This is a genomic window from uncultured Anaerococcus sp., assembly GCF_963510575.1.
Taxonomy (GTDB): Bacteria; Bacillota; Clostridia; order Tissierellales; family Peptoniphilaceae; genus Anaerococcus.
The window spans coordinates 1-42215 of record NZ_CAUPFR010000004.1; the positions used below are offsets into that span (position 1 = coordinate 1).

The 42215-nt window shown below is 37.4% G+C and carries 34 protein-coding genes and 1 riboswitch; of the genes, 23 read left to right on the top strand and 11 right to left on the bottom strand.

Features of this window, described 5'->3' with window-relative positions; genetic code table 11:
• Positions 1–138 precede the first annotated feature (138 nt).
• Positions 139–250, top strand: a riboswitch (FMN riboswitch).
• 54 nt (positions 251–304) lie between these two features.
• The 8 genes from RQ907_RS00710 to RQ907_RS00745 all read left to right on the top strand — a co-directional run bounded on the left by RQ907_RS00710 (position 305) and on the right by RQ907_RS00745 (position 6510).
• Complete coding sequence (locus RQ907_RS00710; protein ID WP_311491488.1) at positions 305–898, top strand: ECF transporter S component; 594 nt, start codon at positions 305–307, stop codon at positions 896–898.
• A 135-nt stretch (positions 899–1033) separates the two neighbouring features.
• Positions 1034–1480 carry a tRNA (adenosine(37)-N6)-threonylcarbamoyltransferase complex ATPase subunit type 1 TsaE gene (gene tsaE, locus RQ907_RS00715; RefSeq protein WP_311491489.1) on the top strand — a complete coding sequence of 149 codons (447 nt, stop codon included), beginning with the start codon at positions 1034–1036 and terminating at the stop codon, positions 1478–1480.
• Positions 1461–2120, top strand: coding sequence for a tRNA (adenosine(37)-N6)-threonylcarbamoyltransferase complex dimerization subunit type 1 TsaB (gene tsaB / locus RQ907_RS00720; RefSeq protein WP_311491490.1), 660 nt, complete (start codon positions 1461–1463; stop codon positions 2118–2120). Before tsaE ends, tsaB begins: the two co-directional genes overlap by 20 nt.
• Positions 2117–2554: a ribosomal protein S18-alanine N-acetyltransferase gene (rimI, locus tag RQ907_RS00725; RefSeq protein ID WP_311491491.1), complete on the top strand. Its 438-nt coding sequence runs from the start codon at positions 2117–2119 to the stop codon at positions 2552–2554. The genes tsaB and rimI overlap by 4 nt, the downstream gene beginning before the upstream one ends.
• Entirely contained in the window at positions 2551–3561 is a 1011-nt protein-coding gene (tsaD, locus tag RQ907_RS00730) for a tRNA (adenosine(37)-N6)-threonylcarbamoyltransferase complex transferase subunit TsaD (RefSeq protein ID WP_311491492.1), read from the top strand. The genes rimI and tsaD overlap by 4 nt, the downstream gene beginning before the upstream one ends.
• 1 nt (position 3562) lies before the next feature.
• Positions 3563–3907, top strand: a complete 345-nt coding sequence (locus RQ907_RS00735; protein ID WP_311491493.1) for a hypothetical protein — start codon at positions 3563–3565, stop codon at positions 3905–3907.
• Positions 3894–5288, top strand: coding sequence for a S41 family peptidase (locus tag RQ907_RS00740; RefSeq protein WP_311491494.1), 1395 nt, complete (start codon positions 3894–3896; stop codon positions 5286–5288). Before RQ907_RS00735 ends, RQ907_RS00740 begins: the two co-directional genes overlap by 14 nt.
• A 406-nt stretch (positions 5289–5694) precedes the next feature.
• Positions 5695–6510, top strand: coding sequence for a hypothetical protein (locus RQ907_RS00745; RefSeq protein WP_311491495.1), 816 nt, complete (start codon positions 5695–5697; stop codon positions 6508–6510).
• A gap of 308 nt (positions 6511–6818) precedes the next feature.
• Here the strand turns inward: RQ907_RS00745 and RQ907_RS00750 are convergent, their stop codons facing one another.
• From RQ907_RS00750 to RQ907_RS00760, 3 genes are read right to left on the bottom strand one after another with little or no spacing between them, the layout of a single operon-like run.
• Entirely contained in the window at positions 6819–10145 is a 3327-nt protein-coding gene (locus RQ907_RS00750) for a DEAD/DEAH box helicase family protein (RefSeq protein WP_311491496.1), read from the bottom strand.
• Positions 10145–11167 carry an Eco57I restriction-modification methylase domain-containing protein gene (locus tag RQ907_RS00755; protein WP_311491497.1) on the bottom strand — a complete coding sequence of 341 codons (1023 nt, stop codon included), beginning with the start codon at positions 11165–11167 and terminating at the stop codon, positions 10145–10147. The genes RQ907_RS00750 and RQ907_RS00755 overlap by 1 nt, the downstream gene beginning before the upstream one ends.
• The gene (locus RQ907_RS00760) at positions 11164–12084 is read right to left on the bottom strand and encodes a restriction endonuclease subunit M (protein WP_311491498.1); all 921 of its coding nucleotides are present in this window, start codon (positions 12082–12084) and stop codon (positions 11164–11166) included. Before RQ907_RS00760 ends, RQ907_RS00755 begins: the two co-directional genes overlap by 4 nt.
• Before the next feature lie 213 nt (positions 12085–12297).
• Between RQ907_RS00760 and RQ907_RS00765 the strand changes: the two genes are divergently transcribed.
• The 3 genes from RQ907_RS00765 to RQ907_RS00775 all read left to right on the top strand — a co-directional run bounded on the left by RQ907_RS00765 (position 12298) and on the right by RQ907_RS00775 (position 16527).
• Complete coding sequence (locus RQ907_RS00765) at positions 12298–13677, top strand: HEPN domain-containing protein (protein WP_311491499.1); 1380 nt, start codon at positions 12298–12300, stop codon at positions 13675–13677.
• Between the two features lie 40 nt (positions 13678–13717).
• Entirely contained in the window at positions 13718–15082 is a 1365-nt protein-coding gene (locus RQ907_RS00770) for a PIN-like domain-containing protein (protein ID WP_311491500.1), read from the top strand.
• Between the two features lie 386 nt (positions 15083–15468).
• A complete protein-coding gene (locus tag RQ907_RS00775; RefSeq protein WP_311491501.1) occupies positions 15469–16527 on the top strand; it encodes a hypothetical protein in 1059 nt (352 codons plus the stop codon).
• Positions 16528–16755: 228 nt separating this feature from the next.
• Here RQ907_RS00775 and RQ907_RS00780 read toward each other — a convergent pair whose 3' ends face one another.
• Entirely contained in the window at positions 16756–17586 is an 831-nt protein-coding gene (locus RQ907_RS00780; RefSeq protein ID WP_311491502.1) for a hypothetical protein, read from the bottom strand.
• Positions 17587–17695: 109 nt separating this feature from the next.
• A complete protein-coding gene (locus RQ907_RS00785; protein WP_311491503.1) occupies positions 17696–19018 on the bottom strand; it encodes a hypothetical protein in 1323 nt (440 codons plus the stop codon).
• Between the two features lie 235 nt (positions 19019–19253).
• Between RQ907_RS00785 and RQ907_RS00790 the strand changes: the two genes are divergently transcribed.
• Complete coding sequence (locus RQ907_RS00790) at positions 19254–20159, top strand: DUF4300 family protein (RefSeq protein ID WP_311491504.1); 906 nt, start codon at positions 19254–19256, stop codon at positions 20157–20159.
• Positions 20160–20163: 4 nt separating this feature from the next.
• Positions 20164–20568 carry a GNAT family N-acetyltransferase gene (locus RQ907_RS00795; RefSeq protein WP_311491505.1) on the top strand — a complete coding sequence of 135 codons (405 nt, stop codon included), beginning with the start codon at positions 20164–20166 and terminating at the stop codon, positions 20566–20568.
• Between the two features lie 77 nt (positions 20569–20645).
• Here the strand turns inward: RQ907_RS00795 and RQ907_RS00800 are convergent, their stop codons facing one another.
• The 4 genes from RQ907_RS00800 to RQ907_RS00815 all read right to left on the bottom strand — a co-directional run bounded on the left by RQ907_RS00800 (position 20646) and on the right by RQ907_RS00815 (position 26463).
• The gene (locus RQ907_RS00800) at positions 20646–20927 is read right to left on the bottom strand and encodes a kinase to dihydroxyacetone kinase (RefSeq protein WP_106461058.1); all 282 of its coding nucleotides are present in this window, start codon (positions 20925–20927) and stop codon (positions 20646–20648) included.
• A gap of 380 nt (positions 20928–21307) precedes the next feature.
• Positions 21308–22423, bottom strand: a complete 1116-nt coding sequence (locus RQ907_RS00805) for a toxic anion resistance protein (RefSeq protein WP_311491506.1) — start codon at positions 22421–22423, stop codon at positions 21308–21310.
• The gene (locus RQ907_RS00810) at positions 22416–23507 is read right to left on the bottom strand and encodes a hypothetical protein (protein WP_311491507.1); all 1092 of its coding nucleotides are present in this window, start codon (positions 23505–23507) and stop codon (positions 22416–22418) included. Before RQ907_RS00810 ends, RQ907_RS00805 begins: the two co-directional genes overlap by 8 nt.
• A 100-nt stretch (positions 23508–23607) precedes the next feature.
• Positions 23608–26463, bottom strand: a complete 2856-nt coding sequence (locus RQ907_RS00815) for an insulinase family protein (protein WP_311491508.1) — start codon at positions 26461–26463, stop codon at positions 23608–23610.
• A 161-nt stretch (positions 26464–26624) separates the two neighbouring features.
• On the opposite strand from RQ907_RS00815, the gene RQ907_RS00820 reads away from it, so the two are divergent.
• Both RQ907_RS00820 and RQ907_RS00825 read left to right on the top strand, forming a co-directional pair.
• A complete protein-coding gene (locus tag RQ907_RS00820) occupies positions 26625–29048 on the top strand; it encodes a glycyl radical protein (RefSeq protein WP_311491509.1) in 2424 nt (807 codons plus the stop codon).
• Positions 29049–29958: 910 nt separating this feature from the next.
• Positions 29959–30639 (top strand): transaldolase family protein, encoded by a 681-nt coding sequence (locus RQ907_RS00825; protein WP_311491510.1) that lies wholly within the window; start codon positions 29959–29961, stop codon positions 30637–30639.
• Positions 30640–30665: 26 nt separating this feature from the next.
• On the opposite strand, the gene RQ907_RS00830 is transcribed toward RQ907_RS00825, so the two are convergent.
• Together RQ907_RS00830 and RQ907_RS00835 are read right to left on the bottom strand one after the other, a co-directional pair.
• On the bottom strand, positions 30666–31415 hold the full coding sequence (locus tag RQ907_RS00830) for a DeoR/GlpR family DNA-binding transcription regulator (protein WP_311491511.1): 750 nt from the start codon (positions 31413–31415) through the stop codon (positions 30666–30668).
• Positions 31416–31421: 6 nt separating this feature from the next.
• The gene (locus RQ907_RS00835; protein ID WP_311491512.1) at positions 31422–32312 is read right to left on the bottom strand and encodes a glycyl-radical enzyme activating protein; all 891 of its coding nucleotides are present in this window, start codon (positions 32310–32312) and stop codon (positions 31422–31424) included.
• Between the two features lie 123 nt (positions 32313–32435).
• Here RQ907_RS00835 and RQ907_RS00840 point away from each other — a divergent pair, with 123 nt between their 5' ends.
• From RQ907_RS00840 to RQ907_RS00875, 8 genes are all read left to right on the top strand, one after another.
• Complete coding sequence (locus tag RQ907_RS00840) at positions 32436–33428, top strand: Gfo/Idh/MocA family oxidoreductase (protein ID WP_311491513.1); 993 nt, start codon at positions 32436–32438, stop codon at positions 33426–33428.
• 908 nt (positions 33429–34336) lie between these two features.
• On the top strand, positions 34337–35341 hold the full coding sequence (locus tag RQ907_RS00845; protein WP_311491514.1) for a PTS sugar transporter subunit IIB: 1005 nt from the start codon (positions 34337–34339) through the stop codon (positions 35339–35341).
• A gap of 9 nt (positions 35342–35350) precedes the next feature.
• Positions 35351–36166, top strand: coding sequence for a PTS mannose/fructose/sorbose transporter subunit IIC (locus tag RQ907_RS00850; protein ID WP_311491515.1), 816 nt, complete (start codon positions 35351–35353; stop codon positions 36164–36166).
• A gap of 9 nt (positions 36167–36175) precedes the next feature.
• Positions 36176–37108 carry a PTS system mannose/fructose/sorbose family transporter subunit IID gene (locus RQ907_RS00855; protein ID WP_311480284.1) on the top strand — a complete coding sequence of 311 codons (933 nt, stop codon included), beginning with the start codon at positions 36176–36178 and terminating at the stop codon, positions 37106–37108.
• 1 nt (position 37109) lies between these two features.
• Positions 37110–37466 carry a DUF956 family protein gene (locus RQ907_RS00860; protein ID WP_311491516.1) on the top strand — a complete coding sequence of 119 codons (357 nt, stop codon included), beginning with the start codon at positions 37110–37112 and terminating at the stop codon, positions 37464–37466.
• Between the two features lie 150 nt (positions 37467–37616).
• Complete coding sequence (fusA, locus tag RQ907_RS00865) at positions 37617–39677, top strand: elongation factor G (protein WP_311491517.1); 2061 nt, start codon at positions 37617–37619, stop codon at positions 39675–39677.
• A gap of 18 nt (positions 39678–39695) precedes the next feature.
• Positions 39696–41687 (top strand): alpha-amylase family glycosyl hydrolase, encoded by a 1992-nt coding sequence (locus RQ907_RS00870; protein WP_311491518.1) that lies wholly within the window; start codon positions 39696–39698, stop codon positions 41685–41687.
• Entirely contained in the window at positions 41687–42193 is a 507-nt protein-coding gene (locus tag RQ907_RS00875) for a GDSL-type esterase/lipase family protein (protein WP_311491519.1), read from the top strand. Before RQ907_RS00870 ends, RQ907_RS00875 begins: the two co-directional genes overlap by 1 nt.
• The last annotated feature ends 22 nt before the right edge of the window (positions 42194–42215 follow it).

Genomic DNA, 42215 nt, shown 5'->3' on the forward strand with positions numbered 1-42215 from the left:
ACCGATTGACACCATTACTGCCAAGGGATATAGGTGGACATTGGAATCTCTAGAAACCTTGTAAAAATATTTGACAAAAAGCGATTTCATTCATATAATATAAGTAGAAATTGAATAGATATAGCAATGCAAAAGACATTGCTTCTTCAGGGAAAGGTGCAATTCCTTAACCGGCAGTTATAGTCTGCGAGTCCTAGGACCGATTTGGTGAGATTCCAAAACCGACAGTATAGTCTGGAAGAAGATATTATAGCTTTTTTCATGCCCTGATTTCGGGCATTTTTTATTGCCCTAGGGAGGTATTATGAACAAAACAAAATCTATTTCATTGAACAACGTAGTTAAAATCGGTATTTTATCAGCACTTGCCTTTATTTTGATGTTTTTCCAAGTGCCAATTCCTATAGCCCCACCTTTTATGAGGGTAGACCTTGCTGACGTACCAGCCTTGGTTGGTGGTTTTGCCATGGGACCTTGGGCAGGAGTTTTGATCCAATTAGTAAAAAATATCTTAAATTTAACTAAAACTCAAACCGTTGGTGTCGGCGAATTGTCAAACTTTATTGTTGGTGCAAGCTTTGTATTTATTGCAGCTTCTATCTATAAAAACAAAAAGACTAGAAAAACTGCAATCTTTGCCCTATTCTGTGGAGTAATTGCAATGACAGCTATAGCTACACTTTCAAATGCTTTCGTAGTTTTCCCTGCTTATGGTAAGGCTATGGGCATCGACCTAAACGCTTTTGCAGGCCAAGTTCCAGGCAATCCTTTAGTTAAATCCTATGTAGGTCTTATGCTATTTTCTATAGTGCCATTTAACATTGTAAAGGGTACAGCAGCAGCCTTTGTAACTGACCTAATCTACAAGAGGGTCTCACCAATTTTAAAACTAAGATAAGTAATCTCACATTATTATCCAATAAAATATTCTGTTTGACAAAAAGCACCTGAGCCTGGGTGCTTTTTGTATTTACCTATAATGGACGCCTAGGAATTAAAAAAGTGGTATAATATTAAGAATGAAAGGCTTTTTATGGTAATAAATAACTTAAACGACTTAGAAAAATTTGCATATAAGTTGGCTCCCCTTTTAAAAGAGGGTGATGTCATAAATCTCATAGGAGATATGGGTGCGGGTAAAACTACCCTAGTTAACGCCATAGCCAGGTTTTTTGAGATTTACGACTCATCTTCCCCAACTTTTGCCATTGTAAATATCTATGAGGGAGATGTGACCATCTACCACTTGGACTTATATAGGTTTGATAGTCCTGATGACCTCTTGGATATTGATTTTGAGACTTATTTCTATCCACAAGGGGCGATCACCTTCTTAGAATGGGCAGAAAATGGCGAGGGATATTTACCAGAGGGGATGGTAAATATAAAGATTGACAAAATTAGTCCGGAAACCAGGGATATACAAATCCTAAATGATACAGAAAGGGCGAGGGAGATTAATGAATTACTTGGCAATTGACACATCAACCATGGTTTCGACTGTGACTGTGGCTGATGATAAGGAAATTATAGGCGATTTTAATGTAAATCAGTCAAAGACTCATTCCGAAAGTTTGGTGCCAATGATAGAAAACCTCCTAAATCTTTTGGGGATGACTGTGGCAGACATTGATAAATTTGTTATCGCAGATGGACCTGGTTCCTTTACGGGCCTTAGGATTGGCATGACTGTTGCCAAAACCCTTGCCCAGGTTGAAAAAAAGGACCTCCTTACCATCTCAACCCTAAAGGCTATGGCAGCAGGGTCTACTTCTGAAAAGGCGAAACTTGCCCTCATAGATGCCAGAGCAACTAGGGTCTATGCTGGTTTGTATGATACAAATTTAAGAGAACTTATACCGGAAAATCTTTACGAAATTGATGAGCTTGCAAAGCTTGTAAATGAAAGGGGCATAGAAATCGAAATGATTGGCCTTTTGAATGACAAATATTTTGACAAGTTTGAAAGAGCTGTAAAGGCTCCGATAAATCTCAATAACTGCATAGGAAAAAGTTTGATTAGGCTGGCCCAAGAAGAAGGCATAGAGGCCAAACCTCTTTACGAAATCAGTCCGAACTATCTTAGAAAAAGCCAAGCGGAAAGGGAGTTTAAAAAGTGATTAGAGAAATGACCCTAGAAGATGCTGATAGGGTGTACCAAATCGAAAATGAATCGTTTTTCGAACCATGGTCTAAAAAAAGCCTCCTAAAAGAATTTGAAGATAATTCCTTCCTCAAACACTTTGTCTACGAAAAAGACGGGGAAGTTGTGGGCTTTTATATAATATCTTGTATATCAGACTTGGTTGAAATTTTCACCATTGCTGTGGATAAGGACCACAGGGGAGAAGGGATTGGATCAGCTCTTTTAGAGCATTTGATAGCTTTTGCTAGGGCAAAATCTGCCAGCGAAATTTGGCTAGAAGCATCAACCAGAAATACAGCTGCAGTTAATCTCTACCAAAAATATGGTTTTAATATCCAATCCACAAGGAAAAACTACTATCAAAAGACAGGCGAAGACGCCTACAACATGATAAGGACCCTTTTATGAAAGACTTTTACACCCTTGCAATAGAGACATCTTGCGATGACTCCTCTGTTGCAATTTTAAAAAATGAACGAGAAATTTTGACAAATTTAATATCCAGCCAAATTGACATCCACGCCCTATTTGGGGGAGTTGTGCCGGAAATCGCCTCTAGAAAACACCTAGAAGCCATAAATCCTTTAATTGACAAGGCTTTAGAAGAGGCAAATATTTCCTACAAGGACTTAGATTTGATTACTGTAACCAAGGGGCCAGGTCTCATTGGTTCACTTTTGGTGGGCATTTCTGCCGCCAAGGCTCTAGCCCTAGCCACTGGCCTTCCCCTAGTCGGAGCCAACCATATGAAGGGCCACATTTGTGCAAACTACCTTTCAAATAAGGACCTCAAACCACCCTTTGTTTGCCTAGTAGTATCTGGGGGCCACACATATTTATGCAAGGTCAAGGACTATAACGACATAGAAGTTGTGGGCTCAACCAGGGATGATGCCGCAGGTGAATCCTTCGATAAGGTCGCCAGAAAAATTGGTCTTGGCTATCCAGGCGGGCCAAAAATCGATAAACTCGCCAAGGAAGGAAATCCTGAAGCTATTGATTTTCCAAGGGTAATGCTCGAAAAAGGCTCCTATGATTTTTCTTTTTCAGGCCTTAAAACTGCAGTTTTAAATTACGCCCATAACCAAGAACAAAAGGGCTGTGAGATAAACAAGGCAGACCTAGCCGCATCTTTTCAGGATGCAGTGGTGGACGTCCTTGTAGAAAAATCCCTCAGGCTCCTTGAAGAAACCGGCTACAAACAATTTGCCATATCTGGTGGAGTTGCAGCCAATTCAAGGCTTAGGGCAAGGATGGAAGCAGAATTAGGAAAGCGAGACATCAAGTTTTATTACCCAGATATCATCCTTTGCACAGACAATGCAGCCATGATTGCCATGGCAGGCTACCTTGATTACAAGGATGGTGTTCGTGATAACACCTTTATGAAAGTTTATCCAAATTTGGATTTATGATATGAGAAGAAGGAAAAATACAGACTTAAAAAAATATTATAAAATCAACATCGCCTCGTCAATGATTTGGATATTGGTGGGGGCGGGTATTGTTGGCTTTGGCTTTTATTATAAGGAAATATTAGAGAAAATTTTTGGAGCTTTTGCCATCTTGATTGGGATTATTTCAATACCTTCCAAGAGAAAACCAAGGCTTATCAAAAGTTACGAAGACAGGAGAATCTTTGTCTTGGCTGGACTTTTGGTAATTTATTCCTTGGTAAATCCTCTAGGAAATATAGCCATAATTTTTGACCTCTTCAAGAGAGATTTTGCCCTAAGGAGAAATTTCGATGAGAAAGCTTAGGAAAATAGCCGTCGGACTTTTGATTCTAGGACTGATGATTATCCAAACTTCTTGCGTCAAAAGAAGAATGGCCTACCTTGAAAGACAAAAACTTGCCAAAGAAAATACAGGCAAGAATATGGCTGCCCACACAGGGGTTTTTTACCCGGATAACATCACAGAATTTTCTATGGAAGAATATCTTAAATGGTACAAGGACCTTAAGGCACCTCCACACTTGCAATTAGCCAGCTACGAAAATCCTAAAAAGCTAAGCAAATCAGAAATGATTGGAGATTTTGAATACTTATTCAAAGAATTAAAGGAATCCTACCCATTTTTCGAAGTCCTAAAGAGAAAATATGAGATAGACTTCTTAAAAAATCACGATACCTATTTGAAAAAAGTCAGAGCTTGCAAGACAGAAGCTGATTTTATCAAGACTTTGAACGAAGTAATGGCAGACTTGCATAACTACCACGCCAAAATCGCTGACTCTGCCTATGTAGATACGACTTTGAAATATTATTCGCAAAATTGGAACCAACCATCCATTTATTATGAATTTTTAAACCTAAACAGGCAGGTAGTGAGAAATAGGTACGGACTTGACGGAGTCCAATCCCAAAGCGGGGCAGGCCTTATAAAAAGAAAACAAAGCAAAACAGGCGATAGTAAAGCCAACATCAGCCTAGAAAGCCAGGGAGATATGGCCATCCTAAAAATTTCCCAGATGGGAGATATGAACCATATTGACCAGGACGAAAAAGTTTTAGATGAATTTTTGAAAAATAAACACATGTACAAGGCCCTAGTTATCGACATTAGAGACAATGTTGGCGGCAACATGGAATATTGGCAGAACTTCCTTTTGCCAAAATTAACCAAAAATCCAAAGCAAGTTGTAAATCATATGTTTTTCAAAGACTCGCCAAAAATAAGGTTGCTCTTACAGGATAATACTCTCAACATGGAAAACCTCTCAAATGTTGACATCACAGGCATAAGACTCGACCATCCCGAAGACTTAAAAGATTTCGCTTACTATATCAAGGACACAATATCCATAAACCCTGACGAAACAAAAAGAGACAATGGTTACGAAGGGCCAATATTTCTCTTGGTAGATGAAGGCGTATTTTCAGCCGCAGAAGGCTTTGCATCCTTCATCAAAAACACAGAATTCGCCACCATAGTCGGCAGCCAAACCGGAGGCGATGGCATAACCCTCGGAGTGATAAACTCCGTCCTCCCAAACTCAGGCCTAGTTTTTACCTACACCAACACCCTAGGCTACGACCCAACAGGCCAAATCAACGAAGAAAACCCAACCAAACCTGACATAGAAACCACATCCTACAGACAATCTATCGAAACAATAGAAAAAATGATAGAAAACTAAAAGCTCCAGCAATGGGGTTTTTTTGGTTGGGAAAATTTCTACTTGCTTGTATACGCAAAACAGCTCTTTACTAAAATGTAATTCTGAGCGAAGCGAGGAATTCCACAACTAAAAGACCAGGATATCCGAAGAAATCCAATAAGCAGTTATTAAGTATTTCTAAATAAGTGAACTATTAAGTAATTCTAAATAGTTGAACAATTAGGAAATTCCTAATAGTTGCCACTTTCATTTAATTAGAGTCAATAAATATATCTTATAAAAACATTCCCGCTTTTATGTTATAATTATCTTAAGTAAAGCTGAGGTAAGAAAAATGAACGAAGATCAAAACATAAAAGAAAAATAGGGAAATTCAACAGAGCAAAAGGAAAATGAACAAATATCTGAAAGCCTTGAAGAAATTATGAAGAAATTAGCAATAATTATGCGCATCCGTGGTCCTCGTATGACCGTCACCCAGAAGGCAAAGTTTGTAAAGCAACCTCGGGGAGGGCACATAAAAAGAATTGACTTTGATGAAATTTCACTTGGCGCAGGAGAAGAAGAATTAAATGAATATGAAAATGTTCACGCCAGTCTAATGGGAATGTCAGTTGACTACCTAACAAGATTTATCCTAACAGGCGACAAAGATGAAGCATTCAAAATAAGCATCCTAGGGTCAAAAACAATCAACAAAATTAGGACAGCCAACAAACTATTAAAAGGGATAAGTGGTCTAGATGATGAATCCATAGCAAATGCTATAAAATTAACAGGTTTTGATGTACTATACAGGGCTGGGAAAATGGGCTATGTACCAGTAAAGCAAATAAAACCAGACAAAAATACTATAGAAAACACCAGGATAATGGTCCAAAGAACTATAAAATTTTTTGAAAAATATGGACCAGTAATCAAAGAAGGATTCACCTTCGAAGGATCCTACACCAAGGTCATAGCAACGGGCGACGCAGACTACCTCACAGCCGACACCCTTCGGGACCTAAAAGTACTCAAAAATCACTTCACCAAAAACCACACCCTCCAACTATTTATATATTGGAGAATGGGCCTAAGAAGCGATTACCAAACCTTCAAAAAAATAAAAAAACTCGGCATCTACAACCCAAGAAAAAATAAAGTCTTCACCTACGACCTAGCAAAACTATCCAATGAAACAATAAGGATAGTAGACGAAGAAGTAATAGGTTATACAAAACCTGTGGTTATATATTAATAACTATTTAAAAATTAAGCTCTCCTTCAAGGTGGGCTTTTTTGTAGGCAAAAGCCCGTCAAGGCCAACGGCGAAATCGCCGTCATCCCGGCAGAAAAATTTGAATACTTTCGACGAGGAATCCCATAAATCCAGGCCCAGGATGGTCGAAAAAACCAACAAGCATTTATTAAGTATTACTTAATAAATGAACTATTAAGTAATTCTTAATAGTTGGTTAAGTAAAAGATAATAATCCTAAACTTCACTCGCCCAAAGCTAGAATAAAGAAAAAAGAGGACCGCAAAAGTCCTCTTTCATATTTTTGATTAGTCCTTAAACTCTGGATATAAGTTAACTAAATCTTCTTCAAATTTATCATTTTGAATACTATCTAGAGAGTCAAGGAGCTTCAAATTATGTTTTTCAATTTCTATATCATCAGCAAAACCCAAGACAAAGTTCTTTGCTATCCTGTAGATTATTTCTGTTGGAGCAAGGCCGTAGACTTGTTTTCCAAATATATGATTTAGCCTATCCTTATCATCAGGGAAAGCTTCTTTGATTTTCTCGCTTCTGTATAGTCTTTTGACGATTTCTGCTACATATAGCCCTGACTTCATGTAAGGGTCTATAAAGGTGAAATCTTTGTTATCAAAACAACCAGGATTTTCCTTTTCAAGTAGGTCTAACATTTGGTTTACAACCTTCCTTGGGGTAAAGATTTGGTTGGTTTTTTGGGCTGGAATATAGTCGAAAATATCCCTTTTGACTTCAGGGTCGAAATAATTGGCAAGTTTTACTTTTTTGCCCAAAAATTCCTTAACAGAGTCATCAAAGACACGTTCGTTGAAAAGATGGCCTTCATAGTGTTTCATTTCGCCAGTTTCTTCGTCCATATAATCATAACCGTCTCTTAGCATCTTAAACTCATCTATACTTATAGATGTAACTTCAAGGAAAACATCATTAGGTATAATCTTATCAAAATTATCTAGCCTTGTTTCATCGTCACCATAGGCCATAAGGAAAGATGGAATAGTTCTAGAAAAGCCTCTGAGTTTATCTCTCATTTTATCCTCTTCGGTCTTCTTTTCTCTTTCTTTCTTGTCGGTTTCTATGGTTGCTATAGCAATACTTTTAGAATCTTCGATGATATTGTATTTAGCAAGAGATTCTTGGACTTTTTTGCTAAATTCGTCGTACTTTTCTTTGCTTAAATCGTCGTATTTTTTCTCGATTTCACTTGATTCTTTTGATGATTTAGAATTGGCAAGGTCTTCTTTCTTGCTATGCTCTATTTTCTTTTTTTCTATATCATAGCCTTCATATTCTTTTCTTACAATAGAATCAATTTTATCTTCAATATTTTTTTGTATCTTCTTTTCTGTAGACCTAGTCATATCTTCTTTGTAAACTTCCTTGGTAGCATTCACAATAATACTACTTATTGGTTTACTATAAGTATCGATAAAATCTTCAAGTTCTGTCTTTTGAGGAATCTTTTTGATTATAAGATCTGACTCAGCCTGGTTAATGCCTTCTTCAATTTCTTTATATATTTTTTCGCCAAATACGTCTTGGGCTTTACCTATGATTTTCTCTTCTGGAATATCTACTTGGCCATTTTCATCAAGATCTAATTCGTCAGCTGAATTGTCATCAACATCAATAGGTCTTTTCTTGCCTTCCTTGTATGAATTTAACTTATTTAGGGTATCTCTGATTGCTTGCGGAGCCCTAAAGATATTGGAAATATTTGCAAAAAGGAAGTTTGACATAAAGCCACGGTTTACAACTTCTACAGCTTTAATCTTTCTTGGAATAGAAAGGACTTTTTCGGCGTCAAGCTCAATCATAACCCCATTTTCATCCTCACCATAAACAGGGAAGAAGTTAAGTAATTCTCTGACATGCTTTTTCCTAGTCTCATCATCTCCACCACCACCGCTAGTAGTAGGGGAAAGGTCGTTGGCAAATTGCTCAAAAATATCTAGGGTCCTTGCTGGATCAAAGTCGAAAACATAAGCGTTTTTCTTCCTAAAATGTTTACCACCATTAGAAAATAAGCAAGGATTTTGTGCCCTAAAGGCTGCCTGCATATAAAGAGAAGGTGATTTCATATTAGCAAGCATAAGGACTGCAGTCCATTCAGGCACAGTTATACCTGTAGTAAGCTGACCAACAGATAGGGTAATGGTCTTATCGTAATCTTTTATAGCTTCTCTTACACGGTCCAAAGACTCTTCTGTAATCACCTCATCATCTATCTTGCCATCACCTGCGGCAAGGACAATCTTATATTCTCTAAAAACTGGATTTAATTCAAGCTTTCTCTTAAGAGCCTTGGCAGAATCAACCCTGTTTAAAATCCAAAAAGAGTGTTTTATTTCATCTCTTAGCTCTGGTGTAGAAAATGGAAACTTAGTTCTCTTTTCATCAGTCAAGGCATCTAGGAACTTGTCAACATCTTCGTTATAGACAAAGGCGCCTCTCTCATCTGTTGAGAAAAACTCATTAAGGTCAAAGGCGTATTCTACATTTTCACCATCAAGATCTATCCCATCGTCAAGCTCATCTCTGATAATATCAGAGATTTGATAGGTAAAGAGATTAAGTTTAGGTAAGGTTTTATAAGGATTTTCTTCTAAATCTTCACCTACAAAGTCCCTTTTTGCTCTTTGTTCATCAGCATAGGTCCAATTATAAATTGCATCGTCTTCAAATTTGAAATTGGCAAGGGCCTTAAAAGGTGTTCCGGAAAGATGGAGGGTATTAGCCCTTGTAATTTGGTTAAAGGCTTGGTCGGTCTTGTAGGTATCCACTCCTTCATGTGCTTCGTCAATTATTAGTATATCCCAATTAGTCTTGGCGACTTCCTCAAGTTTTACCTTGTCTCCACCAAAGTGGATTGACCCCTTAAGGTCCTGAAGACTTACAAATTCTATATAACCCTTGGTCTTATCAAGGTCTACCTTGTCCATATATTCTTCCCTAGTCAAGACAAATTTCTTATCCTTAAGGGCATCCACACGGCTAATAAAGAAATAGCCACTAGCTGGACCTATGAATTTAACAAAATCATCATACCAAGAATTGGCAATGGCAGGCCTATTTGTAACAATCAAGATTTTTTCAAAACCCATCTTCATGCAAAGATCATAACAAGCCAGGGTCTTGCCAAAACGAGGTTTGGCATTCCATAGAAATTCGCCATTGTCATGGGATTTGAAATAATTTATTGTCATAGAAACAGCATCTTCTTGTTCATTTCTTAGCTTATAAGGAGCTGGCTTAAGATTTGTTTCTATAAGACCTCTATTTTCCTTAAATTCATCAAATTTATTCTTGGCAAGTAGGGGATCAATCTTAAACCACTCAAGGCCTGGCTCCCTTTCGATATTATTATTTTCAAGGTATTTGTGAAAATCAGAATCCCTAAAGGTATCGTTTGAGCCTTCGTAGACGGCATTTTTCTCCCATTCGATTTTGTATCTAATGCCAGCAGTGCCCACTTGCTCTCTTACTCTAGTTTCTACATCTCTTTCAGTAAAACCAATCTTTGTCCATCCCTCGTGGTAAGTCACACCAGGTGTAGTGTAGGCATAACAGATAGGGATAATTTCCTTGGTAGTAGAAATTTTTACTTCAGTCATTATTCCATCTCCTGTACTTTTTCTTCGATAAAGTCAATCTCCTCAGGACTCAATCCATATTTCTTGTATAATTGCTGGTCAATCTCAGCAATAGACTTAGTCCAGTCAATGTCGGAATTTTCTGTGAAATCTTGGAGTGGGACGTATTTCCATTTACTAGGGGTTATATCTTGAGTTACTTTTAATATAGATAATAAAGTCCTACTGAATTTAGTTTTGATATATTTTTCAAGGTTTTCAACCTCTTTTTCATTGTTAAAGCTACAAATAGATAAAAAAGATTGGGTGTGTCCCTCATTAGGATTAGCTATTATCATATCAGGAAAAGATTCGCCAAACTTTCCAGAACCAACAGCTTTTGGGATTAACAATCTATAAGAACAAAAGTCATCAGGTTTGCTAATATATTTAGAGTTTACATACATGCTAACTCTTTTCTGATTGAATAAGCCATATATCTTTATAGGATTATTAATATCCTCATTATTAGAAAAGAAAATAATATCATTTAAATTTTCGAAAACGTTAGTTCTTAAATCAAAGGATTTGCTTATCAGTTGGTCATAATTACGATAATCTTCTTTAATTTCATCTGTAAATTTATATGGCACACCTTTTGATATGAAATCAGATAATGGAATTTCTTTTTTACTAGTAACTTTATTTAAAATATCATCTATAATATTTGAACCTGTAAAAATTCCTATTTTCCCATAATCTTTGTTTTTATCCCTAATAGTTATCGCTACACCGCCCTTTATCTCATTCATTGGGAAAAATACTCTTGGATTTTCTTCATATTTTAAGACCTTAAAGTGTCTATCATTTAACATTTCTCTATTCCAATTTTTTGGAGTTTGACCTGCATTAAATAAAAATCTTGACGGATGAATTAATATTGTTGTATTCCCAATTTCATAGGAACCTTGCATAAATAAATGATAAAGAGGTTTCCTTCTTCCATTATTTTCTGTTTCTTCATCAAAAGGCGGATTCCCCACCACAAAATCAAATTTTTTCATATATTCTCCTTCATTGATACAAAGGTCTGGGACTTGTTAGTCTTCCAATCAAAAATCCTACAGGCCACAGGTTGGCTTTCCTCTACTTCACTTACTTCTAAAAAACTCATCTGATCAGGCTCACCTGCAGGAGCTCCAAAGGGCACAGTATCGGTTAGTCCATCCATCTGCCAGAGATTCCAAGAAATGATATTGGCTAGCTTTTCAAGGATTTTCTTATCAACATCTTCATCCCATCGCCTTTCATAATAGTCCACAAAGGTCAAAAGGACATTTATCCTAGCTATCAAAAGACTATCGCCCTGGTATTCGTAGCCATAAGAGGCCTGGACGGCACGGATTGCCCATTCTATCCAATCTTCCTTGTTGGTTGTATTTTCATTTACTATCCTAAGCTTCCTATCAAGGATTCCTATCCTATTAATAGTGTGTCTGATGAGGTCGCTTGTCGCCACATCATACCTAGAAACAAGATAAGGCCCTTCTCCGCAGGCTATCTCAAGCCTTGGAGATTCGACATAGTCCTGCCAGGTTTTGCCTTCAGGAAAGTAAATCTTTTCTCTAACAGGCTCCCAAGTCTGTCCATTTTGGACATTGAAGACATCCTCTCTCCCAAACCAAACTTGGTCACAATAATTATTCATAAAATTGACCACCCAGCTGGGAGTGTAGACTTCAGCCTTCTTTCTAGTACGCTCAAGCTGGGTCTCAGCCGACTTGCTAGTCCTAGGCTCAAGGGCAAAGCCATGAGCAAAAACAGCCTCAGAAATCTGGGCCCTATCATCAAAACTATCCCCAAAATGCTTATAGGTATTAGTCGCCCATATAATATTTTTTTTAGTAGCCTTATCCTTAAGCAAACGCTTAAGAGCAATCCTTAGAGGATAAGAAGAAAAATCAATCAACGGTTGTTCCATAATAACCTCAAATCTATTCGCAAATATTATTTTTATAATATTCTCACTTAATAATTATTATATCATTTAATTCATTGAAGTTAAATAGCCAAATCTTTAACCATCTTTGAACAATATGGACAGTTAACGTATAATTAAAGTATAATAAAGTTTTTGGTTTTGGGTTATGGATTTGTAATATAATTTGGATTTGTATGAAGGAGATTCAACTGTATGATGGAGTTTAGACAAGATAATTATTTCGAAGTATATGGTAGATTTATGTTCCCTGAATTTGGAATAGAAGATTCAACTCCTGGGAAAATAGTATATAAAAGAGATGGCAGATTAAATTCATTAACATTAGAAATTTATGGAAGTTTAGAAACTGATGATTTTGATAGAAGTTATATAGATGGAAGATTTAGGCTTCATAATATTATAGGATATACTAATGAGGGTATGGCTGTTTTAATAGAAGGAGCAATACTTTCTAATGGAAACATCACAGATCCGAAGTTTTCTTATATTGAGTATAAATTTAGAAATTGTTTATTTTTAAAACTGAAGATTGAAAATTTCGAGCCTATAGCAAAAAAACTATCTAATAATGGAATATATAACATGGAAGTAACTAGTTGTCAATATAGTTTTTCAGGTATAGATAATCGGATAGACGAATCTAAAGTATTTTGTACTTATGATGAAAATAATTACACCTTTGGAGTCGATTTTGATAATGTAAAAGAGGATTTTTATTTAGTTGATAATGAAAACTTGAAATTCTCTAGTGGTATGGAAATAAGTAGTGGTGAGAATACTTTTAATGAGGAATTTTATTGGAGCTTAGAATCTATTGATGAGTCTTGTTTTGATATCAAATCAATTCTTGACAATGTGGATATATTTAAGGAGCTTTTAGAAATATTACTCAGTGTTCCTATTGATTACTCATACTTAAAATTTAGAATACCCATAGAAGAAATGGAAAATAAATTATTAACTGGATATCTTGTAAGAAATAGGATATGGGTAGACGAATATAAGAAATTTAGTACTGACATCAAATATGGTAAAATCAAAGGTAATTTTGAAGAGATACTATGTAACTGGTTTGAGAATATTAATAAATTAACTGTAATTGTTCAAAATTACATTATTAATAAAAATGCACTTCAATACAATCAGTCTATTTTACTAAATTCAATAAAAAGCTTAGAAATGTATCACAGGAATTTTATTCAGGAGAGAGAAAAAGAGAGACTTAAACTATACATTAATAAAAATTCTGAGATAGACTTTAAAATTAGATTAATAGACTTATTTGATAATTTGAATGATGAAATTAAACATAAACTAATAAAAAATGAGAAGGACTCTGAAAATGTAACTATTGAAGAATTTGCAAAAAAGTTAGTTAAAACAAGAAATTATTACACTCATGGTGATCCTAAAAAACTGAATAAATATGTAATAAGGGATTCTATAGAAATAATAGAAACAACTCTTTTATTAAATCAACTCATAAAATATTGTATTTGCAAAGAATTGTTTGATTTAGATGATGAAATTATTGAAATTATCACTAAGGGTATGAATGGGGTAATTAAGTAAAAAGTGATTAATACGTTAATTACTATTATTAGGAGATTAAATGGAATATAAAGAATTTGAAGGTTTAATAAAACATTCAGAAGTTAGGATTATAATTGATACTAATATACTATTAGATTTAGTACGTTATCCAATATATATTAGCAAGAATATATTGGAGATTTTTAATAGATGTATTGATCTACTTTGGATGCCCAACCAAGTATTTTGTGAATATGAGACAAATAAGAATAAAGTGTTTGGAGATTATAAAAAGAAATATCAAAATTTTCAGAATGATTTATTAAACTGTGCTGGTAAATTTGAGAAAGATATAAAAAAAATATTAGATAGTGGAAATAGATATAATTACCATAAATTAGAAGATTTGGAAACTAATATTAGTCAAAGTTTAGAACTATTAAGAGATAATATTATTAATTATAAAGAAAACATTGGTACTGAATTTTCTTTAACTCAGGAAAAAAATCCAGGAATAATTCAAGAAATTGAAAGTTTAGTACAAAAATTAAAAGACAATGACCAAATTGGGAAAAAATTTAAAATCCAGGAGGAAATTAATTTAATCAAAGAAGGAGAGATCAGATATAAATATAAAATTTCTCCTGGATATAAAGATAGTGAAAAGGCTGATATAAGTAAATTTGGTGATTTATTTATATGGAAAGAAATAATAGAATTTTCTAAAAATCAACCACATAAAACTATTTTATTTATAACGAACGATTTAAAAGAAGACTGGCGGCAATTAGATAAAAATAATAATATAGTAAAAATAAATTCTTCATTAGAACGAGAATTTATTGAAAATTGCAAAGATTCTAATATAGAGTTTTTTAGTCTAGATGGATTTTATAAGCTTGCAAGTCAATTATATAATTTGAACAATTATCAAGTATATATAAATTTAAATAGAGATGATAATAATTATATTAAAAGAGTTGTAGATAGAATTACTGAAACTTTGGGAGATTGCTTATTTAATAGTCCAGATATATATTTGCAGTACAAAGACGAGTTAAAAAGTAGAGATAACATAGTAGTAAACAGAAATTCTTATGAAATTCTGGATGTTTATTCAAATTCTTTAAAAGATACCATGGAATATAATTACAATATTAAATTAAATGTAAAAATTGATATATACTCTGACGAGCCATTTATTTGTGATAGTAATAGAGATTCAATTGTAAAATCTTATAAGATATCCCAAAAATATGTTGGGTATATAGAGGTGCTAATCCAAAGAACAATAAATAAGGATGAATTAAATTCAGATAAAAACTTCTTAAGCAAAGACAATGGTTTTACAAATTTTAAAATATTGCAATTAAATTTAAAACAGAATAATAAGACTAATGTATTTTTCTTTGATATAGATAGACTGGAAATTGAATACGTATAGGGTCTGGAAATAATTTTGTGTATCAGCCCAAATCCTGACATAAGGGTAAGGGTTGATATATTTTTTATGTATCAATGTTTGTCCATTCCTAAGGGATAGACCTTTACTCAATTTTACACAACTTTATTAAACTGTCAAATTTTAAGGTCATTTTTATTTTACTTTTTTATTCATTACCCATTATAAGAGTTTGGGTTGCTTCCAGTGAAAAATTTGTTTTTTACCTTATGTGCTGGGGATTTTTTTATAATTATCACAACCCCTCATTGCACTAACATAATAACCTATGCTAAAATATATAGATAATAAGAAAATATTTGTGTGTGGATGTTATCCTTGTTTTTGGGGGATAGGGTATTACAATTTTATTTTTTCAAGGAGTTTTTATGAAGAAGCTTTTGTGGATTTTGGCTTTGGCTTTGTGCCTTTCTGCTTGTGGCAATGGGGCTGATAAGGTTGATGATGGGGCTAAGGAGGCTGGTCAGGAAGTGTTAGAAAATTCTAAGGATGGTGGGAAGGCTTCTGATGGAGATAAAAAGGAGGCGGAGGCTGAAAAAGTTTCAGATCAAGCTTCTTTGGCTGAGGATGATTTTTTCTTTTCTAATTATGACCTTGTTACTGTCAAGGATGGAGAGATTCTTAATGTCATTAAGGATGTGAAGAAGCTTTGCGATGATACTTATATCTATCCTGTTCCTTTGACTGAGGATGTTTTCCTCTTTGGTACTAATGGTGAAAATGCTAGAACTCTTATGAAGATTAAGGGCAAGAATTTTGAGGAAATTTACAAGATTGAGGACCAAGAATTTACACCATATGCTATGATTGGCGATAAGGTTTATGGGTTTTTTAGGGGTGATAATGACCTTAGCAAATTTGGTTATATTTCTGCCTATGGTGATATAGACTTAAAAACTGGGAATACCAATATTTTCAAGGCCCTTAAAATGAAGGATTCTAATGGATTTTTGCAGGGTATTGGTTTTACTGACAAGGAGATTCGCTATATTAAACATAATATGTCTGGTGATTATTCGGAAAAATTGTATAGGCTTGATTTATCTAAGGGTTACAATCAAGAGTCTGAGGAAATCGGAGATGTGGAAGGTTTTACCTGGCTTCAGTCAGTGAAATATGACAAGGATGGCAATGATTTTTATGATATTCTTGATGTAGACTATGACGATGAGGGCAAATGTTATATCAAGGGTATTGAGTGTCCGGGAGAAGGTACTCAGCTCATTTCGGCTGGGCCAAATATTATTTTACAGAATTTCATCGACCCTGATAAGGATCCTTATTTGTTTAAGATGGATATACTTAATTTCGTAACTGGAGACTTTATTGCCAAAGACCTAGAAGCCTATGGTTATAGGGTTCTTAAGGGTAAGCTTTATTATCTGGATAAGGATAAGAAAGTCCAAGTTTTGGATGGTTTCAAATAAGACTTTTGAATAAATTTTTAAAGGCCTGCAAGTTAATGATAAGACTTGCGGGCGTTTTTTTGCTTTTGCCTTTCTTGTTGGCTTGGGTTAGATTAGCTTACTTTGGTTTTTGCCAATATAAGCCTATTTTAAATTGTATATTGATTTGGTTTTTATTTTCAAAGGCCATTTTGGAAAATTTTTGGATGATTTTTGCTAAGAAAAAAGGACCCTGGTGGATCCTTTTTATTATAATTTTCCCTTATAAGGGTTTGCTTTGTCTCCGAATAGTAGTTTTTGGAAACAGTTGTTTTCTGGGTCTTCTTTCTTTAATTCTGGTTTGGCATTCCAATATTCTCGGTTGGTTTCTTCTTCCATGAAGATTACTTCTCCCGGATAATTTAGGGCTTTCACAGGATTTTTGGCTATTGTGTACATATTTATTACCCCATTTGTTACATTTTTATCATAGCCAAGTTCGTGGGATACGCCTGCTTTCTCAAGGTTGTGTAGGTTTGCACCTGGTAGGTAGACAGTGTATTCTTGGCCTTTCATGGACTCGTCAAAATATATGGATGGGTAGTACACGTCATTAGTTTTACTGCCTTCGATATTGCCCTTTGTTGGGGTTTGGTATTTTATTTCTTCGAGAGTGAGAGCATAGGATTTGTCGTCTAATTTCCTTGGCTTACCAAAGCGGCCGGTGTATAGACAGGCTACTTTTTCGGGTCCCCCAGAGTAGGTGCATCCATCAAATGTTCCGTCCTTGTAGAAGTAGATAAAATCGCTTCTGTCGGTGATGTAGGCGACAAATTCCTTGTCTTTTAGCATGGAGAATATTTCTGAGTCTGTGTTTTCTTTATCTTTTGAGAGTTTTTCTTCGTCGGTTTTTTCTTTCTCCTTATCTTTTTCAGCTTCTTTTTTATCTTTGTCTTCTTCTTTATCTTTGCCTTCTTCTTTTTCTTGGCTTTGGGCCTCTTGTACTGGTTTATTTTCAGCTTCTTTATTTTGGTCCTTATCAGCCTTACAAGCTGTGAAAACCAAGCATAGGGCAAGGATTCCTAGGATTTTTTTAATCATATGTCCTCCTTATTATTTTTTTATCATTATACTTGAGAGTTTTATCGTGGGCAATAGGAAACTCTTGAATTTTGCCAAGCAAAAAGGACCCTGGCGGATCCTTTTGATTTTATTTTTCTTTCTTTTTCTTATTTAGTATTACAAAGGCTATTATTGCAAGAACTAGGACTATTCCTAGGAAGCCTACTCCTCTCACGCCGGTTTTTACTTGGCTGGCTGGGGCTGTTGATGTGGTTGGGGCATCTTCTGGTTTTTTTTCTTCTTCGGTGCTGGATTTGTTTTCCCCTTGGGAGATGGTTACTGTTTCTGGTGGGGGGCTTGATGGGTTTTGTGGTGTGCTTGCGGCTGGGGCACTTGCCTTGTTTGAATTTTCACCATCTTTGACTTCTGTGCTGGTTAGTTCAGCTGATTTTTTTTCCTCATCTGGTTTTTTTTCTTCATCTGTTTTTTCTTGGAAGGTTCTGATGAAGTTTGTGTCGTCTAGGGGTAGGGAGTATTCTCCGTTGGCTTTTATTTCTTCATCTGAGATAGTATCGTTGTTGTCTGTGTTGATATTATCTAGGAAGGTCCTTTGTTTTTCACTTAGGGCCTGATAGGCTTCTTTGATGCCAGGTCTCTCTGATTTGTAGAAGGCGGAATTTTCATTTAGGGTGCCGTCTACTTCTTGGCTACTGGTTAGGAAGGCTGTTTGTTCTACGTTTGTAGATTTGAGGTCTAGGATTGGTTGGATTTTTTTATCTAGGTCCTTTGACAACTTTTCTATTAGATCAGAAGTTTTATTTTTGTCTTCTTCTGTTATTTCCACTTTCCCTTTGACTTTTTCGTCTATTTCTAGGATATAGTCGTAAATTTCTTGGAGGAGTGGGTTGGATTCTTTCTTTTCTTCTTCACTAGCTTTGGTGAAGCTTGTGGAGTTGACTCTTGCCTCGTAGAAGAGGTAGAGGTTTTTGATGTCTTTTTTGTCGATTTTATCGAGGAAAAAGAGCTTGCCATAGAGGATGTAATTTTTTACATCTTTGCTTATCTCATCTAGGTTGATATCTTGGTTAACTTTTTCTTTGGATGCCTGGATTTTTCCGTCTAGGTCTTTTGTGGCCTTTTCGAGCTCTTCCTTGGTGGCTGCCTTTTTGTTTAGGATGTCTATGTAGGCTTTCTTGTCTATTTCCTCTAGGTCTTTGGCTATGAGGATTTTTTCGTATAGGTCAAGACGGGCCTTGAATTCTTCTTGGTAGGCTGGGTCTTTTTCGTATTCTTCTTCTTTTGTTTGGTCCTTATTTGTGTCTTCCTTTGTTTTGGCTTCATTTTTGCCGCCTGTTAGGATTTCAAAAAATGATGGCCCTGATGGGTTTTCATCTGCAAAAGCCTTACTTCCAAAGCCAAAGATTAGGCAAAGGGAAAGACCGGTCGCAAAAGTTTTTTTAAATTTATTCATAAATCTTCCTTTAATTTTCAATTGCTCATACTGTATTCATTATATTTATTTTTCCCATAAAATCAATATAAAATCTTTCTTTATCCGATTTTCTTTAAAGTTAAAACCTGTTGTTTTTAAAAAAATACATTTTAAACCATAAGGGGGATAGGTGGTTAAAAGTAGTGAAGTCCTTAAGATTGACAAGGTCAAGACCTATAATTATAATAAAATTATTAAAAGATAAGGAGGCCCTATGAAAAAAATTTTATTAATTTTATTGGTAATTACAGGCATATTTGCCGGTTGTACTCAAAATAAAGTGGCAAATGAACCTAAGGAAAAAAATGTAAATGAACATAGCGAAAAAAATGAAAATGACCCTAGCGAAAATATCGCAAAGGAAACTGCAAGCCTATCTAATATGGCGAATGAATCTAGCTTTTCTTTTGTGGCCAAGGCTTTGGATAATAGTCTGGGAGCTGATAATGATATGGCAAAGGCGAATGTTGATAAGTTTATGGCTATGGTTTCAGACTACAACAAAAGTGTTGGCGAGTCTAATCTCATCGGGGATTTTAAGGAGGGTTTGAATCCTACTTATGATACGGGAAAATTGATTGATACTAGAAAAAATGCCAAGAAAAATTTCCCTGACACAAATTGTAGGATAAATGCCTATTTGCTGGCTGTTGCTAATTTGAAAGTCCAAAGGGCAGGCAATCCTGATGATGAAATGCTTTTTATGGATCTTGAAAAAATAAAAGAAGGCAAGATTTTTGATGGTCAGGTTGAGGAAACCTTTAAGAAGTTTTTCTCAAGGGTTAAGGCAAAAAATTCCAAAAATCCAGAAGACCAAGCCAAGGTCATGGAACATTATTTTTCGGGTTGGGCCTTTCCAAAAGACGCTGACCTGGTATCGGTAGTAATTAACGACAATTTAGATGGCAACTACCTTTTTATTGGCCACATAGGAGTCTTAGTTAAAATCGAAGGTGGATATCTTTTTGTAGAAAAAATCTCTTTCGAAGAGCCTTACCAGGCTATAAAATTCCCAAACAGACAGGCTTGCTATGACTATTTAAAAGACAAGTTTAAGGATTTTACAGACCCAGACACCTGTCCACCTTTTGTGATGGATAATGGAGAATACGTTGGTTAAGAGGATGAAAATGGTAATAAAAACTGGAATAATACCTGAAAAAGAACAAATAATTAGCCTTTACGATGATGCTGGCTGGACCGCCTACACTGACGAGCCAGATTTATTGATGGAAGCTATAAAAAATTCCCTAAAGGTTTGGACCTTGTGGGATGGGGAAAAATTAATAGGACTTGCAAGGACTGTAGGCGATGGGGCCACAATTTGCTACCTCCAGGACATTTTGCTTCTAAAAGCCTACCAGGGCCAGGGACTTGGTAGTGATTTGTTAAAAGAAATTATGAAGGAAAATAAGCAAATTCGCCAATTTATCCTCTTAACTGAGGATTCAGAAAAAACCAAGAATTTTTATAAAAAAGCTGGGTTGAGTGAGGTAGGAGATTTCTCTTGCCTGGCTTTTATGTGGTGAGAGATGATATTTAACAATTCATAAAGTTTATGAATGGCAATAAAAAAGAGAGCTTTTGTGGGCTCTCTTTTAGTTTTTTAGCCTTGTAATCCGTCGGCTTGCCTTTGCATGTTTTCTACTACTATGTCGTGGATGTCGCCTAGGCTTGCGGCGTATTCTAGGACTTCCCATGGTTTGTTGGAGTGGAAGTGGATTTTGATTAAATCTTCATCTCCAACTGCAAGGAGGCTGTCGCCTTCTAGGTTGTCTGAAATGTAGTCGAAGATTTCGTCTTCGTCTAGGTCTTTGTCTGTTCTTGCTATTAGCATTTGGCAATCGAATTTGAATTCGATTTTTTCGCCTGGTTTAAATTCGTGCATAATTAAGTCTCCTTCTTTATCCAAGATAAATTATTTATTTTTGTAACACAGCTAATTGAATTTATTAAGTTTAACACTTCGTAATGTTGTTATATAATAAATTATTTAAATAGACTATGTTTCTTCGTTCAAAGGGGGAGCCCCAAGGGACCTTCCGGATGGTCCCTCATCGGGCTCCCCCTTAAACCCCCTCTCCGTTACACCCCGCAACCGGCCCCTTAGCGGGGAGCGGGAGCAGTTGCTTGCCTTTGGCAAGCTTTTTATTGATACAGTTTTCTTAATTTTGGGTGATACTATTATAATGATTCTAACATTTTGGGAAATTTATATTATCATCATAATGAACTTTATTTGATAAACATTCTCACTTGTATTATACTCTAGTTTCTCCTGGTGAGGTTCTTTTTTAGTTCTTCTTCTAGGTTTCTGATTTCGACTTGGGCTTTTTCTCGGTTTTTGCTACCTTCTATTTGGATGTTCCTTACTTCTTCGATGGTTGAGATTAGGGCATCGTTGGTATGTTTGATGGTTTCTACGTCGACTATGCCACGTTCTGTTGCCCTTGCAGTTTCGATTGTGTTTTGTTTTAGGGTGTCGGCGTTTTTCTTTAAGAGGTCATTGGTGAGGTCGGTGACCATTTGTTGGGTCCTGATGGCTTGGTCAGTGTGGTGCATACCGAGGGCTAGGACCATTTGATTTTTCCACAATGGGATGGTTGTGACTATGGTTGTCTGGATTTTTTCTGCCATGATGGAGTTTGATGATTGGACCATCCTTATTTGTGGGGCCATCTGGATTGAAACCATTCTTGTGAGGTCTAAGTCGTGGAGTTTTTTCTCAAAACGGTTGGCTTGGGCCTTTAGGTCGTTGACTTTTTGGGCATCGAGGGGAAGGTTTGATTCAGCTGCAGATTTTTCGAGGGCTGGTAGGTCATTTTTGTAGAGGTCAGCTAATTTTCTCTTGCCTGCCTCGATATACATGGAGATTTCCTTATAATATTCCTCGTTTAAGTCGTACATCTGATCTAGCATGGAGATGTCTTTCATGAGGGTGATTTGGTGGTTTTCTAGGGCCCTGGCTACTTCGTTGATGTTTTTTTCGGTGGACTGGTATTTGACTTTGAGGTTGTCAATTTTTCTTACAGTCTTTTTGAAAAAGCCAAGAGGTCCCTTTGTTTCTTCCTCATCGTCCATGGTTTTGATGTCCATTACTACTGTGTCTAAGAGCTTGCCTATTTCGCCTAGGTCCTTGTCTTTTACAGCGTCAAGAGTTTTTTCAGAGAAGGTTGAAATCTTCTTTTGGGCACCTGACCCGTATTGGAGGATGATGTTGGTGTTTTCTAGGTCGATTTTTTTGGAAAAATCGTCTATCATCTTTTCCTCAGCTTCGCTAAAGACAATCCTATTTTCAACTTTTTCTGGCTCGGCTTTTAGGATTTGGTCGAGTTTTTCGTCTTTTTCTTCGATACCATCTAGTTTTAATTCGATATCACTCATAGTCTTTAAAGTCTCCTTCTACTAGTCCTTCTTGTTTTAAAACAAGCCTAATTGTGTCAATATCAGTTTTTACGTCCATAGCCCTATCAGAGATAAGGTCAACTTTAATCTTGTCAAAGGCCTCGGTAATGGTTTTGATTGATCCTTGGATTTCTGCCATAGACTTTAAAATCTTATCATCAGTGGTTTCTAACTCTTCAAATTCTTGGTAGGATTCAATGAGTTTGGCTGAAGTTGGCATGTAAAAATCGTTGAATTTGTTGAGGGCAAGGGCCTTGTCTGGGTATTTTTCCAAAATGTTTAGGATATCCTTGATGTTTTCGAAAAGTGGATTTAGGTAGTTCCTAAAAGTTGTTGAGGAAATTTTCTCAGACTTTTCTTGCATTTGCCTTAAAATTCTAGTGCAATTTTCAATTATTTCATCAGCTTCGTGGGAAGTAAGGTCTTCAACAGGTCCGATTTCTTCTTTTTTTGAGGAAGGCACTCTGCCGAGGTTTTCCTTGTAGAGCTTGAAGGTAGGGATATCAAGGATGAAAATAGAGTCGTTTTCAACAATCCTTGCCTGTTTGAAATAGTTTTGCTTCATAAAATACAAGAGGTCTTTGAGGGTTTCTTCCTCGGTCTGGCTGACTGCACTTGCCAAATCTCTCACTGATATAATTGTAGAATTTCCAAGCTCACGCCTGTATCTAGAATAATTTATGGCAAGCCTTTTGTAGTGGCTTGATAGCTTCCACATGAAAACTGGTGCCGCAATAGCTCCTGCCATGCTTAATAATCCAAGAAGCATTGAATCAAATCCAGGAATATCAAATTGATCCATGCCTATTGCAAAAAGGCTCATACCAACAAAGATAGCCCCCATTTTTAAAAGGCTTGACTTAGTTCTTTCCTTAGGTTTTTGCTCACAAATATCAGGATTTTTTGCCGCTGGCAAATTCTTCTTATAGCCCTTGGTAAAGTTTGAAACAGCTTTGTTTACAGAATTTTTAATAGTTTCCCCGATAGATTCAAAATCTATGTCATCAAAGTCAAAATTGATATTAAAAGCATCTTTTTGACTAAACTTATCTTTTTTCTTCATTTTATCTCCTTACAAAAGGTGATTTTCCTCTTGCTGATATTATACTATAGGATAAATATTTTTAAAATTCTTAAGGATAAAATTAATTATATTAAAAAACCTATCTTATATCCTTAATCTCATCGAAGAGGTCTTTATTTTTTTCTATATCTGCCCTTGAACCAAAAACAACCAAATTATCAAGGTCCATGGCTTTTTTGAAAGACTCGCTAAGGTTTTTGATGTCTTCAAGCTTTGTAGACTTGATTTCTGCAAGTATATCGTCATCTTTTTTGGAAGATGGGATCCTAAAGTAGGAATAATCAGCATCTCCCATTTGCTTTGGACTTCTTGGTCTTAAAATCGAACCCATTGAGGAAATTTTTTGGTTTTCAAAGTCCCTGTCGGTCATTTCAAGGTCTTTGGCGATTTGACCAAGCTTGTTGAAAGCGTCAATGGTTGAGGAAATATTTGGGTCCCTGTAGGAATAGGTTGCAAGAAGCATGGACCTTGAAATGAACATGCCTGCCCCGTAAGCACCTCCCTGGGCCCTGATTAGGGAATAGAGGTAAGGGTTGGACATGATTGACCCTGCGAGGAGGAATTTGCCATCATAGCCACCTTCAAATTCGTAAAAGTTGGCTGATTTTGAGACGTAGTTGACGTTGGCATCGGTTGCTATAGCTTCTTTTTTGGCCTTGGATTCGAAAGTGATTTCCACATCATTTTCCCTTTGTGTAAGGTCTGCAAAGGTTGAATTAATAGCGTCTTTCATGAGGTCGTAGTTGGATTTTTTACTGGTGATATTTATAGAAAGGTCCTTGGTGAAAATCCTCTTATAAACATCTTCGAGCTTGGCTTTTAGGTTTTCAAAGTCATTTTCAGCCAGGTCTATATTTTCTTTGACAAAGTCGTAGTAGGCGATGCCTGAGAGGTTTTCTTGGATAAAGGCATGCTTGTCGATGTGGGCGTTGGCCCTATTTATGGCAATCATGTGGCCAGAATCGTACATTTTTGATTCGAAAACAGCCTTCCTAATCCTCAAAAGTTCGAGAATCCTAGCCTGGTTTGCAAATAGGGAGTTCGATGTGAAATCTTTTACAATCTCTGTTGCTTCCTTGGTGTAGGCAGGAAGGGTTTTGAAAGATACCTTAAAGGTCCTGTCGATTTCATCTGGTCCCTTTTTGAAGGTCATAATTGAGAAATTAAGCGAACCGAGTTTTTGCCAGATTAGGTCGTCAATTTCTGTATATTTCATAGTTTTTGTGTCAATGGAACCTAGAAGTTCGCCAAGAAGTTGGGCGTATTTGAAGTCTTCAAGGCCTAGGTGATTGACATTAAAATACATATCTGTGTAGGTAAGGCCAGCTGTGGCAAGGTCGTTAAAGACGTATTCAAAAGTGTCTCTCTCAACCTCTCTTGGTACTGGTCTGGTTTTAGTTGGCACATCTTCTATATCGAGTTTTGGAATCATAGCCTTTATTTCTTCGCTATCTTCGCTGTCTTGGTAGGCCTTGAGCCTTGCTAAATCTTCCTTGATTTGGGCGAGTTTCCCTGGAGTCATTTCCTCGTTCACCTTTTTTAGGTAGGCTTGGAAATCTTCGTTTTCTTTTTTGTTATAATCAAGAGAAGGTCTTGAAATATGAAGGAGCTTAGTAGGATTGTCTAGGTAAAATTTCTTTATAAAGTCCTCGTAATAGGTGGTGTCTATTAGGGATTTTAATTCTTTTAGGTAGTCAACCAACCTAAAAACCTCAAAAGGATCAGCATCAAAGGACATGGATAGGTAGTATTTTAGACCTGCATTTACAGAGTTCAAATTTTCCCTCTGGCCAAAATCAAAGAGAGAAAAGGCTGATTTTAGAGCTTCCTTGTTGATGCCTTCGCTTGCCTTTTTTAGGCCTCTTTCGATTATTTCTACAAAGTCATTGACTTTGGCTCCATTAGTTTTTTGTGCCTGGATAATAAGGGCAGACCTGTTACCGTAGGCATTTCTTGCGTAAAAATATTCTGGTGCGAGCTTTTCTTGGATTTCATTTCTAATTTTTGATGAATCCATGTTGAAAAGGGCGTTTACCAAAATGGCTGCAGTTAGAGTTTCCTTGACATCTAGGGCAGAGTGGGTAAGCATAGCGTAGGTCAAATAGTCTTGGCCCTCTTTTTCTTCACTTGCTGGATAGGTGGACTCGATTGTGTTTTCATAGAAATTTTCCTTAACTTCTATGGCTAGGTTTAGGTCTTTTTTGTCGTATTTTGACAAATATTCTTCATCAAGCCTTGTCAAATAAGGGTCTATATCGGCTATATTTCCGTAAAAATAAATATAGGCATTTGAAGGGTGGTAGTGGTCAGCGTAGAATTTTTGAAATTCCTCAAAGGTCAAATCCTTTATAAAACGTGGGTCGCCACCAGATTCGTATTGGTAAGGCGAATTTTTGTACAAGTATGAGTTGATATCATTATCTATAAGGCTTTCTGGGTCTGAAAGGGCGCCCTTCATTTCGTTATAAACTACGCCAGAAATCCCCACAACCTCATCGCCTTCAAGGTCGTAGTGCCAACCTTCCTGGTCTAAGATTTGCTTTTTATTTACAACCAAAGGTGCAAAAACTGCGTCAGTATAGACGTCAACCAGGTTTCTAAAGTCTTTGTCATTTTCACTTGAAACAGGAAAAACAGTCTTGTCTGGATAGGTCATGGCGTTTAAAAAAGTCTGCAAAGAAGAGGAATCCATGGCCATGAAAGGGTCCTTTGAAGGAAATCTTGCTGACCCATTTAGGACAGAATGCTCCATGATGTGGGCCATACCCTTGGAATTTGTGGGAGGGGTCTTAAAACCAATGGCAAAAGTCTTGTTAGTGTCGTCTTTTTTGGCAAAAACAATACGTGCCCCACTTTTTATGTGTCTATAATGGAAGGCTTCAAGGCCTATGGCAGGGAAATTTTCATTTTTGATTAATTGGTAATTTTTATTCATACTTTATCCTTTGTAATTTTCTTTATCACTATTGACTATACCATTGTTAGAAGTTTATATGGCAAATCATGTTGACAATGGTTAAAAATCCTAGTAAAATTTTATTAGAAAGATAAAATAGTTTCGAACGAAAGAAAAATCATAAAATAGAAAGGTAAACCATGACAAAGTCAAGATACGGAAGCTCTTATTTTGGAAATTTAAGTCCAAGGATGCAAGAATTAAGAGATGAACTTTTAGAAAAAACTCCAGAAATTTGTGTAGAAAGAGCTGAAATTGTAACAAAATCCTATAAGGAAAACCAAAATAAACCTCTTCATATCAAAAGAGCCCTTATGTTAAAGGATATTTTGGAAAATATGTCAATTTACATAGAAGATTGTGGCCTAATTGCTGGCAACCAAGCTTCTTCAAATAGGGCAGCGCCAATTTTCCCTGAATATGCGATGAAATGGGTAATTGACGAGCTAGACGACCTTGAAAATCGTGATGGAGATGTTTTTACAATCACAGAGGAAAACAAGGAAAAATTAAGGGCCATCTACCCATTTTGGGAAAATAACACCATTTACGATAAGGGCAAGCCTTACATGCCTGATCAGGCTCAAAAATATGCAGATTTAGGCATAATTTCCTTTTTGGGCAAGGTAACTAGTGGTGACGGACATTTTGCGGCTGATTATACCAATATGCTTAAGGTTGGCCTTAAGGAATACAAGAGAAGGGCAGAGGAAAAATTAAGAAAGCTCGACCTTTCCGACTACAAAAATATCAAAAAAACTTACTTCTATAAGGCTTGCATCATTGTAATTGACGCAGTTAGGGATTTTGCATTGAGGTATGCTGTCCTTGCAGAAGCTAAGGCAAGGTCAACCTTAGATGCAAAAAGAAAAGAGGAGCTTTTAGAAATTGGCAGGATGCTTAGGAGAGTCCCTTACGAACCAGCCCAGACCTTTAAAGAGGCTGTTCAAGCCATTTGGTTGGGTCATTTGATTTTGCAAATCGAATCCAACGGCCACTCAGTTTCCTATGGTAGAGTTGACCAGTATTTGGATCCTTTCCTAAGGCAAGATTTGGCCTGTGGAAGGCTTACAGAAGACGAGGCGAGCGAAATTTTAGTCAACTTGTGGCTAAAAACTTATTCTATAAATAAGGTAAGGCCTTGGGGTCATACAGTATTTTCGGCAGGTAGTCCACTTTACCAAAACGTGACCATAGGTGGCCAAACCAAGGATAAAAAAGATGCCACAAATAAGACATCTTGGCTCATTTTAAAGACAATCGCCCAATGTCACCTCCCACAACCAAACCTCACAGTTAGGTATCATAGAAATCTCCCAGACGATTTCATGAAGGAATGTCTAGAGGTAATTAGGTGTGGGTTTGGTATGCCGGCCTTTAACTCAGATGAAGTTATAATCCCATCTTTCATAGAAAAAGGTGTTAGGCAAGAAGATGCCTACAATTATTGTGCAGTTGGTTGTGTAGAAACAGCTGTTCCAGGAAAGTGGGGCTATAGGTGCACAGGCATGAGCTTTTTAAACTTCACCAAGGGTATTTTAATTGCCATGAATGGTGGAAAAGACCCAGCCACAGGTACTCCACTAATAAAAGAAGTAAAAGAATTTAAAGAATTGAATAATTTTGAAGACTTCATGGAATCTTGGGATAAGACTGTCAGGGAAATGGCAAGGCAAACCGTAGTTGTAGACTCAGTTTGCGACATGATTCAAGAAGAAAATACAGCCGATATCTTGGCAAGTGTCCTAACAGACGATTGTATAGAAAGAGGACTCACCATGAAGGAAGGTGGAGCTGTTTATGACTTCATTTCAGGCCTTCAGGTAGGAATTGCAAACACAGCCGATTCCCTAGCAGCTATCAAGAAAACTGTTTTCGAAGATAGGACAGTTGGTAAAGAGGAATTATGGTGGGCCCTTATGGATAATTTCCAATCTCCAAGGGGCCAGGAAATCAGAGAACTTTTAAAGGCTGCACCAAAATATGGAAACGATGATGATTATGTAGATATGCTAGGCACAAGAGCCTACAATTCTTATATAGATGAAATCAAAAAGGCAAAAAATACCAGGTATGGTAGGGGCCCAATCGGTGGTTGCTATTATGCTGGTACATCTTCAATTTCAGCCAATGTTCCCCAAGGTGCAGGTACCCTTGCCACACCAGATGGTAGAAAAAAAGGCGAAGCCCTAGCAGAAGGTTGTTCGCCAAGCCACGGATCAGATGTCAAAGGCCCAACAGCAGTCCTAAAATCAGTAGCCAAACTTCCAACCAGGGAAATCACAGGAGGAGTCTTGCTAAACCAAAAAGTAACCCCAACCATGCTAGATAAACCAGGCAATAAGGAGAAACTAATAGGCTTAACCAGAGCCTTCTTCGACGGTCTAAAAGGCTACCACATCCAATACAACGTAGTAGATAAAGCCACCCTAATAGACGCCCAAAACCACCCAGAAAACCATAAAAACCTAATAGTAAGGGTAGCAGGATATTCAGCCTTCTTTAACGTCTTATCAAAAGATACTCAAGATGATATTATAGCAAGGACTGAACAAAATCTATAGAGAGAAAAGGGGCAACCCCTTTTCTTTCTTATCCATGATAAGTTAATTCGAGATTAACTGTATCATATAGATTTTATCAGTCATTTACATGACTGCTCCGTAAAAAGGGGGAGGCCCAAGGACCCTTCCGCATGGGTCCTCATCGGCCTCCCCCTTGAACCCCCTCTCCGTTACACCCCACAAGCGGCTCCTTAGCGGAGTGCGAAACCAGAAGTTTGCCTACGGCAAACCTCTTTAGTAGAGTTAATGACCTTGTATAAGATTACGTATTTTCCTACTGATTTCTAATATTCAAGCCCCTAAAAACTGATAACTCGGCTTCGCCTCAAACAATCAGTTTTCTTGACGGGGCTTTCTATTAGAAATCTTCACCCGATAGAGGGTAGAATTAGTTTCGAAGTTCAAGTATGGCTTGGCTCGTTTGGCTTTGCCAAACATTGCTAGATGGGAGTTATTCTTGAACGAAGAAGAAAAAAATTTAATTATCTTGTATTTTTGTAAATGAGGGAGGCGTTAAAAAATTTGATTGTTTGAGCGTAGCGAGTTATCAAATTTTAGCCGACTGAATGTCAAAAACTAAAAAACTAGTCCAACTTAAACAAGGGCTCCTTCATACCAAATAAGTTTGCCGAAGGCAAACACCATATCCCCCGAGAGGGGTCGCCCGGAGGGGGTAGCCGAAAGGGGGCTGGGGAGTCGCGTTGGGGAACGTGCGAAACGTTCCCCTGGGACTCCCCAGTTACGGAGATTCAACTGTAAGTAGAATGATATTTTATAATATTAAAGCAGAATTAAATCAAAATCATAAGATGATACAGTTAATCTCGGATTAACAAAAAAGATAATTTATCTCGGATAAAAAAAACAAAAAATGATATCTCATCTCGGATGAGAAGGAAAGGAAATAATTATGAAACTACTAATTGATGATGCAAACTTAGATGCTATCAAGGATATAGTATCCCTATACCCTGTTGATGGGGTTACTACAAACCCTACTATTTTATCAAAGGCTGGAGAGAATCCTAAGGATAGGCTTTTGAAGATTAGGGACCTTATCGGGTCTGATTTGGATCTTCATTGCCAGGTTGTGGCGTCTAAAAAAGAAGAGATAATTGCCCAGGCTAGGAAATTGGTTAAACTTTTGGGAGCCAATACCTACATAAAAATCCCTGCAAGTGGTGAGGGTTTTAAGGCTATTGAAGAACTTACTAAGGAGGGCATTAAAATTACTGCCACAGGGATTTATTCGCCTCTTCAAGCCTTTTTGGCAGCCAAGGCTGGGGCAAAATACCTTGCGCCTTATGTAAATAGGATTGATAATTTGGGCTATGACGGCCTTGCAGTTACTAGGAAAATCCAAAATATCCTTGAAGCCAACGACTTTGAGGCTCAAATTCTAGCTGCTTCCTTTAAAAATTCTAACCAAGTCCTAGACCTTGCAGAAAGGGGAGTTGGAGCCTTGACTTTATCCCCAGATGTTTTTAAGGGTTTGGTAAATGACAGAAATGTTGATTTTGCAATCAAAACCTTCGAAGACGACTTTGGGAGGATTTTAGGAGAAGGTCAGACTTTTTCAGATATTTTGTAAAAAAAATCGCCCCAAAAAGGGCGATTTTATGATAGGATTAATTTTATGCCGGAGGCCTTTAGATGGTCTTTGGCTTTTTTGTTTATATTTTTATCGGTCACAACCCTGTCAACCTTGCCCACAAGGCCAAGTGAAAGGCAACCAGATGTGGCGAATTTATGGCTTTCTGTAAGGACAATTACCGAATCGCAACGTTCTGCCATGTGTCTTACAGCCTCGCCCCTAAAGGGATCTTTGTTGGAAAATCCCCATTCAAAGGAATATCCATCAGCTCCAATAAAAAGCTTGTCCACCTTGTAATTTTTTACGGATTCGGCAAGGACAGGACCTATTAAAACCTGGCTTTTAGCCTGGTAGATGCCTCCAATTACAATGACTTGTACGGAAGAATCCCTTATATAATCTGCTATAAAGATTGAATTTGTAATGATTGTTATATTTTTCTTTGTCTCGGCAAGTTTTTTTGCAAAAATTGCACAACAAGAACCAGACTCAACCATGATGGTTTCCCCATCGCTAACTAAATCTACAGCTTTTTGGGCGATTTCAGTTTTTTCCTTAAAATGAAAGGAAAGTTTTTGGGAAATCGAATCATCGTCAATTAGTTCGGCGAAATTGTGGGTACGCCTGATAAGACCAGCAGAATCAAGGTCTGTAAGGTCCTTTCTCATTGTTACAGTTGACACAGCAAAAATCTCTGCCAGGTCATTTACCGAAATTTTTTTCTTTTCATTTATAATTTCAACAAGCTTGGCTTGTCTTTGGTCTTTGTTCATAAAACCTCACACAAAGGCATCAATGCCTTGATTTTTAAGTATTTGTACCATTTTATCCAGGTCGGAATCGGTCAGGGCTTTTTTATCACTATACTCGTATTTTATGCCGTAGGATTCATACTTGCCCTTGCCATATTGGTGGAAGGGCAAAAGTTGGACTTTTTTTGCACCGAGATTTTGAAAAAGCTTGGCAAATTCGTAAGCATCGTCATTTGAATAATTAAAGTCGGGAATTACTGGAATCCTAATCAGATAATCTTTGGCATTTTTTATAAGTTCTCTTAGGTTTTGGATGATGATTTTATTTGAAAGTCCAGTTTTATCCTTGTGGACGTCTTCATTCCAATTTTTGCAGTCGGCTATAAATAAGTCAAGGTGAGGGTAGAGCTTGGCAAGATTTCCTGGATTTGTATAAAGAGTAGTTTCTATAGCCGTGTGGATGCCCCTGGCTTTTAGTTTTTTGAGCAATTCTACAAGCGAATCTATTTGCATAAGGGGTTCGCCACCAGAAAGGGTCACCCCACCACCAGTCGACTGGTAAAAAACTTCGTCTTCCATAGCGATTTCAACCAAGCTCTCAGGGGTCATGGGTCTTCCGACTTGGTCGTATTTTATTTTTTTATCGCAAATCCCGTGCCTATTTAAAAGGTCATAAAATAGGTCATCTTCAACTATATAACCATCCTTGTCAAAGTTTAATTCATCAATTTTCGCGTCTATTTTTGTCCCCTTATCATCCTTTATAAAAATATTTACAAAGGGGTTTTGGCTTTCTGGATTTGAACACCATTTGCACCTTAAAGGACAACCTTTAAGAAAGATTGAAGTTCTAATGCCTGGTCCGTCTTGGAGGGAAAATTTTTGGATATTAAAAATTAAAATTTTGTCGGTTTTCATTTAGCTTACTCCTATATTTTGGAATATACGACTTTTATACAAAATTTCAATAGATTTCATATGAAAGTTATTAGAAGGGGAAATTTTGGGTAAGAATATAAAGTATAAAAGAAAGGAAGCAAAATGAAATTAGGAATTATAGGGGCAGGGATGATTGCCCAAGAAGTTTTAACCTTTATAGGGGAAATCGAAAATATCGAAGTGGTAGCAATTTCTGCCACTCCAAGGAGTGAAGACAAGCTAAAAGACTTGTCAGAAAAGTATGGGATAGGCAAATATTACACTGCTTATGAGGAACTTTTGGCAAATCCGGAAGTCGAAGTGGTTTATGTGGCCCTTCCAAATAACCTCCACTACGAAGTCATGGATAAGGCTCTTGACGCCGGCAAGGATATAATCTGCGAAAAGCCTTTTACAGCCAATGTTAACCAGGCCCTAAAGATTTTCAAAAAAGCAGAAGCCAAGGGGAAAATAATCCTCGAAGCCATGTCAAATCGCTTTATACCAAATGCTATAAGAGTGAAAGATGAAATTTCAAAGCTTGGGAAAATTAAAATCGTATCCTTTAATTATTCCCAATATTCATCCAGGTATGACCGTTTCAAAGCTGGCGATATAGCCCCAGCCTTCTCCCTAGAAAATGCAGGTGGAGCCTTGATGGATTTGAATATTTACAACATCGACTACGCCATCAACCTATTTGCCAGACCAAAAGACGTGAGATATTTTCCAAATATTGAAAAATCAATCGATACCTCGGGAGTTTGCCTGCTTGACTACGAAGACTTCAAGGTAGTCTGCATAGGAGCCAAAGACAGCTCGGCAAGTCTAACAAACACTATTCAAGGAGAAGAAGGTACCATAGAAATCCCAGACGCCCTTAATTCTTTCGGTTCATACAGGATAAAGAAAAATGGCGGAGTATATGAAGAAATCAATGAAAATAAGGATAAATCAAGGCTCTACTACGAATTTGTAGCCTTTGAAAAAATCATAAGAGAAAGAGACATGGAAAGGGTTGAAAAACTAAAAGAAATAACATTGATCACAGCCGAAACCCTAAACCAAGCCAGAATCGAAGCGGGAATCTTCTTCCCAGCCGATAGCTCCCACTAGGAAAGTCTCAAAATGCAAGAAAAAAATAGAAAGTAAAATCGCAGAAACCGTTTCCTAAAATCCAATTAATGTGATATAATAAAATTGAGATTTGTAATAAAATACAAAATAAAATTGAATAAAAATCCAAGAAAAAACTAGAAAGCAAGTTAAAAACAAAGCATGAAAAGAAATTATAGTAATTATTAATGGAAAAAAGAAGGCTTTGTGAAGGGGAAAAAGAAATAAACCCCAAATCGAATTTGTGAAGGGAAAATAGAAAAAAATCCAGAAGCGACTTTGCGAAGCAAAGAGCAGAAAAATTCCAAGCGAAATTGCTGCAGGCAAAGAGCGAAAAATCAAGCCTTTAAAAGCTCAAAGCTCCGTTAAAAAATTGCACTGAAGAAATACTAAAAGAAAAAATAGTAAATACTGAGAATAGATTAAGAAAAAAAGCAAAAGTCAGACCAGATTGCAATTTTAGGAGATTTGAGATTTAAACCCAAAACCAACAATAAACTCAAACAAGGGAATATCTACACCAAAAAAAGCTTGCCGAAAGGCAAGCTACTACACCCGCCCTCCGCTAAGGAGCCGTTCGGGGGTGTAACGGGGAGGGGTTTAAGGGGAGCCCGATGAGGGACCCTACGGAAGGTCCCTTGGGGCTCCCCTTTAAACGAAGTTATTCAGAATATAGATAAGATTCTATATAAGTCAGAATTCCAAAGGGGACAAATTTTAAAAAATAATATTACAAAAAATCAAGATATTAAAAAATGCAAAATCTTGGATTTTAAAAAATAATTTTATATTGTATAAAAAAAGCAAATCACAACAGCATGGAATGCAAAAACGTACTGCATTCCGGGAATGCAAAAAAACCAATAATATCTGGAGTTATTCCAGGAAAAAAAGAAAGGAGAGATGTTATGGTAGGAATCATCCTTGCAAGCCATGGGGCTTTTGCTGAGGGGATCAAAGAGTCTGCTCAAATGATTTTTGGCGGGCAAGATAAGTTTGAAGCAGTTGTTCTCAAACCTTCCATGGGTCCAGATGAATTTAGGGCGAACCTAGAATCTGCTATTAAAAAAGTTGATTCAGAAGAAATCCTATTTTTATGCGACCTTTGGGGAGGTACACCTTTTAACCAATCTTCAGCTGTTTTTGACGGTCATGAAGATAAGTGGGCTATCGTTGCTGGTCTTAACCTTCCTATGGTAATCGAAGCTTTATCTGAAAGATTTACTGAAGAATCTTCTCACGTTATTGCTAAGGCTATTATCAAGAGTGCTAAGGAAGGCATTAAGGGTAAACCAGACGATATTAATCCAGCCTTGGAGGCAAGCGTAGAAGGTCCTAAGGCCAATAGCGAAGTCGCTAAGAAAGTTGTTGGAGGAACTATTCCAGAGGGAACAGTTCTTGGTGATGGCAAGATAAAAATAGGTCTTGCTAGAGTTGATACTAGACTCTTACACGGCCAAGTTGCAACTACTTGGACAAAGACAGTTGGTCCTGACAGGATTATCGTCGTTTCAGACAAGGTTGCCCACGATGAGCTTAGAAAATCAATGATTATGGAGGCTGCTCCTCCAGGAGTTAAGGTTCACGTTATTCCAATTAAGAAGATGAACGAAATTGACAAGGACCCACGTTTTGGTCTAACCAAGGCTTTGCTTCTATTTGAAACCCCACAAGACGTTCTAGAATACGTTGAAGGCGGCGGAGAACTTTCTGAAGTCAACCTCGGTTCTATGGCCCACTCTAAGGGCAAGGTTGTTGTGACAAACGCCCTTGCTATGGGCCCTGAAGATGTGGAAACCCTTGAGAAATTAAAGGCTAAGGGCATCAAATTTGATGTTAGAAAGGTGCCAGCTGATAGGGCTGAAAACCTAGATAGCCTTCTTCAAAAAGCGAAATCTGAATTAAATATATAGGAGAGATTAATGAATTTTATTAATATAATTTTAATCGGCCTAGTAGCTTTCCTTGCAGGTTGTGAAGGTATTTTGGACCAATTCCAATTCCACCAACCAGTTGTTGCTTGTACCCTAATCGGTCTTGTAACAGGCCATCTTAAGGAAGGTATCATACTTGGCGGTTCACTTCAAATGATTGCCCTCGGTTGGGCAAACGTAGGTGCGGCAGTTGCCCCAGATGCGGCTTTGGCTTCAGTAGCTTCAGCTATTATCATGGTTCTTGCCCTAGAAGGTGGTAGTGCCAATGCGACAGATGCTATAAACACATCTATCACCCTTGCTATCCCACTATCAGTAGCAGGACTTTTCCTAACCATGCTTGCTAGAACTTTGGCTATTCCATTAGTTCACGGTATGGATGCAGCGGCAGAAGATGCTAACTTTGGCAAGATTGAAACCCTATCATGGCTAGCAGTTGCTATGCAAGGTGTTCGTATCTTAGTACCTGCCCTTGCCCTTTGCTTCATTCCACCAGCAGTTGTTACAGAACAACTTAACAGGATGCCAGAATGGCTAACAGGTGGTATGGCAGTAGGCGGTGGCATGGTAGCAGCAGTAGGTTATGCGATGGTAATCAACATGATGAGTACAAAAGAAACCTGGCCATTCTTTGCCCTTGGTTTTGTAATTGCAGCCATTCAAAAACTAACTCTAATCGCTCTAGGTGTTATAGGCGTTGTTCTTGCAATAATTTATATGACCCTAAAGAGCCTTGCTACATCTAACCCAGGCGGTAATGCCGGTTCTGGCGATCCACTTGGCGATATAATCAATGATTATTAAGGAGGACCTATGACAGATACAGTAAATAACAAAAAAATTGCTCTTTCAGATGCGACCCGTAAAAAAGTTTGGTGGCGTCACCAATTCCTCCAAGGTTCTTGGAACTACGAAAGAATGCAAAACGGTGGTTGGGCATTTTCTATGATCCCAGCTATCAAAGAATTATATCCAAAAAAAGAAGACCAAGTAGAAGCTCTTAAGAGACACTTAGAGTTCTACAATACCCACCCTTACGTTTCAAGCCCTGTTATGGGTGTAACCCTCGCTATGGAAGAGGAAAGAGCCAACGGCACACCAATCGACGATGCAGCTATCCAAGGTGTGAAGGTTGGTATGATGGGACCTCTAGCAGGTGTAGGGGATCCAGTATTCTGGTTTACACTTCGTCCAATCCTAGGTGCCCTTGGTGCATCTATGGCCCTTACAGGTTCTATCATAGGTCCACTTATTTTCTTCATCGCCTGGAATGCAATCAGGATGATCTTTGAGTGGAAGACCCAAGAAATGGGCTACAAGGCAGGAAACCAAATCACCAAAGACCTTTCAGGCGGACTTTTAGGTAGGATTACCCTTATGGCATCCATCCTCGGTATGTTCATAATCGGTGCTCTAGTACAAAGATGGGTATCAGTAAACTTTGCAGTTGACGTTGCAAAAGTAACCCAACAACCAGGTTCTTACATTGATTGGGCAGCCCTACCAGCAGGTGCAGAAGGTATCCAAGCAGCCCTAAAACAATATGCAGCCATAGGACCTACAGCCCTTGACCCAGTTAAGGTGACAACCCTACAACAAAACTTAGACTCACTAATACCAGGCCTTGTACCATTACTACTAACCCTTGGTATTTGTAAGCTATTAAAGAAAAACGTATCACCAATCACAATTATCCTTGCTCTTTTTGCTATAGGTATAGTTGCGAAATATTTCCACATTATGTAATATGGTAGAAAGTCAAAACACCAAGATCGACTACCAAACTAAGGCAAATTACCTGGGAGGTTTCACCAGCCATGGTGACCTCCTAGTTGGTAATAAGGCCCTAGAATATTACAACGAAAGAAATGTCAGAGATTTTATTCAAATTCCATACACAGAAATTAAAATGGTAACAGCGTCGGTATTTTTTAAGAAAAAGATTACCCGCTTTGCCATCCACACCAAAAAAAACGGAGACTTTATCTTTAATAGCCCTGACAACAAGGCTATCCTAAGAGCCATTAACAAATATCTTCCAGATGACAAATTAAGGAGGTCTTTGACTGTGTGGGACTATTTGAAAAGGAAGTTTAAAAAATAAACTCCCGGTCGGGGAGTTTTATTTTCCCAACAAGTGAAAACATTTTCTTGTAGGGGTAGAAATTTTATGCGAAATATTATATAATATTATTATAAATATAAAAATGGACAAATAATTAACAATAGATTTAAGTCCAGAAGGAGATATATTATGAAAAATTATAAGACATCTAAGATCAGGAATTTAGCCTTAGTAGGGCATTCGGGTGCAGGTAAAACATCACTTACTGAAGCCCTTTTATTCAAGACCGGAGTTATAGATAAAAAAGGTAGGACAGAAAATGGCAATACAATTTCTGACTACGAAAAACAAGAAAAGAAAAGACATATTTCTCTTCAAACATCAATAATTCCAATAGAGTACAACGATTTTAAACTAAATTTCATAGATTCTCCAGGATTTTTTGACTTTGAAGGCGAAGTGCTCCAGGCTCTAAGAGCGGCAGAAAGTGCACTTTTTGTAATAGACGGTGAAAAGGGAATCGAAGTTGGTACAGAAAAATATTGGAAATATACCCAAAAGATTAACCTCCCATCTGTTATCTTCGTTAATAAACTAGATAAGGAAAACGCTCATTTTAACAAGGTTGTTTCTGACCTTCACATCGAATTTGGCAAGAAAATCATTCCTCTAACCCTAATGCTCGGCGAAGGTGAAGGCTTTGAAGGCATAATTGATGTTATGGATAAAAAAGCTTATTCTTACGAAAATGACGAAAAGAAAGAGCTAGAAATCCCAGAAATCAGAGTTGCAGAAGTGGAAGAGGTTTACAACAAGGTTATAGAAGCTGTTGCTGAATCTGATGACGCCCTAATGGAAAAATTCTTTGAAGGCGAAGAATTTAGCGAAGCTGAGATTAGAGAAGGTCTATCTAAAGCCATCCTTGAGGGCAAGGTTGTACCACTAATCGCAGGTTCTACAGAAAAGATGATTGGTCTTACATCCCTACTCGACGTGATTGTAAAATATATGCCAGCCATAGATGATGAGTCTGCAAATATTGGTTTTAGGGTTGCTGATGGTTATGAAGCTTTTGAAGCTAAGGAAGATGCACCATTCTCAGCTGTAGTTTTCAAGACCCTTGCAGATCCATTCCTTGGTAAGATTTCTATTTTCAAAGTTGTTAGTGGTTCAATCTCTAAAGATGGTAAACTTTACAATGCAACTAAGGATTCTGATGAAAAAATTTCTTCATTATTCTTCCTAAGGGGCAATGAACAAATCAAAACTGACAAGGTTGTTGCAGGTGATATAGGAGCTTTTGCTAAGCTTGATAAGACCCAAACTGGCGATACCCTTTGTACTAAGGAAAATAAAATCGAATACAAGAAGATTTCTTATCCAAAACCAGTTTTATTCTACGCAATCAAGGCTGTAAGCCGTGCTGATGAGGATAAGATTTCAGAAGCTCTTCAAAAACTAAATGAAGAAGACCCAACTTTCGCAAATGAGATGAACAGGGAAACTAGCCAACAAGTTCTTTCAGGTCTAGGAAATGTTCAACTTGAAGTTTTGATGGATAAATTAAAAGACAACTATTCTGTTAATACAGAAATTATTGAATACAAGATTCCTTACAGGGAAACAATTAAGGGCAAGTCAGACGTCCAAGGTAGACACAAAAAACAATCTGGTGGTGCCGGCCAATATGGTGACGTATTTATCAGATTTGAACCAAGCGAAGAAGACTTTGTCTTTGATGAAGAAGTATTCGGAGGCGCTGTTCCAAAGAATTACTTCCCAGCAGTAGAAAAGGGTCTAGAAGAATCCCTAGCAGAAGGTCCACTTGCAGGTTATAAGGTTACAGGAATTAAGGCAACACTTTACGATGGTTCTTACCACCCAGTTGACTCAAACGAACAAGCCTTCAAAACAGCAGCAAGGATTGCCTTCAAGAAGGGTATAGAACAAGCAGACCCAATTTTACTAGAACCTGTTATGAGTCTAGAAATAAACGTACCAGACGAAAACATGGGCGATGTTATGGGCGATATGAACAAGAGACGTGGTAGAATTTTAGGTATGGAACCTCAAGAAGATGGCAGCCAAGTTATCAAGGCTGAAGCTCCACTTGCGGAAGTTTTGACCTACGCTATAGACCTTAGAAGCCAAACATCAGCAAGAGGAACTTTCTCCATGGACTTTGTAAGATATGAAGAAGTTCCAAGAGAAATTACACAAAAAGTTATAGAAAGCAAGAAAGTAGATTAACAAGTACAGGAGGCAGCAATGGCAAGGTGGGAAATACTAGATATAGACCCTTACTTAAGTGACTATGAAAATGACATAAATCTCAGGATGGAAAGGCTAGAAGAGCAAAAAAAGAATTTTTTAGCTGGTGGTAAATCACTTAAAGAATTTGCCAATGCTCACAATTACTACGGCTTCCACAAGGTTGATGGGGGCTGGATATACAGGGAATGGGCCCCAAATGCTGACGGGCTATTCCTTATAGGTGATTTTAACAATTGGGATAAGCATTCCTATCCCCTAACAAAGATTAACGGCCAAGACTGGGAAATTTTTGTAAAGGGGATTAGGACTATCCCTCACAAGTCCAGACTAAAAGTTCTTGTTGACGCAAATGGCGAAATCAAGGAGAGAATTCCGATTTTTGCTCGTAGGGTAGAAAGAAATGAAGACCTAGATTTTGCAGCAATTTTAGAAAATCCACGCAAAGATTTTGAGTGGACTGATCAAAAATTTGAAATAAAACACGATGACCTTCTAATCTATGAGGCCCATATAGGCATGGCAGGCGAAGAAGGCAGGGTTGCGACCTACAAGGAATTTGAAAAACATATCCTTCCGAGGATTAAGGCAGGGGGTTACAATACTGTCCAACTCATGGCTATAGCAGAACACCCTTACTACGCTTCCTTTGGTTATCAGGTGGCAAATTTCTTTGCCCCATCTTCTTGGTACGGGGAAAACAAGGATTTAAAAAGCCTTGTAAATACAGCCCACGAAATGGGCTTAAATGTGATAATGGACTTGGTTCATTCGCATTCAGTTAAAAATACAGCCGAAGGTATCAATGAATTTGACGGTACAGACTACCAATTTTTCCACGCAGGACCTGAAGGCAACCATCCAGATTGGGATTCTAAACTTTTTGACTACCACAAGGGTGGGGTAGTCCACTTCCTTCTTTCAAATGTAAAATATTGGCTAGAAGAATTCCACTTTGATGGTTTCAGGTTCGATGGAGTCACATCCATGATTTACAAAAATCACGGCCGTGGGGAAGCTTTCGACTCTTATGCAAAATATTTTTCTATGAATACAGACATAGATGCCCTAAATTATCTACAAATGGCTAACGAACTCATTAGAGAAATAAAACCAAAGGCCATCACTATAGCAGAGGATATGTCAGGTATGCCTGGCATGTGCCTACCTGTTAGCCAAGGTGGAATTGGTTTTGATTACAGGCTTGCCATGGGTATGCCAGATTTCTGGGAGAGGACTTTAAAAAGAGATGACCACGATTGGGATTTGTCAAATATGTGGTATGAGCTTACAACTCACAGGCCAAACGAAAAGAGAATTGGCTACGTAGAAAGCCATGATCAGGCACTAGTTGGTTCAAAAACTACAATCTTCCAGCTAGCCGACGCTGAGATGTACGATTCTATGGCCGTAGATATCCACAACTTTGAGATAGACCGTGCCATAGCCCTCCACAAGATGATTAGGTGGATAACCATCTCTGAAGGCGCTGATGGCTATCTAAACTTTATGGGAAATGAATTTGGTCATCCAGAATGGATTGATTTTCCAAGAGAAGGCAACGGTTATTCCTACCACTACGCCCGCCGTCAGTGGTCACTAAGGGATGCTGATTATTTAAAATACAAGTTTTTGGCAGATTTTGACCAGGCCATGCTTTCCTTTGCTGAGCAAAACCACCAGTTGGGCAACGACACCTACAGGCTCTGGCTAGATAACGATAGGAAAATTATAGCCTTTAGAAATAAGGATATAGTTTATCTTTTCAACTTCCACCCAACAAATTCCTATGAATCCTTCCACTTACCAATCCATGATACTGGAGAATTTAAGGTAGTTATGGATACTGACGAGCCACGCTTTGGTGGTTTTGACAGGATTAGCCACGGAGTCACTTATCATACAGAAAAATTGCCAGGCACAGACTACGATGGAATTAAAATTTATATCCCATCCAGGACTGTCCTAGCCCTAAAAAAGGTCAAATAGTGAAAATAATATGTTTGGGAGATTCCTTCACTGAAGGATATCTCGTCGAAAATAAATCCTATACCCGCTTTTTATCAAAGGCGGGTTTTGATGTTGTAAACCTAGGCAGGAATGGGTCCACAAGTGGAGAAATGCTCGCAAGATATCAAGGCTATATTTTAACAACAGCCCCAGCTGACCTCTTAATTGTCTTTGGAGCTACCAATGATTTTATGGTAGGATACTCAGTTGATTTGGTATTTAAAAACCTAAAAAGTATAGTAAAAATTGCTAAGGCAAGCAAAGTCCTAATTATAGGGCCACCCTTTGTTGAAGAAGACGAATATTATCCGGTTTATGATGAAATAAATGCTAAAATTTCAAGCCTTAAGGACAAAATTAAGGACCTAGGAATAGACTTTATAGACGCCGAGGAAATTCCTGGTCATTATCTAGACGGAATCCACCTTGCAAGCGACTTTCATGAGGGTCTTGCCAAAAAAATTATTGAAAAGATTGGAGAATAAATTGGAAAAAATTGAAAACCAA

Bases quoted from the DNA above. Each gene is read 5' to 3' on its own strand.
- RQ907_RS00810 (WP_311491507.1), bottom strand. From the start codon at position 23,507: ATGAAGAAAAAAGATAAGTTTAGTCAAAAAGATGCTTTTAATATCAAT.
- RQ907_RS00710 (WP_311491488.1), top strand. From the start codon at position 305: ATGAACAAAACAAAATCTATTTCATTGAACAACGTAGTTAAAATCGGT.
- RQ907_RS00750 (WP_311491496.1), bottom strand. From the start codon at position 10,145: ATGACTGAAGTAAAAATTTCTACTACCAAGGAAATTATCCCTATCTGT.
- RQ907_RS00780 (WP_311491502.1), bottom strand. From the start codon at position 17,586: ATGATTAAAAAAATCCTAGGAATCCTTGCCCTATGCTTGGTTTTCACA.
- tsaB (WP_311491490.1), top strand. From the start codon at position 1,461: ATGAATTACTTGGCAATTGACACATCAACCATGGTTTCGACTGTGACT.
- RQ907_RS00740 (WP_311491494.1), top strand. From the start codon at position 3,894: ATGAGAAAGCTTAGGAAAATAGCCGTCGGACTTTTGATTCTAGGACTG.
- RQ907_RS00735 (WP_311491493.1), top strand. From the start codon at position 3,563: ATGAGAAGAAGGAAAAATACAGACTTAAAAAAATATTATAAAATCAAC.
- RQ907_RS00760 (WP_311491498.1), bottom strand. From the start codon at position 12,084: ATGGAACAACCGTTGATTGATTTTTCTTCTTATCCTCTAAGGATTGCT.
- tsaE (WP_311491489.1), top strand. From the start codon at position 1,034: ATGGTAATAAATAACTTAAACGACTTAGAAAAATTTGCATATAAGTTG.
- RQ907_RS00830 (WP_311491511.1), bottom strand. From the start codon at position 31,415: ATGAACAAAGACCAAAGACAAGCCAAGCTTGTTGAAATTATAAATGAA.
- RQ907_RS00800 (WP_106461058.1), bottom strand. From the start codon at position 20,927: ATGCACGAATTTAAACCAGGCGAAAAAATCGAATTCAAATTCGATTGC.
- RQ907_RS00840 (WP_311491513.1), top strand. From the start codon at position 32,436: ATGAAATTAGGAATTATAGGGGCAGGGATGATTGCCCAAGAAGTTTTA.
- tsaD (WP_311491492.1), top strand. From the start codon at position 2,551: ATGAAAGACTTTTACACCCTTGCAATAGAGACATCTTGCGATGACTCC.
- RQ907_RS00785 (WP_311491503.1), bottom strand. From the start codon at position 19,018: ATGAATAAATTTAAAAAAACTTTTGCGACCGGTCTTTCCCTTTGCCTA.
- RQ907_RS00825 (WP_311491510.1), top strand. From the start codon at position 29,959: ATGAAACTACTAATTGATGATGCAAACTTAGATGCTATCAAGGATATA.
- RQ907_RS00845 (WP_311491514.1), top strand. From the start codon at position 34,337: ATGGTAGGAATCATCCTTGCAAGCCATGGGGCTTTTGCTGAGGGGATC.
- RQ907_RS00765 (WP_311491499.1), top strand. From the start codon at position 12,298: ATGATGGAGTTTAGACAAGATAATTATTTCGAAGTATATGGTAGATTT.
- RQ907_RS00860 (WP_311491516.1), top strand. From the start codon at position 37,110: ATGGTAGAAAGTCAAAACACCAAGATCGACTACCAAACTAAGGCAAAT.
- RQ907_RS00855 (WP_311480284.1), top strand. From the start codon at position 36,176: ATGACAGATACAGTAAATAACAAAAAAATTGCTCTTTCAGATGCGACC.
- fusA (WP_311491517.1), top strand. From the start codon at position 37,617: ATGAAAAATTATAAGACATCTAAGATCAGGAATTTAGCCTTAGTAGGG.
- RQ907_RS00755 (WP_311491497.1), bottom strand. From the start codon at position 11,167: ATGAAAAAATTTGATTTTGTGGTGGGGAATCCGCCTTTTGATGAAGAA.
- RQ907_RS00790 (WP_311491504.1), top strand. From the start codon at position 19,254: ATGAAAAAAATTTTATTAATTTTATTGGTAATTACAGGCATATTTGCC.
- RQ907_RS00850 (WP_311491515.1), top strand. From the start codon at position 35,351: ATGAATTTTATTAATATAATTTTAATCGGCCTAGTAGCTTTCCTTGCA.
- RQ907_RS00775 (WP_311491501.1), top strand. From the start codon at position 15,469: ATGAAGAAGCTTTTGTGGATTTTGGCTTTGGCTTTGTGCCTTTCTGCT.
- RQ907_RS00795 (WP_311491505.1), top strand. From the start codon at position 20,164: ATGAAAATGGTAATAAAAACTGGAATAATACCTGAAAAAGAACAAATA.
- RQ907_RS00745 (WP_311491495.1), top strand. From the start codon at position 5,695: ATGAAGAAATTAGCAATAATTATGCGCATCCGTGGTCCTCGTATGACC.
- RQ907_RS00835 (WP_311491512.1), bottom strand. From the start codon at position 32,312: ATGAAAACCGACAAAATTTTAATTTTTAATATCCAAAAATTTTCCCTC.
- RQ907_RS00870 (WP_311491518.1), top strand. From the start codon at position 39,696: ATGGCAAGGTGGGAAATACTAGATATAGACCCTTACTTAAGTGACTAT.
- RQ907_RS00815 (WP_311491508.1), bottom strand. From the start codon at position 26,463: ATGAATAAAAATTACCAATTAATCAAAAATGAAAATTTCCCTGCCATA.
- RQ907_RS00770 (WP_311491500.1), top strand. From the start codon at position 13,718: ATGGAATATAAAGAATTTGAAGGTTTAATAAAACATTCAGAAGTTAGG.
- RQ907_RS00805 (WP_311491506.1), bottom strand. From the start codon at position 22,423: ATGAGTGATATCGAATTAAAACTAGATGGTATCGAAGAAAAAGACGAA.
- RQ907_RS00820 (WP_311491509.1), top strand. From the start codon at position 26,625: ATGACAAAGTCAAGATACGGAAGCTCTTATTTTGGAAATTTAAGTCCA.